The following is a 56459-nucleotide window of genomic DNA, read 5'->3' as shown; positions in this document are numbered from 1 at the left end:
GCTGCATTTCCTGGCCACGCCGCTGGGCTATCAGCGCACCTATGGCAACCAGCAGGTCGTCGCGACGCTGCTCACCTTCAATGAGCACACGCTGGATGTGGTGCGTTCGCGCCGCAATCACCACGCTCCCGTTCTGGCCAGGGGATATCCCGATATGTTCGGGCAAAGGCGGGCGTCATGAGATCGGAAACGGCCATGAACGCGCACCCGCAACCCGAACTGCGCAACCACACGCTGATCGTCACCGTATCGTCGACCGACGGCCGGCCGGTGCTCGACAGAAGGGCCTATGAAAGCCTGGCAAGGACGTTCCACGAAGCCGCCGACAATGACGACGTTCGTGTCGTCGTGCTGCGCGGCCTGGCGGGCTGCTTCTGCCTCGGCGGCGATTTTTCCGAATTCCTCGACGCTACCAAGCACCAGAAGCTGATCGCCGCCGTCACCGACATGTTCCGCACGCTGGCGACGTTCCCCAAACCCATACTGGCCTGTGTCGACGGCGATGCGGTCGGCGTCGGCTGCACCATCCTGTTCCATTGCGACATGGTGATCGCGTCCGCCGAAAGCACGTTCCGGGTGCCGTTCGTCGATTTCGGCCTGGTGCCGGATGCCGCGACCAGCATCCTGGCGCCGCAGAAGCTCGGCTACGCCGGCGCCTTCCGCTTTTTCTGCCTCGGCGACACGCTGCGCGCCGACGACGCCAGGGCGCTCGGGCTGGTCGCCGAGATTGTCTCCGAAGGCAGCGTCGAGGAGGCAACCCTCGGCCGGGCAAGGCAGCTCGCCAGGAAGCCGGTCGCCGCGTTGCTGCAGACGCGGGGCCTGCTCAAGGGGAACCCCGCGGAACTTTGCGAACGCATCGATCAGGAGATCTCGCTGTTCCAGCAGGCGCTGCAGGACGACACCACGCTGCGGCGGCTGCAGCGGATTGCCCGGTTGGCGGCCTGAGCGTCGCGCCGAAGGCGTTGCGCCACGCGGTCCAGTGCCGCGTGGCGCAGGCACCGTCAGTCCTGTTTTGCCAGGAATGACGGCCCTTCGCCGATGATTTTCTTGTCTTCCTTGCCGATGATGTCGAGGTCGCGGCCGTCATAAGGCAGCGACAGGAGGATGCGCCGCATCACCGCCAGCCGCGCGCGGCGCTTGTCGTTGGCACGCACGATGATCCACGGAGCGAATTCCTTGTGGGTGCGCTCGAACATGGTATCGCGCGCCCTGGTGTAATCGTCCCACTTGGTAATGCCGGCAATGTCGATCGGCGAAAACTTCCAGCTCTTCAGCGGACTGTGGCGGCGATCGTGAAATCGCTCGAGCTGCGTTTCCCGGCCGATGTTCAGCCAGAATTTGAAGAAGTGGATGCCGTCATTGACGATCATCCTTTCGAAGTGCGGTGTCTCGTCGAGAAACTTCTCGTGCTGTTCTGGCGTGCAGAAGCCCATCACCGGTTCGACGCCGGCGCGGTTGTACCAGGAACGGTCGAACGTGACGAATTCGCCCGCGGTCGGGAAGTGGTCCGCATAACGCTGGTAGTACCATTGCCCCAGCTCGGTCGGCGTCGGCTTGGTCAGCGCCACGTTGCGTGCCGTGCGCGGATTGAGGTACTGGCGCAGGACGAAAATCGTGCCGCCCTTGCCGGCCGCGTCGCGGCCCTCGAACAGCGCCATCATCCGCCTGCCTGTCGACTGCAGCCACGCCTGCGCCTTGACCAGCTCGATCTGCAATGCCTCGAGCGTCTCGTCATATTCGTCGCTTTTCATCTTCTTGTCGTAGGGATAGCCGCCCGCGGTCAGCTTGCGCTCCTCGATCCAGTCCGGCAGTGCTGGATTCTCGATGTCGAACTCCCGCTCCTTGCCGTTGATCCTGAGCTTCAGCGGCCCCGGGGTCGGCGCGGCGGTGTTTTCCTTGGCTTTTTTCATCGAGACGAACCTTTCCAGCTTACGGACTCGTGCTATTGAGCCATTGCAGTGCCGCGCGCCGCTTCAGACGCAAAGGGCGCTGCACTTTTGGATTTTGCGCATGATCCTTTCCGAAAATCGATTCTGATTTTTCGGCGTCATGCGCCAGGCCGGTCCAGCGAAATTGCCGGACCGGGAGCGGGGCGCAGGCGCGAATGGCGGACCAGGGCGCAGATGAGAAGGGCGTGACGCAGGCGCTTGCCGCGCGGCTGTGGAACAGCCGATGGTTGCTGGTCGCCGGTCTTGTCGCGGTCATGGCGGTTTATGCCTTTGCGGGCATTTCCGCCTATGTGCTGCTGCCGGCGCTGGCTTTGCTGCTGGTGGCGGCGATGATACCGGCTGGAGCCACGCGCCAGCCCGGCGAAAGCGGCGCGGCGATCGAGGCCATCGGCCTGCAACGCCTGTCCGGCGAATATCTGGCGGCGGCCGTCGCCGACCCCTTGATCATCTTCGACCATGCCGCGGCCATCGTTCATGCCAACGCCGCCGCCTTCGCCGCCTTCGGCGGCATCGCGCCTGGCGTATCGTTGTCGCTGAAATTCCGGGCGCCGGAAATGCAGGCTCTTCTGGACGGCGTGCTGTCGGGCGAGGTCGCGTCGGATGTCATCGATTACACCGAGAGGCTGCCGGTCGAGCGGACTTACCGGGTCAGTGCCTCCTCCGTCGGTCACGGCACTGATCTCTACGTGATGGTGTTCAAGGACCAGAGCGAAGCGCGCCGCATCGACCGCATGCGCGCAGATTTCATCGCCAATGCCAGCCACGAATTGCGCACGCCGCTCGCCTCGATATCGGGTTTCATCGAAACGCTGCGCGGACCGGCCCGCAATGACCCGGCGGCGCGCGAGCAGTTCCTGCAGATCATGCAGAACCAGACCGGCCGCATGGCACGCCTGATCGATGACCTTTTGTCGCTGTCGCGGCTGGAGATGAAGCCCTATCTGCGGCCGGGGACCGAGGTCGACCTGCGCCAGACCGTCGACAGCGTCATCGATTCGCTGGCCCCGCTGGCGCGGGAAAACGGCGTCGTCATCGAGCGGGATTTCGCCGACGGCCCTCTCGACGTGCCGGGCGACCGCGACGAACTGTTCCAGGTCTTCGAGAACCTTCTGGAAAACGCCTGCAAATATGGGCAGTCGGGCGGCCGCGTGGTGGTGTCGATCGAGCGCGGCGACGCCGAGGGCGAAGCGGGCATCGACGTGACGATCAGGGATTTTGGCCCCGGCATTCCCGAGGAGCACATTCCGCGCATCACGGAGCGCTTCTATCGCGTCGACGTCGAGAGCAGTCGAACCCAGAAGGGCACAGGCCTTGGCCTGTCGATCGTCAAGCATATCCTGACGCGCCACAACGCCAGGCTCTCGATCAAGTCCGAAGTCGGCAAGGGCGCCGCCTTCTCGGTTCATTTGCCGGCGGCCTGAGCCGCCCTAGTTTCCAAGGTGCCATTTCTTTTTTCTGTCATCCGGTTAGCGTATCAGCGGGGATTCGAGGAAACGACTCAAAATCAGATCATCCGTGGGAAGGCATCCGGTCATGCAGTCCGTGCACATAGTCAGCGCCTATGACGAGGAGCTGAAAGATCTGTCGAAGCGCATCGCCGCCATGGGCGGACATGCCGAACGCATGGTCGAACAGGCGATCTCCGCCTTGGTCAATGCCGATCCCGGCCTTGCCCAGAAGGTGATCCGCGACGACGCCGTCCTCGACGAAGGCCAGCGCGAAATCGACGACAGGGCAATCATCATCATCGCCCGGCGCCAGCCGATGGCGACGGACTTGCGCGAGATCGTCGGCGCGATCCGCATCTCGGCCGATCTCGAGCGGGTCGGCGATCTCGGCAAGAATGTCGCCAAGCGTGTGGTGGCGGTTGCCGACGGGCGCCAGCCGACCAGCCTGTTCCGCGGCCTCGAAGCCCTGGCCGACCTGGCGTTGACCCAACTCAAGGAAGTGCTCGACGTCTACGCCTCGCGCTCGGTCGAAAGGATCGGCTTCGTACGTGACCGCGACGACCAGATCGACGCCATGTACACGTCGCTGTTTCGCGAATTGCTGACCTACATGATGGAAGATCCGCGCAACATCACGCCCTGCACGCATCTGCTGTTCTGCGCCAAGAACATCGAACGCATCGGTGACCATGCCACCAACATTGCCGAGACGATCTACTATATCGTCACCGGCGACCAGATGCCTGCCGACCGGCCGAAGGGCGACAAGACGGACAAGATCGGCCTTTCCGCAACGCAGCCGATCAAGTGAACGCACTTTCTCTCGAACGCTTGGTCGTATTGCGCTAGACTATCCCTGAGGCAAGCCTGCTGGTTCCCCGCAAAGGCAGTGCTTCGGGAGGCTGCGATGGAATATGTCCGGGACTTCAAGCCCGCGCCGCCGACATCGGCCGTCATCGCCTCCAGCGTCTACACAGCCGGGCGCCGCATCGCCGACATCCCGATCGAGGAAGCCGGCACATGGGCCAGGAAAGCGGGACACGTCGTGTGGATCGGGCTGCTTGAACCCGACCGCGAGCTTCTGCTGCGCGTGCAGGCGCAATTTCATCTGCATGAGCTCGCAATCGAGGATGCCGAGCATCCGCACCAGCGGCCGAAGATCGAGCAATATGGTGATGCGCTGTTCATCGTCGCCCGCACCGCGCAGCTGATCGAGGGCCGCGTCACCTTCGGCGAGACGCATCTGTTCGTGGGCAGCGGCTACATCGTCAGCGTCAGGCACGGCCCTTCGACATCCTATGCTGTGGTGCGCCAGCACTGGGAAAGCTGCCCGCATTCACTGGCCAAGGGCGAGGATTTCGTCCTCTATGCCATTCTCGATTTCATCGTCGACAACTACATGCCGGTGCTCGAGCAGATCGAGGATGAGGTCGAGGCGATCGAGGACCGGGTCCTGCTGAAGCCGATGACCGGCCCCGATATCGAACGCCTTTATATGCTGCGCCGCGATCTGTTGCGGCTGCGCAATGCCGCACTGCCGCTGGTGGAGGTCTGCCGCCGGCTGACCAGCGCCGACCTGCCGCAGATCCATTCAGCCATGCACCCGCTGTTTCGCGACGTGACCGACCATATCCGCACCGTCCAGGAAAAGATCGACAGCTTGCGCGAAGTGCTGGCCTTTGCTTTCGAGGCGAGCCTGCTGGTGGGCCAGAGCCAGGAAACGGCGATCTCCAAAAAGCTCGCCTCATGGGCGGCAATCCTGGCCGTGCCGACAGCCTTCGCGGGCATATACGGCATGAATTTCAGCGACATGCCGGAACTGAAGATGGAATACGGCTACCCGATGGTGCTGCTGGCGATCGCGCTGATCTGCAGCTTCCTCTACTGGCGGTTTCGCAAGAACGGATGGCTGTGAGAGTAGGGCAGTAGGCAGTAGGCAGTAGGCAGTAGGCAGTAGGCAGTAGGCTAAACGCTCGGGAGCGCAAATTCAAAACATACTGCCCTACTGCCCTACTGCCTTAGTCCCTTATCTATTCCGCCGCCGCTCCGCTGCCGGCTGGAACGCCACGCGGGCATGGTATTTACAATAGGGTCCGGTTTCGGCGGCTTCGTTGCCGCAGAAATTGAAGTCCTCCGACAGCGGATCGCCGTTCGGCCATTTGCAGGTGCGCTCGGTGAGTTCGGTGAGCTGGAGATGCCGCGAGATCGGCACCACCACATTCTCGACCGGCCGGATATAGTGGCGGGCCACCGGCTCGGCATCGAACTGCGCTTGCAGCGCCGTTGCTCCGATCGATGTCGTGACGTGGCGGGTCGCACTCGCGGGGCGCGACACCGATTTCTGCGCGCCCGACCCTTGCGCCGTCTTCTTCTGGCGTGCCGGCGCTGCCGTGGCGCGCCCGCGGCCCGACAATTTCAGCCGGTGCACCTTGCCGATGACGGCATTGCGGCTGACCCCTCCAAGCTGGGCAGCAATCTGGCTTGCGCTCAGACCCTCCGACCACAGTTTTCTCAAGAGTTCGACCCGCTCGTCAGTCCAATTCATGACCGCGCTCCTGCTAAGCGTACGGCAATCGGAATCCATTCCCGGCCCAGCACCACTGCTGGGGCAGACACCACATATATCTGGTGATTAGGTCCGCCGCACGAAATCTAGTTATTTCCCGACTACAACTACCTTATGCGCTGACTCGGTGACAAGAGTCCGAAGTGCAACACGAATCGGTTTTTTCGGTTTTCCCCAACTTGCCAGCTCACTTATGAGCCGGCGTCCCGTCGGGAGGCTTGCCGCGCGCCACTACGCGACGTTTTCGTTGACTTCATGGCTGAAAAACCCGATAAGCCGCAAAGGCCGCCGCTTTGGCGGCTTTTTTGATTTTCCGGTTCCGGAGACGCATATAATGAGCGGTTCGGCGCTTTTCGAGACCTTTGCTCGCGCACCCCTGGCCTTCGACCATGGGGAAGGCACCTGGCTGGTCACCGACAAGGGCGAGCGATATCTCGATTTTGCCGGCGGCATAGCCGTCAATTCGCTGGGCCACGGCCATCCGCATCTGGTTGCGGCGCTCACTGAACAGGCTGCCAAGCTCTGGCACGTCTCCAACCTCTACGAGATCCCGGGGCAGAGCCGGCTCGGCGAGCGGCTGGCCGACGCCACCTTCGCAGACAAGGTGTTCTTCACCAATTCTGGCGCCGAGGCGCTGGAATGCGCGATAAAGACGGCGCGGCGCTACCATTTCGTCAAGGGGCATCCCGAGCGCTTCCGCGTCATCACTTTCGAAGGCGCCTTCCATGGCCGCACGCTGGCGACCATCGCGGCCGGCGGCCAGTACAAATATCTCGAAGGTTTCGGCCCGAAGGTCGAGGGTTTCGACCAGGTCGGCTTCGACGATATCGACGCCGCCGAAAAGGCGATCACGCCGGAGACCGCGGCGATCCTGATCGAACCGGTGCAGGGCGAGGGCGGTATCCGCCCGGTGCCGACACAATCGCTGAAGCGGCTGCGGCAGCTCTGCGACCAGCACGGCCTGCTGTTGATCTACGATGAGGTCCAGTGCGGCATCGGCCGCACCGGCAAGCTGTTCGCGCATGAATGGTCGGGGGTCGCTCCAGACATCATGGCCATCGCCAAAGGCATTGGCGGTGGCTTCCCGATGGGCGCCTGCCTTGCCACCGACGAGGCGGCTGTCGGCATGACCGCGGGCGTCCACGGCACTACGTTCGGCGGCAACCCGCTGGCCATGGCGGTCGGCAATGCCGTGCTCGACGTGGTGCTGGAGGAGGGCTTCCTGGCGGATGTGCAGCGCAAGGCGCTGTTGTTGAAGCAAGGGCTGGCAGGGGTGGCCGACGAATTCCCCGAGGTCATCGAGGACATCAGGGGCACGGGGCTGATGCTGGGCCTCAAATGCGCCATGCCCAACGGCAAGGTGAACATGGCGCTGCGCGACCAGCATCTGCTCGCGGTTCCGGCCGGCGACAACGTCATTCGCCTGCTGCCGCCGCTCACCGTCACGGACAGCGAGATCCATGAAGCGCTGGAGCGCATTCGCGCCGGCGCCAAGGCCCTGTCCGAGGCCATCGCCGCTGAAGCCGCGAAGTAAATTCGAAAGCTCCTGATGTCACTTCGTCATTTCACCGACCTCTCCGCCGTTTCCGAAGGCGACCTGCGCTCCATGCTGACCGACGCAGTGGAGCGCAAGGCGCGCCTCAAGGCGGGCGAGCGCTCGAAACCGCTCGAAGGCAAGGTGCTGGCGATGATCTTCGACAAGCCGTCGACGCGCACGCGCGTCTCCTTCGATGTCGGCATGCGTCAGCTTGGCGGCGAGACCATCATGCTGACCGGCACCGAGATGCAGCTCGGCCGCTCCGAGACCATCGCCGACACCGCCAAGGTTCTGTCGCGCTATGTCGATGCCATCATGATCCGCACCACGTCGCATGAGCGGCTGCTGGAGCTGACCGAGAATGCGACCATCCCGGTGATCAACGGGCTCACCGACGATACCCATCCTTGCCAGCTGATGGCCGACATCATGACCTTCGAGGAGCATCGCGGTCCGGTCGCCGGCAAGACCATCGCCTGGACCGGCGACGGTAACAACGTGCTGCATTCGCTGCTGGAAGCCTCGGCGCGGTTCCGCTTCAACCTCAACGTCGCCGTGCCCGAAGGCAGCGAGCCGGCGCAGAAGCATGTCGACTGGTCAAAGGCGCATGGCGGCAAGCTCTCCTTTACCCGCTCGCCAGAGGAAGCCGTCGACCAGGCCGACTGCGTCGTCACCGACTGCTGGGTGTCGATGGGCCAGGAGCACCGCGCCCGCGGCCACAACGTGTTTTCGCCCTACCAGGTCAACGCCAAGCTGATGGCCAAGGCAAAGCCCGACGCGCTGTTCATGCACTGCCTGCCGGCGCATCGCGGCGAGGAAGTGACGGACGAGGTCATCGACGGTCCGCATTCGGTGGTCTTCGACGAGGCCGAGAACCGGCTCCACGCCCAGAAGGCCGTGCTTGCCTGGTGCCTTGGGGCCTGAAGTGGACTTGAAGTGTCTTGGCGCTTGACGTGCCGGGGAACTTGATCTCCGGAGGCGCGATGCCTATCTGCGCGGCATCACGCAAATCAAGCGCGTTTAGACGCATGCTCCCCAAAGGGCGGCATGGCCGCGCCCTGGAGCTTTGTCATGCTGGAAACCCATCAAGTGGCTGAACATCACCCCAAACTCGGCGAATTCGGTTACGCCGGCGATGATCACGTCGTGCCTTTCGAGGTCGGCCCGCTCGATGTGCGCGGCCGCACCGTGCAGCTCGGGCCGATGCTCGATTCGATCCTTGGCCGCCATGATTATCCCGAGCCGGTCGCCCGGTTGCTGGCGGAAGCCTGTGTGCTGACGGTGCTGCTAGGCACCTCGCTCAAGTTCGAGGGCAAGTTCATCCTGCAGACCCGCACCGACGGCCCTGTCGACATGCTGGTCGCGGATTTTTCCACGCCCTCGGCGCTGCGCGCCTATGCGCGCTTCGATGCCGACCGGCTGGAGGCGCTGATTGCGGCCGGCGAGACCTCGCAGCAAACGCTGCTCGGCAATGGTGTGCTGGCGCTGACCATCGACCAAGGTGCTCACACGCAGCGCTACCAGGGCATCGTCCAGCTCGACGGCGAGACCCTGGAAGAGGCCGCGCGCACCTATTTCCGCCAGTCGGAGCAGATCCCGACCGATCTCCGGCTTTCCGTCGCCAAGCTTTTGACGCCCGGCCCCGGCGGCGCGCGCGAGCAGTGGCGGGCGGGCGGCATCCTGGCGCAGTTCCTGCCGCAGGCCTCCGAGCGCATGCGCGTTCCTGACCTGCCCGGCGGGGATGGCGATCCGCGCGAGGAGATCCACGATCCCACAGACAATTCCTGGCAGGAATTGCTGGCGCTGCTCGGCACCATCGAGCCGACCGAACTGATCGATCCGACCATCGGCGCAGAGCGGCTGCTCTATCGTCTGTTCCACGAGCATGGCGTCCGCGTCTTCGGCGGCGTTCCCGTCGCCGATCAGTGCTCATGCTCCCGCGACAAGATCCGCGGCATCCTCGAGGGCTTCTCCGCGCAGGAGATCAAGGACAGCACCGAGGACGGCGGCATCCACGTCGCTTGCGAGTTCTGTTCGACGCAATATGACTTCGACCCGGCGGAATTTACGACTCAGTAGGGTTTTTCCTTCTCCCCGTTCTACGGGGAGAAGGTGCCCCAAGAGCGGATGAGGGGCGGCGCTGCCCCTCATTCCTGCCGGACATTTCTCGCCGTATAGTGACGGGGAGAACGACGCTGTCGCCGATTTCGCCTCGTCTAATTCACCGTCCGCCTTGTCCCCGGCAGGTCGAGTGAGAAGGCGGGGATGGCGATGTCGAATGTCTCGCCCCGCTCGTTGCGCATGGTGTAGTGACCGACCATGATCCCCGACGGGGTCGAGAGCGGACAGCCCGACGTGTATTGATAGCTGTCGCCGGGATTGAGTTCGGGCTGATCGCCGACCACGCCGGCACCTCGCACTTCCTCGACCCGGCCGGCGCCGTCGGTTATGTGCCAATAGCGCGACAACAGCTGCACGAATTCGTCGGACTGGTTGTCGATCGTTATCTGGTAGCCCCAGACATAGCGGTTTTCCGAAGGATCCGAGCGGTCCTCGAGATAGAACGGCCTGACCTGCACTTCGATGTTGCGCGTGACGGCGCGGTACATGAGCGGCTCCAAAACAAATCCGGTGTGGAACATTCGGCGCTCTTTGCGGTTCAATCAACCGTGCGCGTCCGAGTTGCTGTCCCTGAAGGGCAGGTGCCGACAAACAATGTCATTTGAGTGACACATGACAATGATGGTGTGCACCAGCAATGCCGGGCGACTCGGGCGCTCTGTCGAACTGTCGAAAACGGCCGCCAAGCGGGCCGGGTTTTCTGGAGTGACCGGATATCGATGGAACTCGCTCTCATAACCGGCTCGCTTTCGATCGCTCTCATCGCCTCAAATCTCGCCAGCATCCTGCTCGCCTGCTCGCGTCTGAAACGGCGCGCCGCCATCGCGCCGCCGGCCGGCAAGCCGCTGCCTGTGTCGATCGTCATCCCGGCGCGCGGCGTCGAGCCGTTTACCCATGAGACGCTTGAGCGCGCTTTCTCGCTCGCCTGGCCGCGCTACGAACTGATCTTCTGTGTCGCCCATGCCGACGACCCCGCGGTCAAGCCGATCCGCGCCGCGATTGCCCGCTTTCCAGCCGTGCCGGCCCGCCTGCTCACCGGCGACGACCGCATCAGCGCCAACCCGAAACTGAACAACTGCGTCAAGGGCTGGGAGGCTGCGCGCCACGACTGGGTCATTCTCGCCGATTCCAACGTGCTGATGCCGAAAGACTACGTCCAGCACCTGATGGCGGCATGGCGCCGGGACACCGGCCTGGTTTGCTCGACGCCGATCGGTTCGCGGCCCGACGGCTTCTGGGCAGAAGTCGAATGCGCCTTTCTCAACACGCTGCAGGCGCGCTGGCAATATGCCGGCGAGGCGCTTGGCCTCGGCTTTGCCCAGGGCAAGAGCATGTTGTGGAACAAGCAGATGCTCGACGCCAATGGCGGCATCCGTGCGCTCGCCGCCGAGATCGCGGAGGATGCCGCGTCGACCAAACTGGTCAACAGGCTCGGCCTGCGCGTCAATCTCGTCGCTTCGCCCTTCGAGCAGCCGCTCGGGCAGCGCATGCCGGGCGAGATCTGGTCGCGCCAGGCCCGCTGGGCGCGCCTGCGCCGCGTCACCTTTCCGCTGTTCTTCGCACCCGAGATCCTGACCGGCGTGGCGGCTCCGCTCGTGCTGGCATTGATCGCCGCGGCCAGCGCCGGCGTCAGCCTGCCCATGACTGCGCTTTGCGTGCTGGCGCTCGCCTACCTGCCGGAATGCATGCTCGCCTCGGCAAAGGGCTGGTATCTGTCGCCGCGCATCGTCACCGCGATGATCGCACGCGACCTGATTTTGCCCGCGATCTGGATGCGCGGTTGGCTGGGCGGGGCCGTCGACTGGCGCGGCAACGCCATGACCATCGGCACCCAGGCGGCCGAGCTCGAAGAGACGCCCTCCCGCGCTTGATGTCGGCGGTTCAGCTTGATGTCGAGGAAGGTTATCGTATATACAAAAATTGTTGAACTAGGCTCTATTTTTGTGTATACAATAACCTATGGAGCGCCCCGACGGCGATGCTGTTCGAGGGGGATGAAACAAGGCAAAGACAAACAGGGCCAAGCATGGCGTGGATTTCGCGATCGCTCCGTCCTTCGATTTCGCCAATGCCGTTATCCGGCTCGATGACAGCGAGGATTTAGGCGAGGATCGTCTTGTTGCCATCGGTCTGATCGAGGCTGGCGTTTATGTGATGGTCTATGTCGAGCGAAGCCATGCGATCCGCGTAATTTCGCTACGCAAGGCAACGAGACAGGAGATTACGGACTATGTCGAAAACCTCTAAGACGATCGTGCGCCGCGAGGCTACTCCCCCAAAGCAGTCGCGCGCTGATGCTTTGGGGCTCGCCCGAAAGGCGCTTGGCGCGAGGACCGACGAGGAAGATGCTGCGATCACTGCCGCCGCCGAGGCCGATCCGGATGCGCAGCCGACCGATGCCGCTTCGCGCCGCAAAGTTGGCCGACCGCCGCTTGCGCGACCCAAACGTGCGGTACAGTTGCGCCTCGACGCCGATGTTGTCGACCGTTTCAGGGCCGGTGGTGATGGCTGGCAGACGCGCATGAACGAAGCGTTGCGCAAAGCGGCAGGCCTGTAGTCCTCGGTCTGCCACCAGTCCTCATCGGGCCTTCAACGCCTGCGCGATGTCGTCCAGCAAATCGTCGGTATCTTCCAGCCCGACCGACAGCCTGAGCGTGCCGGGTCCGATGCCGAGCTCGGCGCGCGCTTCGTCGCTGAGGTTCTTGTGCGTTGTCGTCGCCGGATGGGTGATCAGGCTTTTGGCGTCGCCGAGATTGTTCGAGATCAGGACGATGTCGAGCGCGTTCTGCAAGGCGAAGGCACCCTGCTTGCCGCCCTTGACGTCAAAGCAGATCAGGGTGGAGCCGCCCGACATCTGCTTCTTCACGATATCGGCCTGCGGATGGTCGGCGCGGCCGGGATAGATGACGCGGGCGATCTCCGGCTGCTCGGCCAGGAAATTGGCGATCTTGCCGGCGCTCTCCGTCTGCTGGTGCACGCGCAGCGGCAGCGTTTCCAGGCCCTTCAGCAGCGTCCAGGCATTGAACGGCGACAGGCTGGGGCCCGTATGGCGGAAATAATCGTGCAGGTTCTCGTCGATCCACTTCTTGTCCGACAGGATGACGCCGCCGAGACATCGGCCCTGGCCATCGATGTGCTTGGTCGCCGAATAGACCACGATATGCGCGCCGAGCTGCAACGGCTTCTGCTGCAGCGGCGTGGCGAAGACATTGTCCACGACCAGCCGCGCGCCGATCGAATTGGCAAGCGAAGCGACGGCGGCGATGTCCACCACCTCAAGCGTCGGGTTGGTCGGGCTTTCCAGGAAAAACAGCTTGGTGTTGGGCCGAACCGCCTTTTCCCAATTGGCGATGTCGGTGCCGTCGACCAGCGTCGCCTCGATGCCGTAGCGCGGCGCCAGCGTCTCGACCACCCAGCGGCAGGAGCCGAACAGGGCGCGCGCCGCAACGATATGATCGCCGGCCTTGACGCTGCACAGGAGGGCTGCCGTCACCGCCGCCATGCCGGACGCGGTGGCGCGCGCGTCCTCGGCGCCTTCGAGCGCGCACATGCGCTTCTCGAACATGTCGACGGTCGGATTGGCGTAGCGCGAATAGATGAAGCCCGGTTCCTCGCCCTTGAAGCGGGCTTCGGCGGCTTGGGCCGTCTCATAGACATAGCCTTGGGTCAGGTATATCGCCTCGGAAGTCTCGCCGAAGCCGGAACGCAGGGTTCCGCCATGCACGAGTGCGGTCTGAGGCTTCCAGTTGCGCGTCTTGCTCGTCATCGTCCTATCCAAACACAAAAAAACCGGCCGCGAAAAAGTCGCAACCGGTCCATGCGGCCTTGCGGCCCGACGGTCCTTTAGCGACTTGTTTAACGTGGCTGCAAGCCGACCGGCCAAATCACCACGGGATAACGACCCTTTAGACCCGCGCCACGCTTGCGTCAATTGCCGGCTTCATTAAGAGATTTGTACCAGCAGAGCGGAGCCAGACTTTGCGGCAGACAGGAATTCTTCCCGATCAGGACATTGCGGCGCTGTTCCAGTCCGGCGCGCTGAAGTCGTCGCGTGCGCTCGACGCCGACCAGATCCAGCCGGCCAGCCTTGATCTGAGGCTCGGCGACAAGGCGTGGCGGGTGCGCGCGTCCTTCCTGCCGGGTCCCAACCACAAGGTCAGTGAAAAACTCGACCGGCTGAAGCTGCACGAGATCAGCCTGGCCGACGGCGCCGTTTTGGAAACTGGCTGCGTCTACATCGTGCCCCTGCTCGAAAGCCTGGCGTTGCCGGCGGAAATTTCGGCGTCCGCCAATCCCAAGAGCTCGACCGGGCGGCTCGATATCTTCACCCGCGTGATGACCGATCGCGGCCACGAGTTCGACAAGATCGCCGTCGGCTATCATGGTCCGCTCTATCTCGAAGTCAGCCCACGCACCTTCCCGATCGTCGTGCGCGCCGGCTCGCGCCTTTCGCAGATACGCTTCCGCACCGGCAATGCGCTGCTCTCGGAAGCAGAGTTGCATCAATTGCACCGGGCCGAAATGCTGGTCGCCACCGAACCGCCGAACATCTCCGGCGGCGGCATCGCATTGTCGATCGATCTCAACGGCGACAGTGACGGGCTGGTCGGCTATCGCGGCAAACACCATACCGGCCTCGTCGATGTCGACAAACGCGCGGCGCAGGAGATCGTCGACTTCTGGGAGCCGATCCACAAGAGCGGCGCCGGCGAGTTGGTGCTCGATCCGGACGAGTTCTACATCCTCGTCAGCCAGGAAGCGGTGCATGTGCCGCCGCTCTACGCGGCCGAAATGACGCCCTTCGATCCGCTGGTGGGCGAGTTCCGTGTCCACTATGCCGGCTTCTTCGATCCGGGCTTCGGCCACTCGGCGGCCGGCGGCACCGGCAGCCGCGCCGTGCTCGAAGTGCGCAGCCATGAGGTGCCGTTCATCCTCGATCATGGCCAGATCGTCGGCCGGCTGGTCTACGAGCATATGCTGAAGCGGCCGCAGGCGCTTTACGGCACCGAGCTCGGCTCGAACTACCAGGCGCAGGGCCTGAAGCTGTCCAAGCACTTTCGCGCCGCGCCCTGAACGCTCATCACCGTCAGGCAAGATACTTGCCTGCGCCGGCTCGCCATGCTTGGCTGCCTCGCCGGCCGCCGACGTGGCGGCGCTCAAGGGGAATGAAAATGCAGATTTCGAAATGGATCGTATCGGCGGCCGCCGCCGCCATGCTGACGCTTGGTGCCGGCGCCCTATCGGCGCATGCGGCGGAGAAAATCAAGATCGGCACCGAGGGCGCCTATCCGCCGTTCAACACCATCACGCCCGACGGCAAGGTCGAGGGCTTCGACATCGACATCGCCAACGCCTTGTGCGCGCAGATGAAGGTCGAATGCGAGATCGTCACCCAGGACTGGGACGGCATTATCCCGGCGCTGCAGGCCAAGAAGTTCGACGCCATCATCGCTTCGATGAGCATCACCGAGGAGCGCAAGAAGCAGGTTGCGTTCACCCACAAATATTATACGACGCCGCTGTCGCTCGTCGCCCTGAAGGACAGCGACATCGCCTCGACCGAACCGGCGGCACTCACCGGCAAGACGGTCGGCGCCCAGGCGGCGACCACGCAGGCCAATTACGCCCAGGACGTCTATGGCAAGGCCGGCGCCGAAGCGAAGCTCTATCCGACCCAGGAAGAGGCAATCACCGATCTCCAGAACGGCCGCCTCGACGCCGTCCTTTCCGACAAGTTCGTGCTGATGGACTGGATGAAGAAGGCGAGCGACGGTTGCTGCAAGATGGTCGGTGACGTCAAGGGCACCGAGACCGAAGCCGGCATTGCCGTGCGTCTCGAGGATACGGCGCTGCGCGACAAGCTCAACGCAGCCATTGACGCCATCGTCGCCGACGGCACCTACAAGAAGATCCAGGACAAGTATTTCGATTTCGATATTTATTGAGATCTGAGACGCTTCTTACCTTCTCCCCTTGTGGGAGAAGGTGGCCTCGCGAAGCGAGGTCGGATGAGGGGTGTTCCAGGGAACGCCAACGCCTCACTCCGGCCAGCACCCCTCAACCGTCTCGGCGCTGCGCGCTGATCCACTGCCCTGGGGCGAGCCACGGGTCTCGCCCCGTCCTTCGGATCCCACAGGGGAGAAGGAATGATGGCCACCCTCACAGCGCCTTCACCGCCACCTTCACCGGCTTTTCGATTTCGAGCGGGTTGCGCAGCGGCAGGCCGAAATCGCCGGCCTCGATCTCGAACACGTCGCCGGCCTCGGTCTTGATGCCGTCGGCGAAGGACAGGGTCGCGGTGCCGAACATGTGCACATGCACGTCGCCCGGCTGGCGGAAAGCCGAATATTTGAAATGGTGGTGTTCGAGATTGGCGATGGTGTGCGACATGTTCGCTTCGCCCGACAGGAACGGCTTTTCCCACATCAACTTGCTGTCGCGCCAGATGCGTGAGGAGCCCCTGATGTCGGCGGGCAGGTCGCCGACCAGGATCTCCGGTCCGAAGGAAGCGTTGCGCAGCTTGGAATGGGCGAGAAAGAGGTAGTTCACGCGTTCGGTCACATGGTCGGAAAATTCGTTGGACAGCGTGAAGCCGACCCGGAACGGCGCGCCGTCGTCGCCGATGACATAGATGCCGGCAACCTCGGGCTCCTCGCCGGCATCCTTGGCGAAGGCCGGCGACAGGAGCGCGGCACCCGGCGCCACGGCCATCGTGCCATTGCCCTTGTAGAACCATTCCGGCTGCACCCCGATCTGGCCTTTCGCGGGTTTGCCGCCTTCCAGCCCCATGCGGAACATCTTCATGGAATCGGTGAGCTGCTCCTCGCCGTCGGTGCTGAGCTTCTTGTGCATGGAATCGCGCGTCGCCGCCGAGCCGAGATGCGTTAGCCCCGTGCCGGTCAGATGCAGATGCGCCGGATCGGGATGATTGATCGGCGACAGCAGCCGCCCCTTCTTGTAGGCGGCGTCGAGATCGACGGTCTCGCCGAGCCCCTTGCGTTCGATCAACGCGGCAAGGCCCACGCCGGTACGAGCGGCTTCCATCGCCAGCGAATAGACGCTGCGCGCGCCGTTGATGATCCGGGTCTTGCCGCCTGTGCGGGCAACGACACGGATGGTCTCGGCGTCGTCGAGAATCTGCGAGATCAGCATGATCAGTCCTCTCTCATATGTCTTGGCATGGCTGCCTTCTGGCAAACCCTGACCTGCGCGGCTCGGACTGGCCGTGCCACGGGTTGAACTCTTCGTCCGGATTGCGCTCGCGAGCCCGGTCCCTGAAGGACTTCTTCAAGCCGGCGAATTGCCGGCAGCGCCGCGACCGTATGCCTCCTGCTTGCCTCGCCTGAAACCTGTTCAGGCCTTGTTCTTGTTGTAGACGTCGAAGATCACGGCGCCGAGCAGCACCAGGCCCTTGACCACTTGCTGCCAGTCGACATTGACGCCCATGATCGACATGCCGTTGTTCATCACGCCCATGATAAAGCCGCCGACCACCGCGCCGATGACCTGACCGACGCCGCCCATCGCCGAGGCGCCGCCGATGAACACCGCGGCGATGACGTCGAGCTCGCTGCCGAGGCCTGCCGCCGGCACGGCCTGGCCAAGGCGTGCCGCGATGATCAGGCCGCCAAGCGCCGACAGCACGCCCATATTGACGAACACGTAAAGCGTCAGGCGCTCGGTCTTGATGCCCGACAGCTGCGCGGCCTTGGCATTGCCGCCCATCGCATAGATGCGGCGGCCGATCGTCATGCGCTTGGTGACGAAGACGAACAGCGAGATCAGCAGGCCCATGACGAGCAGCACCACCGGCAGGCCCCGATAGCTGGCGAACTGGTAGACCAGGAACAGCGCCAGCGCGCTGCCGACCAGCGTCTTGATGACGAACAGGGTAAAGGGCTCGGCCTCATAGCCGTGGCGTTCGCGTTTGCGTCGCGTCCGTAGCCCGAAATAGGCATAGGCCAGCACGGCGATCAGGCCCAGCACGATCGTCGTCATGTGCAGCGTCAGACCGCTGCCCATAATCGTCTTGCCGGCTGCATTCACCGTTGGCGGGATCAGCGTCAGCGGTCCGATGACATCTGGAATGAAGCCGGAGCTGAGCGCCTTGAACTCGGGCGGCAGCGGTCCGACCGAAGATCCGCCGCCGAGCAGCGCCTGGCATATGCCGCGGAAGATCAGCATGCCGGCCAGCGTCACGATGAAGCTCGGTATTCGATGGTAGGCGATCCAGTAGCCTTGCGCCGCGCCGATCAGGCCGCCAACGATCAGGCAGACGATGGAAACCACCAGCGGGTTGCTGAATATGCCGAGAGGCCAGATCACCATCATCATCGCCGCCAGCGCACCGATGAAGCCGGCCACGGACCCCACGCTGAGGTCGATATGGCCCGATACGATGACCAGCAGCATGCCGAGCGCCATCACGATGATGAAGGAGTTCTGCTGCACCAGATTGCTCAGGTTCACCGGCTTGAACAGCGTTCCCGAGGTGGTGAACTGGAAGAACACCATGATGGCGATCAGCGCCAGGATCAGGCCGTATTCGCGCAGGTTCGTCGCCAGCGCCGATACGGCGATGCGTGGACGCTGCCCTACATCTTCGGCGACGTTGCTTTGCGGGGCGGGGGCGCTTTCCGTGCTCATGCTGCTTTTCCTTCTCCCCGAACGATGGCGCGCATTATTCTTTCTTGGCTTGCGTCCGCCGCGGGCATTTCGCCGACGATGCGGCCTTCGTTCATGACATAGATGCGGTCGGTGATGCCGAGCAGTTCTGGCATTTCCGACGAGATGACCACGATCGCCTTACCTTCGGCCGCAAGGCGCGCGATGATCGTATAGATTTCATATTTGGCGCCGACATCGATGCCGCGCGTCGGCTCGTCCAGGATCAGCACTTCCGGGTCGGCGAACAGCCATTTCGACAGCACCACCTTCTGCTGGTTGCCGCCGGAAAGATTGCCGGTCATCTGATAGACGCTGGAGGCGCGGATGTTGGTCTGCTTGCGATAGTCGTTGGCGACGGCAAGCTCGCGCAAATCGTCGATCACGCTGTGGCGCGACACGCCGCCGAGATTGGCCAGCGTAATGTTGTGCTTGATATGGTCGATGAGATTGAGGCCGTAGGTCTTGCGATCCTCGGTCACATAGGCAATGCCGTGTTCGACCGCCCTGCTCACAGAGGAGACGTCGATCGGCTTGCCCTTGAGCAGCACCTCGCCGGTGATGCGGCGCCCATAGGAGCGGCCGAACAGGCTCATGGCGAATTCGGTTCGCCCGGCGCCCATCAGCCCGGCAATGCCGACCACCTCGCCCTTGCGCACATTGATGTCGATGCCCTTGATCACCTGCCGCTCGGCGTGGAGCGGGTGATAGACCGACCAGTTCTTCACCTCGAACACGACCTCGCCGATATCGGGCTCGCGCGGCGGATAGCGGTCGTCGAGCGAACGGCCGACCATCGAGGTGATGATGCGGTCTTCCGAGATGTCCTTCCTGGACAGCGTCTCGATGGTTCGCCCGTCGCGGATGACGGTCACCTTGTCGGCGACCCGGTTCACCTCGTTGAGCTTGTGCGAGATCAGGATCGAGGTCATGCCTTGTCGCTTGAATTCGAGCAGAAGGTCGAGCAGCGCCTGGCTGTCCTTTTCGCTGAGCGACGCCGTCGGCTCGTCGAGGATCAGGAGCTTGACCTCCTTGCTCAGCGCCTTGGCGATCTCGACCAGCTGCTGCTTGCCGACACCGATATTGGTGATCAGCGTCTTGGGGTCCTCCTTGAGGCCCACCTTCTTCAGCAGGGCGCTGGTGCGCGCCTCGTTGGCATTCCAGTCGATGACGCCGTATCGGGCGTGTTCGTTGCCGAGGAAGATGTTTTCGGCGATCGACAGCATCGGCACCAGCGCAAGCTCCTGGTGGATGATGACGATGCCCTTGCGTTCGCTGTCATGAATGCCTTTGAACTGGCATTCCTGGCCCTGAAAGATGATCTGGCCGTCATAGGTGCCGGAGGGATAGACGCCCGACAGCACCTTCATGAGCGTCGATTTGCCGGCGCCGTTCTCGCCGACCACGGCGTGGATCTCGCCTTCCTCGACCCGAAGGTTGACGTTCGACAGCGCCTTGACGCCGGGAAACGTCTTGGTGATGTCCTGCATCTCCAAAATCGTCGAGGCCATGGGTAAAGTGCTCCTGCGAGACCCGCAACAATACCGGGGTCGCTGGTGAACGAAAAGGGGCCCTGCGTTGCGCAGGACCCCTGGCTATGCAACCGAATTTACTTCAGTTCGTCGGCCTTGATGTAGCCGGAGTCGACGACCAGGGCCTGGTAGTTCGATTTGTCGACCTCATGCGGCGTCAGCAGGATCGAGGGAACGACCTTGACGTCGTTGTTGTAGGTCTTGGTGTCGAGGCCTTCCGGCTTGCCGCCCGAGAGCACCTTGTCGACGAGCTCGACGGTGGCCTTGGCCAGTTCGCGGGTGTCCTTGAACACGGTCGAGTACTGCTCGCCCGAGATGATCAGCTTGACCGAGGCGGTCTCGGCGTCCTGGCCGGTCACGATCGGCCACGGCTGGGCCTCCGTGCCGTAACCGACGGCGCGCAGCGAGGCGGTGATGCCGCGCGACAGGCCATCATAGGGCGACAGAACGCCATCGACGCGGCTGCCGTCCGAATAGTTGGCCGACAGCAGATTGTCCATGCGCGCCTGGGCGGTGGCGGCGAGCCAGCGCAGCGTGCCGACCTTGTCCATGCCGGTCTGGCCGGACTTGATCTTGATCGAACCGTCGTCGATCAGCGGCTGCAGGACGGAAATCGCGCCGTTGTAGAAGAAGAAGGCGTTGTTGTCGTCGGGTGAGCCGCCGAACAGTTCGACGTTCCACGGCTTGGTATTCGGGAAGCGCTCCTTGAGGCCCTTGACCAGCGAATTCGCCTGGATCACGCCGACGCCGAAATTGTCGAACGTGGTGTAGTAGTCGACATTGGGCGTCTTCTTGATCAGGCGGTCATAGGCGACGACGACGACGCCGGCGTCAGCGGCTTTCTGCAGCGCATCCGACAGGGTGGTGCCGTCGATCGAGGCGATGATCAGCGCCTTCGGACCCTTGGTGATTTCGTTTTCCAGCTGGCTGAGCTGGTTGGGGATGTCGTCCTGCGCATATTGCAGGTCGACCGTATAGCCCAAAGCCTCGAGCTGGGACTTGACGGCATCGCCGTCGTTGATCCAGCGCTGCGAGGTCTTGGTGGGCATCAGCACGCCGACGAGACCCTTGTCGGCGGCGTGCGCCGAATAGGTCATGGCAGCGATGCCAAGGGCCGCGACGGCGGCCAGCGTCTTGATGATCTTCACAATTACTCTCCCTGGTTGATGGACGCGACACCTCGGGGCTTCGCGGGCCGCGCAGGCGAGCAGGAGCGCAAGCGCCGCTGTCGTCTATCGATCTCCGGTATCCTCCCAATCGGCCCTGGGACTGATTTCAATCGACACGATTTTCCTCGTCATCGACTGGCACGCCCCAGGACGCGCGAAGGGTGTGTCCCTTTGCCATAACTGTCAAATGCGATCTTTGATGATTGCTATACCGAAACTGGTATACGTTGACGCTGAACTCAGGGCATTGGGAGCGAAGGGAAATCCATGGCAACGTTGCGCAATCCTGGCGGGATTTCAGAAGGTTACGAGGTGCTCCCCGGTGACGGCGAGACCCTGCTGCGCAGCGGCCTCAGCCTGCGCCATATGCGCATGATCGTTGCACTGGACGATCACGGCCGGGTCAGTTCCGCCGCCCAGGTCATGAATATCTCACAGCCGGCGGCCTCCCGCATGATCGCCGAGATGGAAGCCGTGCTGGACGTCACGCTCTGCGAAAGGCTGCCGCGCGGCGTCACCTTGACGCCCTATGGCAAGGCGCTGGCCAGGCGCGCGCGCTCCATCCTTTTGGAGATGCGCGAGGTCGATCGCGAGATCTCCGAACTCAAGGCGGGCAAGGGCGGCTCGGTGTTCCTTGGGGCGGTGACGGCGCCCGCGATCGAGCTCGCGGTGCCGGCGATCCGGGAAATCCGCCGCATCTACCCGCGCATCGAGATCACCATGCAGGTCGAGACCTCCAACGTGCTGGCGCGCGAGTTGATCGCGTCGCGCCATGACTTCATCATCGCGCGCATCCCCGACGATCTCAACCCGCGGCTGTTCGAGTCCCGTGTGATCGGCGTCGAGAAAGCCTGCCTGATCGTGCGCCGGGGCCATCCGCTGACCGAGGGCAAGGCGGTTCGGTTGGAGGAGACCGCGGCCTATGACTGGGTTTTCCAGTCCGGCGGCTCGCCGCTGCGCCAGGCCATGGAGAGCAATTTCCTGAACCGCAACATCGCGCTGCCGGACCGCATCCTCAACACCAGTTCGCTGCTCCTCACCCTGGTCATGGTCGCGCACTCCGACGCCATCGCGCCGGTCTCGGTCCAGGTGGCGAAATTCATCCAGAATCCCGAAGGGCTGGCCGGCGCCATCGACGTCGTGCAGACCGAATTCGACATCGAGGTTCGGCCTTACAGCCTGATCACAGTGAAGAACCGTGCGCTGTCGCCGGCGGCGAAGATGCTGCATGATTTCATCCTGCGCGAAGTGGGGTGACCGGAACAAAAACCAGGTAAGTGCGTTCAAAGGCCAATCGGCGTTCGCGCCGGAGCTCGTTTTGAGCCGGGGAACGATGCGCCGATGATAAACAACTCGGGAGATTTTGATGGAACGTCGGTTGTTTCTTACTGGAATGCTTGGCGTCGCGGGGGCAGTTGCTTTTGCAGGCCTGGCCAGGCCTGGCAGAGCAGTTGCCGGGGTCCCGAACGGCAACGGAATCCTTGACGAACTCGACAAGGACGACCTCGACAGGGCTGATGCGGCCGTCTTCGAAGGAGACGATCAAGCCGAGGTGGAGCAGATCTCGCATCGCCGGTGGCATCGCCGGCACCGTCGTCATGGGCGCCGCCGCGCCTGGCGCAGGGTCTGCCGCAGCTATTGGCGCCGCGGTCGCCGCCATGTCCGCTGCTGGCGCAGGCGCGTCTGGGTCAGTGTTTGGCTCTAAAGCGATACCGGGAAAACGGCTGGAGCGGTTTTCCCGGAATTGCGCGAGAAACCGGTAGTTGGAGCGGCTTGGTAAGGGCTCAAACCCTTGGCGCAGACTGGAGCGGGTAGCGGGAATCGAACCCGCGCGTTCAGCTTGGGAAGCTGACAGGCTACCATTACATCATACCCGCGCAGCAGCCTCGTTACCATGAGGGCTGGCCATCGGGCAATCGCAAAGCGGCTCACTTTTCACACGGTACCGTCCCAGCGACCGGCGCGCCGCATGCCGGTTCCGTCTGCTATCTCACTTTCGCGATCTCGGTGCCGGCTGCAAAGCTCGGCCAGTATCTCGAGATGGCGAGTGCTGCGCCCGCCGAAGAGAAGTGACCATAGTCGAAATAGAGAAATTGCTTGTTGCCGGCATCGGCATACGAGCAGCCTGCGGCGTCGCACAGATAGGTCAGCGGGTCTATGAAGTCAGCGCCTTTGACAAAGGGCAGAACCCGCTTGTTGATGTCCGGATCCATGGCCATCGGCCAGGACATGTTCGCGGCATCTCCTCGTCTTGCGAAGAAGGCGATTTTCTGGACGTCGGCGATGAATTCGGGAGACTGGCCGATGACGTAGACCTTGACGCCCATCTGGCGAAGCCGGTCGATCGTCTTCTGGAGACCGCCGAAGCCCCTGACCTCGTAGTCGGTCCATCGGCCACTCAGGATCACGGCCTGAATGTTGGCTTCGCGGATGATCGACATGGCCCGCTCGTTGAAGCTGGTACAGGCAGGTCGGGCATAGGAAAAATAGGTCAGGTCCGGGGGGCAGCCGGCATAGGTGTATTGGATGACGTTAGCCTGGATTTTCTGGGCGTTGGCTTCAAGTCCCGAGACATAGTGGGCGGCGAAGGAATCGCCCCACAACAGCACATTGGTGGCAAAGCCGCTCGTTCGGGTGCAGGCGGCAAGGTTCCAGTCCTCGATCCGGTTCGAGCCTTCGTTGAAGCAGATGCCGTTGCGCCAGTCGCCAACCTGGATCCGTTCCGTTGAAAAATTCGGGAAGCGTTCCGGAAAACCGTTGCCGAGCGCCCCGGCCACGCCGCCGACGCAGAGCAGGACGATTGCCGTCGCGGAAAAGGCGAAGATAGGCAGCGGTGCGGTGTAGGCCCGTTTCCGCCGAAACGGCTGCTCGACATATTTCCACGAGAACGCCGCCAGGGCGAAGCTTGCCACGGTCATGGCGATGATCGTCGGCACGCCGATGGCTTTCAGCGAAACGTAATGGACGAAGGAATTGATCGGCCAATGGACGAGGTAGAGCGAATAGGAAATGAGGCCGATCCAGACCAGCGGCGGAAACTGCAACGCCCGCGTGGCGATGGTTGCCGGCCCCTGTTCGCCCGCCCTTTCGTGGCCGGCATAGATGAGCAGGGCGGTGCCGATGCAGGGGAACAAGGCATTGTAGCCCGGAAAGGGGTCGCTCTCTGAAATCGTGACGAAGCCGAAGGCGACCATGGCAAAGCCGGCGAGGCCGATCAGTTCCATTGCCGGCCGGCTGGCAAGTGCCGGCGGCTTTCTCAGCATCAGCATGGCCCCCAGCGCCAGTTCCCAGATGCGCGTCGGCAACAGGTAGAAACCCGCCGTGGGCGCCATCGAGGTCGCCATGACCGCCAAGGCGAAACTGCCGATCGCGATCGGCAGCAATATCGTCAGCCAGCCTTTCGAGGCATAGCGATAGATCAGGTACACCAGTATCGGCGCGAAGATGTAATATTGCTCTTCGACCGAGAGCGACCATGTGTGCAGCAGCGGCCGCAGCTCGGCGTCGATCGAGAAATAGTTCGTCGTCTTCCAGAAATAGATGTTCGACCAGAAGGTCGAGGCCGCGATGACGCTGAGGCTGAATTCGTGCAGGTCCGATGGCAAAAGGATGAACCAGGCGGCAGTGCCTGCGAGCACGATGACGAAGGTCAGCGCCGGCAGGATGCGCCGCGCGCGGCGCCAATAGAAGCGGCCGATCGAAAACTGGCCGCGTTCGAGATCGTCGAGCAGGCTGCCGCTGATCAGATAGCCCGATATGACGAAGAAGATGTCGACGCCGGTGAAGCCGCCTGGGATGGCGGACAAGCCGAAATGAAAGAGGACGACAGGCAGCACCGCTATGGCCCGCAGGCCGTCGATGTCGCGTCTGTAGTTCATGCGGCCGGTTCGCGCGCCATGGCCGGCGGCAGTCGTGGCGCACCCGGTTCACCGGCCCATGCGGCGGCATTGCCGCGATGCGAGAAAGCCTTGATTCTCGATCCCACTTTGTTCGTCCTCTCCGGTGCAATTTGCTGCACCGCAACATCGGTGTCAAGGCGAATGCTGGAGGGCCGAAGCCGGTTTGGGCTGGCGCCGCGGATCAGGCGCCGGGCAGGTAGATCACGGCGTATTCGTCCGCGTAGGCCCGCTTCCAGCCCAATTCCTCGAAGAAGGGAATGCGGGTGTCGCCGGCCGCCAGCAGCGCCCAGCCTATGGCGTATTTCTTCAGCCGGGCCTCGAGCAGTGGTTTGCCGTCGCTGTGTCCGGTCGCGTCGTCGGTTTTCGTGAACCCGTCCAGGAACAGCTGGTCCGTCCTGCCGTCGATGTAGGTCTTGATCCCATGGAAGATCAGCGTGCCGCCGAAATTGTAGGAATTCAGCACGTTGCCGGACAGGCGCTGATCCCTTGCGAAGGCGAGTGCTCCGCTGGCGGACGTCTTCGGGCTCGGCGCGATCTGTTGGACACTGCCGAGGACCGAGACCGCGCCGATCAGCAGGACGGCCACCGCGCCTGAGATTGCGTAGTAATGCCTGGCGAGGACTTTTTCCAATCCGTCACGCTTTTGCGCCAGCCAGGTCGCGGCTGAAAGTGCGGGATATTGCTGTGCGACCTCAGCCATGATCGCCAGCGGGACCAGAAGGAAGAACAGGTACATGAACCGCTGGTGACTGAGATAGGCATGCAAGGTGAAGACGATGAACAGTGCCTTGGCCCAGCCAATCCGCAGCCGTGACACCAACAGCCCGAAAAGCGCCAGCAGCATCACGGCTTCCTTGACGAGCTCTTCCTGGGCGTTGAAGGGCCGCCACTCCAGGATAAGCGGCACCGCTTCATTGCCATAGGCGACGGTAAGCGTCGCCAGGATGGCCTTGACGCCATAGGGATGGACCAGGCTGACCACTGGGCAGAGCAGGCCGAACGCGACCCATTTCGCCAGGAGAACCGGTTTCGACAGGCCTGTGCGCGACAGGAGATACAGACCGGCAAGACCGCCGATGACGAAGCTCAAGGTGAATGTGGCATGCAGGTTCGCCCACAACACGACGAGCGCGAGCAGCCACGGGGATGGCGCTCTTTCTTCCTGCGCCGCGCGAAACAGCATTGCCGTCCAAATGACGATGATCGGCAAAGTGAAGACGTGGGGGCGCGCGGTATAGATCGGGGCGACAAGGAAAGCCGCGACGAAAGCCAGCACCACCGCTAACACCGGCTTCAGCCATGCGCTGAGGAACCATCCCATCAGGAAGACTGTCAGGCCGATCGTGGCGATGATCAGCGTGACGACGCCATTCCAGCCTCCGGCGTCATAGGCGAGGGCCAGAAGCACCTGCCCCAGCCATTCCTTGGCGATCCAGGGCTGGCCGGCGAAGGTATAGGAATAGGGATCGACAGTCGGAAATGTCCGGTTCGCCAGGAAATCCAGCCCAACCTTCACCTGCCACCAGCTGTCAGGATCCAGAAGGAGGGAGTTGGCATGCCTCATCAGCACGTAGGCAACGGTGCAGGCGCAGAAAAGACAGAACAACAGCCTGCTGCGCTGTGCGTCTTCGAGCGACGGCGTAGCCATCGCGATTGCCGTGGCTTGGTTCATGTCGCGGCCCCCGGCCATTTCGCGCTCGTTCCGGTCGAGAGGTCCGGTCGCGGCCGGTCGATCGTCGCCTTAGCCACGCGCGGCTCTCTTCACCATTTCCTGGAGGCGGTGGACAGGCAGGTCCTTGTTTTCGAGGGCCACATCGCTTCGCGAAACGATCTCGTTGACGAAATAGAGCGGCCGCCGCTTCGTCTCCATGTACATCCGGCCGAGATATTCGCCGAATATGCCGAGCACCAGAAGCTGAACACTGCCCAGGATCAGCATGATCGCGGCAAGGCTGGTCCAGCCCGGCAGCACGTTTCCCAGCGACCATTCGAGCAGCGTATAGCCGAGCACGACCATTCCCAGTGCGCCGGAAAGCATTCCCAGAAGCGAGGCAAACCGCAACGGCGCGATGGAAAAGCTGGTCATCGCATCGACAGCCAGGAGAACCATCTTCTTGAGCGGATAGTGGGTGGCGCCGGCGAAACGCCGTTGCCGCTCATAGGAAAAGGCGGCCTGTCTCAGCCCGATCCAGCTCACCATGCCGCGAATGAACCTGTAGCGCTCCGGCATGGCGTTCAGATGATCGAGGGCGCGGCGGCTCATCAGCCTGAAATCACCGGTGTCCGGCGCGATCTCGACGTCGACCATCCGGCGCAGCAGCCGGTAGAACATCGACGCGGAAGCCAGCTTGAACCAGCCTTCGCCATCACGCTTGGCCCTTTGACCGTAAACGACATCGAAGCCTTCATCCATCTTGGCCATCATCGCGCCGAGCAGTTCAGGCGGATCCTGGAGATCGGCATCGAGAATGAGGATGCGCTGGCCCCGGCAGAACTCCAGCCCCGCGCTCAGCGCGATCTGGTGGCCATAATTGCGGGCAAGGTCGATGGCGACGACATGGTCGTCCTTTTGCGCCAGTTCGAAAACGGCCTCGCGGGTGCCGTCGGTCGCCCCGTCGATGACGAGCACGATCTCGTAGGAAGGGTTTTGCGCCAGGCAAGCGGCGGTGACGCGTCGGTGAAGCTCAGCCACGCCGTCCCGCTCGTTATAGCACGGCACGACAACCGAAAGCATGACCGCGCGGCGCGCGCCGATTTTTTCCGCTTCCATCAAAGCCTGGCTCCCGCTCCAGGAATGGCAATAGCGGCAATTGGTTAGAAAACAGATAAGCCGGCCGCGATCAGCCGCCACCGGCCGCTCGCCTGCCATGCGCCTATGGTCGCCGGCTTGGTACCAGGGCACGATCCGCGTTAACGTGTTCCTTCGGAGCCTTCGACGGTGCGCTGTTGACGGAGCCTTGAACGGATAAACCCGCCTGTGCGGCGGGTCCCTGGCGCAACTCAGCACCATAGCCAAATATCTACCATAGTTGCCTTCACCCCGTCAAGGAAAAAATTCCTATCATGAAAAGCCGGCGGCACCGCCGGACCGGCCGTCATAGGCTTTGTCAGCCAGGTTCAGAGCCTTGGCCCGCCCGGCTTGAAGCGGGGCGGCCAAGTGCGTATTTCTGATCCTGTCGCCGAATCGGGCGATCAGAGCCGGAGACAGGTCTTGTCCGCATTGACGCGCTTTCTCGGCGACACCCCGCTCAGGGTACTCCTGAAGTTGCTGGTGGTGTCGTTCCTCGTCGGCCTCGTCATGACCGCCTTCGGCTGGTCGCCGATGGACGTGCTCTATGGCATCCGCAAATTCGTCCTGGATCTCTGGAATCTGGGCTTCCATGCCATCGACCGCTTCCTGGGTTATATTCTGCTGGGTGCGGCGATCGTGGTTCCGGCGTTCATCCTGCTCAGAATCGCCAACTACAGGAAATAGCGGTCAGGCGTAGTCCGCCGCCGCCTCGAACAGAATGGCATGGCGCGCCGCGAGCGCGGCCACGTCGGTCGAATAGCCGCCGCCGATGACGCCGCATAGCGCGATGCCGCGCGAGCGGAAGTGACCGATCACCATGGCGTCGCGGGCGCGAAGCCCGTCGTTTGAAAGCGCCAGCCTGCCGAGCCGGTCCTCGGCATGGACGTCGACGCCGGCATTGTAGAAAACGATGTCCCAGCGCGCATGGGCGGACAGCTCCGGCAAGATGGCAGCCAACCTTTCGAGATAGGCGGCATCGCCCGTGCCGTCGGGCAGTGCGACATCGAGGTCGGAGGCGATCTTGCGCGCGGGGTAGTTGCGCTCGCCATGCATGGAGAAGGTGAACACGCGCGGATCGCCGGCCAGGATGTCCGCCGTGCCGTCGCCCTGATGCACATCCAGATCGACCACGAGTATATTCCGCGCCGCGCCTTCGGCGAGCAGCACCAGCGAAGCGACGGCGACGTCGTTGAAGGTGCAGAAGCCCGCGCCTTGCGCGCGCCGCGCGTGATGGCTGCCGCCGGCGGTGTTGCAGGCGATGCCGTGGCGCAAGGCCAGCCGGGCCGCCAGTACGGTGCCGCCGGTGGCGAGTTGGGCGCGCAACGAGACGCGTGGGCCGACCGGAAAGCCGATCTCGCGTTCGATCTTGTCCGGCACCGAACAGCTGATGACCTGGTCGACATAGTCGGCCGCATGGGCAAGCTTCAGCCATGGCGCCGGCGCCGCTTCCGGCATGCTGAGCGCCCCCTGCACGGCCAGTCCGCGTGCGCGCAAGGCTTCCATCAGCAGCGGATATTTGCTCATCGGAAAGCGATGGTTGACGGCGAAGCCGGCGTCGTAGTCGGGGTGATGGACGATCTGGAGGGACATGGACCGGATCCGGCGGCTCGCGCCAGACCGGAATTTCGGTTGGCCGCCATGGCAAGGATGGATTGCGCGGTGGCCGGAAAATGGGGCACACCGGCTGTTCGATCAAGGCACAATCAGCAAGGCAGCAATTCTTTGGAGAAGGGTGCAATCCCAGCCGACGCCAGCTCCTTTGTCGTCACCAACCGCACGGTTCTCGTCATCGCCGTGCCGATGACGCTCGCCTACCTGACGACGCCGCTGCTCGGCATGGTCGATACGGCTGTTGTCGGACAGCTCGGCGACGCCGCCTTGCTTGGCGGCCTGGCGGCAGGCGCGCTGGTCTTCGACGTCGTCTTCACCACCTTCAATTTCCTGCGCTCCGGCACCACCGGTCTGGTCGCCCAGGCTTTCGGGCGCAACGACGCGCTGGAGGAACAGGCGGTGTTCTGGCGCGCGGTGCTGATCGCTGTTGTCGCCGGCATCGTGCTGGCTGCGCTTTCGCCGCTGATCGCGGCCGGCGGGCGGTGGTTCATGGATGCCGGGCCGCCCGTCAGCGAGGCGATGGGCGTCTATATCGGCATCAGATTGCTCGCGGCACCATTCTCGCTGATCAACTACGCCATTCTAGGCTATGTCCTCGGCCGAGGCGAGGGCGGTCTCGGGTTGGTTCTGCAGCTGGTGCTGAACGGCATCAACATCGCGCTCTGCATCCTGCTTGGCCTGGAGCTTGGCTGGGGCGTCGCCGGCGTTGCCTGGGCAACCGTCACCGGCGAATTCCTGGCCATGTTGCTCGGCCTCGCCATCGTCATCAGGCGGTTCAGGGCAAGCCCGCCCGTGCCACGCCAACGCCTGCTCGACATGAGCGCGTTCCTGCGCATGCTGTCGCTCAACCGCGATATCATGATCCGCTCGTTCTCGCTGCTTGCCGCCTTTGCGCTGTTCACCCGCCAGGGTGCGCAATTCGGCACGGTCACGCTGGCCGCCAACGCCGTGCTGATGAATTTTTTCCTCGTCGCAGGCTATTTCCTCGACGGTTTCGCCACCGCCGCGGAACAGCTCGCCGGCCGCGCCGTCGGTGCGCGGGCTGAGCACCCGTTCCGGCGCGCGGTGCGGTTGACCCTGTTCTGGGGTTTCGGATTGGCGGGCGCCGCAACCCTGGTGCTTCTGCTGGCCGGTGCCAATTTGGTTGCCGTCGTCACCACATCGCAGGAGGTCCGCTCGGTGGCCGACACCTACCTGCCCTGGGCGGCCTTCACCGCACTGAGCGGCGTGCTGGCTTTCCAGATGGACGGCGTCTTCATCGGCGCGACCTGGTCGCGCGACATGCGCAACATGATGCTTTTGTCTTTCCTGGCCTTCGCCGCCGCGCTGATGACGCTGGCGCCCGCTTTCGGCAATCATGGCCTCTGGGCGGCATTGCATGTCTTCCTGCTGGTGCGTGGCCTCAGCCTGCTGGCCATCCTGCGGCTACGGCTGCGGACGGCGTTCAGTTGAGCGACCTTGAAGCCCATTGGTCGAGATGACGGTCGCGCAAGTCGCTGATGGACTTGAGCCGTTCCGTCTCGGCGAAACGCGCCATGCCGGCGACGATGCGCCCCGGCAGCGCCGGCCCGGCATAGATCATGCCGGTGTAAAGCTGGACGAGATCGGCGCCGGCGCGGATCTTCTCGAGCGCCGTCTCGGCGGAATTGACCCCACCCACGCCGATGATGGCCATGTCCGGCCCCAGCAGCCTGCGCATACGGGCCAGCACGATGGTCGAGCGCTCGAACAGCGGCCGGCCGGAAAGCCCGCCGGTCTCGCTTGCCGCGCCGCTGGAGCGTAGCGCCGGGCGAGAAATGGTGGTGTTGGACACGATGATGCCGTCTATGGCCTTCTGGGTGACCTCGGCGGCGATGTCTTCCAGCTCGGCTTCGACCAGGTCAGGCGCAATCTTGAGAAACACCGGCGGCTGCCTTGCCGCTGCGACGCGCGCGGCCATGACGCGCGACAGGAGCTCGCCAAGCTGTTCGCGCGCCTGCATGGTGCGCAGGCCGGGCGTATTGGGCGAGGAAATATTGACGGTGAGATAGCTGGCGTAAGGCGCGAAGCGGATGACGCCGCGCTCATAGTCACTGACGCGGTCGGCGCTGTCCTTGTTGGCGCCGATGTTGATGCCGACGATACCGGAGCGCCCCTCGCGGCCGGCAAGGCGCTTTTCGGCGGCCGCATGGCCTTCATTGTTGAAGCCGAGCCGGTTGATCACCGCTTCATCCGCCGGCAACCGGAAGATGCGCGGCTTCGGATTGCCACGCTGCGGCAGCGGCGTCACCGTGCCGACCTCGGCAAAGCCGAAGCCGAGGCCGAGAAGCGCATCGGGCACCTCGGCATTCTTGTCATAACCGGCAGCCATGCCGAGCGGATTGGGAAAATCGAGGCCGCAGAGGCTGACCTTCAGCCGTGCGTCGCGCGCCGTCCGTGCGCCGACCGGCAGGCCACAGCGCAGCGCCGCGATCGACAGGCCATGCGCGGTTTCCGGGTCGAACGTGAAGAGCAGCTTCTGGCCAATCCGGTCGAGCACGCTCATTCGGCCTCCAGCGCGGGGAACTGGTGGGTGCCGTCGGCGCCGAGCGGGAGCGGCCGGACCCACAGCACTGCTTTCAGGTCGAGCACGCCGTAGAGGTGCGGAAACAGCGCGCCGCCGCGGGAGGCCTCGTATTTTAGCGCATCGCCCAGGCTGGTCCCGTCGATGGCGACCAGCAGAAGCGCCGCCTGGCCGGCAAAATGTTTCGCCGCCGTCTCTTTGACCTGTGCCGCCGTGGAGAAATGGATGAAGCCGTCGGCGACATCGATCGGCGCTCCGGTGAAGCGGCCGTTCGCTTCGGCCTCGCGCCAAGGCCCTTCCGGGGTTATCTTGTAGATAATCTGAGACATGGTTGCGCTATAGTCCGAACCAGCCGTGCGGGGAAGGCCGTGCCAAGGATCTTCCCCATTTCCGGCGCAAACATGCGATATCTCAGGCTTTGGCCATGGAGGACAACATGCGTCTGCAGCACATCTTGATCCCCGCCGCGCTCGTTTCGCTGGTCGCGGCGTCCGCCTTTTCCGAGGAGGCCGACCGCTACCGTCTGGAGAAATCCGCCAACGGCTATGTCCGCATGGACACACAGACGGGCGCGATGTCGATCTGCGAGGAGCGCTCCGGCCAACTCGTCTGCAAGATGGCGGCCGATGAACGCGCTGCCTTCCAGGACGAGGTCGATCGCCTGCAAACCTCGATGAAAGCCATGGACGAGCGCGTCACCAGGCTCGAGAATTCGCTCTCGGCCCGCCTCGAATCGACATTGCCGAGCGAGGAGGATTTCAACAAGACGATGAGCTACATGGAGCGTTTCCTGAAGGGCTTCATGGGCATCGTCAAAGATATGGACAAGGACAGCGGCGACGGCGCCAAACCCAACTCGCAGAAGACCTGAAGACAGGCCGTCTGGGGAAATCCGGTGCGCCGGCTTTGCTGCTTGAAAACAGCGCGAAGCGCCTCATAATCGTTGCATCAGGTCCCGAGAAAACAGAAGACCATCAAGGGATCCGGGGAGGGATATTTGCCATCAGGCTATTCTTTCGTCATCGCCGACGATCACCCGCTGTTTCGCGGTGCGTTGCGCGAAGCGCTTGCCGGCATCGGCAATGTCACCGCTATTCACGAAGCCGGCGATTTCGAAAGCGCCAAGGCGCTGGTCGTGGCCAACGAGGAGGTCGATCTGGTGCTGCTCGACCTGTCGATGCCGGGCGCGAGCGGCCTTTCCGGCCTGATCTCGTTGCGCGGCATCCATCCGGCGGCGCCGCTGGTGGTGGTCTCCGCCCATGACGACCCGGCGACCATCCGGCGCGCGCTCGACCTCGGCGCGTCCGGTTTCATCTCCAAATCGGCCAGCATGGAGGAAATCCGCGACGCCGTGCGATCGGTCCTTGCGGGCGATATCGCGGCACCGGCCGGCATCGATCTCGGTGTCGAGCGCGATCCCGAAATATCGGACCTGATCAAGCGCTTGCAGGCGCTCACGCCGCAGCAAACCCGCGTGCTCGGCATGCTGGCGGAAGGCCTTCTCAACAAGCAGATCGCCTATGAGCTCGGCGTCTCAGAGGCGACGATCAAGGCGCATGTCTCGGCGATATTGCAGAAGCTCGGCGTCGACAGCCGCACCCAGGCGGTGATCCTGCTGTCCAAGATCGGCAGCGATCCGCTGCAGCCGGTGAGCTGAGCGCCCGAACCTGGCGGATGGTTATGCGGATGTCGGCCCGGCGACCAGTTTTTCGGAAACGCCTCGCCCGTCGGCAGAGATAGAAGCCATGCCGAAGCGATGGCCGACATGTTTTGCGCCTATCTCGAAGCCTGGGCGCCGTCGGCGGGGCCGAAATGAAGCAGATCTGACAGTTACTCCGCCGCCGGCGCCAGCGGCCTGACCCTGGCCATCATCGAGCGCAGCACGGCCGGTTTGAGCGGCTTGTTGATCACCGGGACGTCGAGCCCGGCCGCCGCCGTGCGTACCTCGTTGGAACGGTCGGCGGTGACCAGCACGGCGGGCAGGTCGTCGCCGTGGATCGCTCGCAGCCCGACGATGGCGTCGAGGCCGGTTTCGCCATCGAGATGATAGTCGGCAAGGACAATGTCCGGGCGGCGGATCGCGATATCCCGGTTCGTTGTGCCGGACACGGTCTCGACGGCGCAGCCCCAGCCTTCGAGCAGCAGCCGCATGCCTTCCAGGATGCGGGCGTCGTTGTCGATACACAGCACGCTCAGTCCGGCCAGCGAAGCCGCCGCGCGGGCCGGCGCCCTGGTTTCGACCTCGCGTTTCGGTTCCTGCACGGCCGCCACCGGCAGGATGACGGAAAAGCGCGTGCCCTTGCCCGGATTGGAGAAAATACGGATTTCAAGCCTCAGCACCCGCGCGATGCGATCGACGATCGAAAGGCCGAGGCCGAGGCCTTCGGCCTCGCGCGCGCCTTCGTCCAGCCGGGTGAATTCGCGAAACACCGTGTTCAGCTTGTCGCCGGCAATGCCGATGCCAGTGTCGATCACCTGGATTTCCGCCAGTTCGCCGCGCCGCCGCACGCCAACCAGGATGCGGCCGTGACGTGTGTATTTGATGGCGTTGGAAACGAGGTTCTGGATCAGGCGGCGCAACAGGTTGCGATCCGTCATCACTGTCAGCGACGAGGGCATGATCGTCAGCTTGAGTTGCTTTTCCGCGGCAAGCGGCCGGAAATCATTGCCGATCTGGCGCAGCAATGCGTCTAGGTTGAAGGCCGTGTCGTCCGGTTTCATGGCACCGGCATCGAGGCGGGAAATGTCGAGCACGGCGCCCAGAATGGTCTCGACCGATTCCAGCGAGGAGTCGATGTTGACCGCGGCCTTGCCGGCCGGGCCCTTGCCGGCCTTTTCGATCAACGACGAGCAGTAGAGCCTGGCGGCGTTGAGCGGTTGAAGGATGTCGTGGCCGGCCGCGGCGAGGAAGCGCGTCTTGCCCAGATTGGCCTCCTCGGCAAGCATCTGCGCCTGCGCCAGTTCCTCGTTGACCCGGGTCAACTCCTCGTTGACCCTGGTCAGTTCGATGGTGCGGGTCTTCACCCGCTGTTCCAGCGACTCGTTCGCCCGCTTCAGCGCCAGGTCCTGCTCGACGCGGCCGGAAATGTCGGCATAGGTGGCGACGATGCCGCCGTCCGGCATCGGGTTGGAGCGCAGCTCCAGGATCCGGCCGCTGGTCTTCAGTTCCATCTGCCAGGGGCTGACGAAGCTGGTCAGCCGGTTGAGCATCGTCACCCGCTGGTCGGTCGGGATATCGCCGCGCTCCGCCAGATGGCGCAGGATCTGGTCGAGCGAGACGCCGACCTGGCCCATGTCGTCGGGCAGGTCGAACAGCTCGCGGTACTGGCGGTTCCAGCAGATCAGCCGGAAATCCCGGTCGAAGACGGTGATGCCCTGTTCCATCTGGTCGAGCGCGATCTGCAACAGGTCGCGATTGTGTTGCAACGCTTCCGTGGCGTCGTCGAGCAGCCGGAAGGCATCCCTGGATTCGCGGTCGTGGCGGCGAAACAGCAGCGACAGGATCAGCCGCGCCGACGAAGAGCCGACGGCGCTGGCCAAAAGCTGCTCGGAAAAGCGGATGACGTCCATGCTGGCTTGCTCATTGCCATGCAGGATGACGTTGGTGGTCTTTTCGAAGGACTGGAACGACCGCTCGGTGCGCTGCACGCCGAGATAGCGCGCGATGGTGTCCTTCAGGTCGTTGACGGTGACGGCGGTGCGGAAACGGCGCAGGCTGGGCATCGGCCCGGCTTCGCGCGGCACGAAGATCGACGCCTGGATGCGCTCCAGCGGCACCGCGGCGCGCGACAGCGAGCCCAGCACGAAAAACAGTGCGTTGATCGACAGGCTCCACAGCACGCCGTGGTTCAACGGCTCCGCAACGGTGCCGAACAGCGCCTGCGGCCGCAGCGCTTCGAAGCCGAACAGGCCATGCACCAATATGCCGGTTTCGGGCGCGACGAGCGATGGCAACAGCAGCGTGTAGCCCCAGATCAGGATGCCGGCGACCATGCCGAGGGCCGCGCCCCTGCCATTGGCGCCGCGCCAGATCAGCCCGCCGATCAGCGCCGGCGCGAATTGCGCGATCGCCGCGAACGACATCAGGCCGATCGACGACAGCCGCGCGCTGTCGGTGCTCTCGCGGTAGTAGAGGAAGGCGATGAAAAGCATGATGAAGATCGATGCCCGCCGCACGTTGAGGATGAGCGTCGACCAGTCCTCGTTTTCGGAAGACGTCGTCCTCAGCAGCCGCCGCACGAACAGCGGGATGATGAGGTCGTTGGAGATCATGATCGACAGCGCCACGCTCTCGACGATGACCATGGCGGTGGCCGCCGACAGGCCGCCGATGAAGGCAGCCATGGCCAGGAAATCGTGACCGCCGAACAAGGGCAGCGACAGCACATATAGGTCGCTGCTCGTCTTCGTGCCGACCAGCGACAGTCCGGCGAAGGCGATCGGCAGCACGAACAGGTTGATCGCCACCAGATAGAGCGGAAACACCCATGTCGCGGTGCGCAGTTCCGCCTCGCTGCGGTTCTCGACGATGGTGACGTAGAATTGCCGGGGCAGAAGGATGATAGCGAAGCCACTCAGGCAGGTCAGCACCAGCCAGGTGGCGAGTGACGTCGAATAGCTCATCGCCTGCCGCACCTGGCCGTTTTCGGCCAGCTTGCCGAACATGTCGCCGGGCCCGCCGAAGATCAGGAAAGTGACCATCAGGCCGATCGCCAGGAAGGCGGCAAGCTTGACCACGGTTTCGACCGCCACCGCCAGCACCAGCCCGTCCTGGTGCTCGGTGGCGTCGGCGTGGCGCGTGCCGAACAGCACCGCGAACAGCGCCAGCAGCATGGCGACCACCAGCGAGATGTCGCTGACGAAAGGATCGAACGAGGGCGGCGAGCCGGTGTAATGCTCGACCATCAGGCTGACGGAACCGGAGATCGCCTTCAGCTGCAGCGCGATATAGGGCACCGCGCCGATGGTCGCGATCAGCGTGGCGATGGCGGCCACGGTGAAGCTCTTGCCATAGCGCGCGCCGAGGAAGTCGGCGATCGAGGTGATCTTCTCGGTCTTGGCCAGCCGCACGAGACGGTTGAGCAAGGGAAAACCGAACACGAACACCAGCACCGGGCCGGTATAGATGCCGAGGAACTCCAGGCCGCGCTCGGAAGACAGGCCGACAGAACCGAAAAACGTCCAGGAGGTGCAATAGATGGCCAGGCTGAGCGCGTAGATGAACGGACGTGCGCGACCGGGCCCGGAGCTGGCCGAGCGGCGGTCGCCAAGGCTGGCGATGGCGAACAGAAGCGTCACATAAGCGATCGCGATGACAACGATGAACAAGCCCTGCACGGCTCGCGCTTCCTCCCTGGCCGGCTCGACGCCCGCTCACCGCACGCAACCACAGCTTGGAAGCTGAGTCCATCGCGGCGTTCGGCGCATGGACGTCTGATGATGCGGGTAAAAACAAACCGGTGCCTTGGCCCTTTTTCCGGTTTTGCAACCGGAGGTTTTTGCTATTGTGGGCTTGGCCGGCGCTGGAGAATGCGGCCGATCATGGCAAGGAGGGTCGAAATGCTGAAAGAATTCCAGGAATTCATTTCCAAGGGCAATGTGATGGACCTGGCCGTCGGCGTCATCATCGGCGCTGCTTTCGGCAGGATCGTCGATTCCCTTGTCAACGACATCATCATGCCGATCGTGGGCGCGATTTTCGGTGGGTTGGACTTCAACAACTACTTCTTCGGACTGTCCTCGAACGTCCACTCGGGCACGCTGGCGGAGGCAAAGAAAGAGGGCGCCGTCTTCGCCTATGGCAGCTTCATCACCGTCGTGCTGAACTTTCTCATCCTCGCATTCATCATCTTCTTGATGGTCAAGGCGGTGAACAACCTGCGCAGGCGCCTGGAGGCCGAAAAGCCCGCGCCTGCCGCCGCGCCGCCGCCTGCCGATGTGCAGCTTCTGACCGAAATCCGCGATCTGCTCGCCAGGAGATAAAGACATCAGGTTCTTCTGGACCAAAACCCCGGTCGTTCACGGCCGGGGTTTTTTGCTTTCGCCCGTAGTAGAACAGCCGGCATGCTATCCCTGTTCGAACGGACCTGCCCATGACCCTGATCCAGAACCTGCGCCCCGAGGCCCTGGCTGCGCCTGAAAGCGGTATCGTCGCCGTCGTCAACTATGGCAGGCTGCGCGACGGCTTGATCCCGCTCTGGGCCGGCGAGGGCGATCTGCCGACGCCGTCCTTCATCACCGATGCCGCGTCGAAGGCGCTGGCCGGTGGCGAGACGTTCTACACCTGGCAGAGGGGCATCCCCGATCTCAGGCAGGCGCTTGCCCGCTATTACCAGAGGCATTTCGGCAAACACTTCGCCGAGGACGAATTCATCGTCACCGGCTCGGGCATGCATGCGATCCAGCTTGCGCTCGACGCGCTCGCCGGTGCCGGCGACGAGGTGATCTATCTGTCGCCCGCCTGGCCGAATTTCGACGCCGCCGCCGCCATCGCCGGTGCAGTGCCGGTGCCGGTCACGCTCGATCAATCCGGCAATGGCTGGTCGTGCGACGTCGAGAAGATCGCGGCCGCCATCACGCCCAGGACCAGGGCGCTGTTCATCAACACGCCGTCCAATCCGACCGGCTGGACCGCCGACCATGAGACTTTGCGCGCCATTCTCGATCTCGCCCGGGCAAATGGCCTTTGGATCATCGCCGACGAGATCTATTCGCTGTTCCACTATGGCCAAGGCCGCGCGCCGTCCTTCCTCGACATCGCGACCGCAGAGGACCGCATCCTGTTCGTGAACAGCTTCTCCAAGAACTGGGCGATGACCGGCTGGCGCGTCGGCTGGATCAAGACCCATCCGAGCTTGCAGCAGGTGTTCGAGAACCTGATCCAGTATTCGAATTCAGGTGTCGCCCAGTTCATGCAGCGCGGCGCGGTCGCGGCGCTCGATGAAGGCGATGTCTTCGTCGCCGAACAGGTGGAGAGGGCTAGGAAGGCGCGCGATCTGGTCTGCGGCATTCTCGGCGCCACCGACCGCGCCCGGTTCACCGTGCCGCAAGGTGCTTTCTACCTGTTCTTCAGGGTGGACGGCATCACCGATTCGCGCAGCGCCGCCTTCGAGATTGTCGACAAGGCCAATGTCGGCCTGGCGCCGGGCACGGCCTTCGGCCCGGGCGGCGAAGCCTTCCTCAGGCTGTGCTTCCACCGCCGTCTCGACCAGCTCGAGGAGGCGGCGCACCGGCTGGCGAAGTGGATGACGGCTGTTTGAGAGGTTGACGAAGCCCGAATTGAAAGTCGCTCCGGCGCGCCAGATGGCCGCCGGAGTGGAGTTTCAAACGGCTTCAGCCGCCTGACTTGGGCACCAGCAGGGGAATGATCCGGTCGGTCTTGGCCACGGAAGGTCGTCCTGCTGAACCATAGGAAATGCCGAGCGCGTCCCAGGTCTCGACCAGGGCGTCCTGCAGCTCGGCGATCAGCGCATCCGAATGGAACGGCGTCGGCGTGATGCGCAGCCGCTCCGTGCCGCGCGGCACGGTCGGATAGTTGATCGGCTGGATGTAGATGCCGTGCACGCCGAGCAGCCGGTCGCTTGCCATCTTGCAAAGCTCGGGGTCGCCAACCAGCACTGGCACGATGTGGGTCGCCGATTCCATCACCGGGAGGCCGGCGGCGGAGAGGATCTGCTTGGTCCGCGTCGCCTGCTGCTGCTGGGCGTCACGCTCGGCCTGCGAGCGCTTGAGATGACGGATCGAGGTAGTGGCAGCGGCGGCGATGGCCGGCGGCAGCGCGGTGGTGAAGATGAAGCCCGGCGCATAGGAGCGCACGGCGTCGATGACAGCGCTCGTGCCGGTGATGTAGCCGCCCAGCGTGCCGAAAGCCTTGGCGAGCGTGCCCTCGATGATGTCGATGCGGTCGGCGAGGCCTTCCCGCTCGGTGATGCCGCCGCCGCGCGGACCATACATGCCCACGGCGTGGACCTCGTCGATATAGGTCATGGCGTTATAGCGCTCGGCGAGGTCGACGATCTCTCTGATCGGCGCGATATCGCCATCCATCGAATAGACGCTCTCGAACACGATCAGCTTGGCGCGTTCGCGGCCCGCCGCCTGCAGCAGGCTTTCCAGGTGCGCGACATCGTTGTGGCGAAAAATCTTCTTTTCCGCGCCCGAGCGCCGCACGCCTTCGATCATCGAGGCATGGTTCAACTCGTCCGAGATGATCAGGCAGTTGGGCAAAAGCCGCGCGATGGTCGAGATCGAGGCCTCGTTGGAGACAAAACCGGAGGTGAAGACCAGCGCGGCTTCCTTGTCGTGCAGGTCGGCGAGCTCATGCTCGAGTTCGACCAGCGGATTGCTGGTGCCGGAGATGTTGCGGGTGCCGCCGGCGCCCGAACCCATCCGGCCCGCCGCGTTCTGAAACGCTGCGATGACATCCGGGTGCTGGCCCATGCCGAGATAGTCGTTGGAGCACCAGACGGTGATTTCCTCTGCGCGGCCGTTGGCGCGCCAGATGGCACGCGGAAATTTGCCCGCTATGCGCTCGAGGTCGGCAAAGACGCGGTAGCGTCGTTCCGCATGGAGCTGGTCGATCGCGTCCTCGAAGAACCGCTGATAATTCATGTCGGCTTCCCAGTTTTGGGCTGGATCATAATCATTGCCCGATTGGCCGTCCACCGGCCCGTTTTGGTCAAAATGCCACGCCCCGCACCTGTTCCTAACGAGGGGCGGATCATGGCCTATTTCCTGGCGATAACGGCCTGTAGGGCGCTTTTGTTTCGACATGATGCCATATGCCGGCCAAGTCGGTTACGCAGGGTTTTATTGGTCATAGGGCGGGCTTTCCAGTAGAGCGGGTGTTGAGACAGTTTCCGATAGATCTTGAATGCGAGGACGCGGAATGACGGTTTTGGTGACAGGCGGCGCCGGCTATATCGGCAGCCATATGGTCTGGGAATTGCTGGATGCGGGCGAAAGCGTGGTCGTTCTCGACCGGCTTTCGACCGGTTTCGAATGGGCGGTGGCACCGGAGGCAAAGCTGGTCGTCGGCGACGTCGCCGACAAGGAATTGGTCGGCTCCATCATCCGCGACAACAATGTCGACGCGATCATCCATTTCGCGGGCTCGATCGTCGTTCCCGAATCCGTCGCCGATCCGCTCGGCTACTACGAGAACAACACCTGCAAGACGCGCACGCTGATCGAAACGGCGGTGCGCGAGGGCGTACCGAACTTCATCTTCTCCTCGACCGCCGCCGTCTATGGCGGCGCTGGGCTGGAACCGGTGCGCGAGGATGCCAGCCTGACGCCGGAATCGCCCTACGGCCTCTCCAAGCTGATGAGCGAATGGATGCTGCGCGATGCGGCGATCGCGCATGGCCTGCGCTACACGGCGCTGCGCTATTTCAACGTCGCGGGCGCCGATCCCAGGGGGCGCACCGGCCAGTCGACGCCGGGCGCCACGCATCTGATCAAGGTCGCTTGCGAGACGGCGCTCGGCAAGCGGCCGTTCATGCAGGTGTACGGCACCGATTATCCGACGCCCGACGGCACCTGCATGCGCGATTATATCCATGTCAGCGACCTGGCCGCGGCGCATCGCCTGGCCCTTGAGCGGCTGCGCGCCGGGGGCGCGAGCCTCGTCGCCAATTGCGGCTACAGCCACGGCTACTCGGTGCTGGAGGTGATCGAGAGCGTGCGCCGCGCCTTCGGCCATGATTTCGAGGTCAGGACGGGCGAGCGCCGCCCCGGTGACGCCGCCGCGGTGGTTGCCAATTCCGATCTCGCCCGGACGGAACTCGGCTGGACGCCGCAACGCGACGATCTCGACCAGATCGTTGCAGATGCGCTCGCCTGGGAGCGTATCCTGACGGGGAAGAATTCCGCACGCGGTTGAGCGGGTTTTCCCAAGGGCTCGCAAGCCGCTCCGCGAAGCGCTATGGAAGCGTTCGCGGAGGGTGCGGAAGCGCGCTGCCCGGTTCGACCTTTTTTGGGGGGACGACATGAAGATAACGGTGCTCGGGGCCGGCGTCGTCGGCACGGCGGCCGCCTACTATCTGGCGAGCGACGGCCATGAGGTCACCGTCATCGAGCGTCATCCGGCGCCGGCGCGGGGCACCAGCCAGTCGAATGCCGGGCTGGTGTCGCCGGGCGATGCCACCGCCTGGGCTTCCCCGGCGGCGCTGAAGACCTTCCTGCGCGGGCTCTACAACCACGATCTCGGCATCAAGGTGCGACTGCGCTTCGATCCCTATTTTCTCGCCTGGAGCCTGCGCTTCCTGCGCCAGTGCACGGTGGCGCGCCTGCGCGCCAACACCGACGTCAAGCTGCGGCTCGCGCTCTATTCGCGCGACTGCATCAATGCGCTGTCGGAGGCGACCGGCATCCACTATGACGAGCGCAAGAAGGGCATCCTCTACTTCTTCCGCTCGCAGAAGAGTCTCGACACCGGGACCGACAATTATCGCTATCTTGCCGAGCATGGCTTGCCGATCGAGATCGTCGGGCGCGACCGGCTGGTCGAACTGGAGCCGGGGCTTGCCGGGGTGAAGGACAAGATAGCCGGCGGGGTTTATTCGCCCACTGACCAGACTGGCGATTCCAAACTGTTTGTCGACAGGCTCGCCGCCTATGCGACCGAGAGGCTTGGCGCCGAGTTCCGGTTCGGCACCACGGTCGAAGGTTTCGATATCGAAGGCGACAGGGTGCGGGCCGTCATCACCTCGTCAGGCCCGGTGGCCGGCGATGTGGTTGTCATCGCAATGGGCCCGGAAAGCGGCCTGCTCGGCCGCCGCTACGGCATCGACCTGCCGGTCTATCCAGTGAAAGGCTATACGGCGACGATTCCCCTGGAGGACGAAAGCAAGGGGCCGACCATGGGCGGCGCCGACGAGGACCGGCTGATCGGCTATTCCAGGCTGGGCAACCGCTTGCGGATGTCCTCGACGGCCGAGTTCACCGGCTTTGACCGAAGCTTCAAGCCCGCTGACTTCAATACCATCATCAGCACCGGCAAGGATCTTTTCCCTGGCGCCTTCGACGAGAAGAAGGCCATGTTCTGGGCGGGCCTGCGGCCGATGATGCCCAATTCCGTGCCGGTCATCGGCCGGGCCCGCTACAAAAATCTCTATCTCGACACCGGCCACGGCCATGTCGGATGGACCATGGCCTGCGGCTCGGGCAAATTCCTCGCCGACCTCGTCGCCGGCCGAAAGCCCGAAATCGATCCACAGGGGCTGGTCTATGAAGACTAGGCAAGCGGATCCGGAGTTAGCCCCGCCCTTCGACCGCCGCACGCCAGGTGCTTGCATAATCCGTCAAGGCGGGGTCGACCGGCGGTTCTTGTCTCAAACCCTTGCCATGCGCCTCAGCCTTGTCCGATGCCAGCAACGCGGCGCCGATGCTGGTGCCGGTCGCGGCTTCGGAGGCGACGACGCTTCTGGCGGTCGCCGCCGCCAGCATGCCGACAAAGAGCCGGTTGCGGGCGAAAGGGCCTTCGACAATGGTCGGGCCGTCGGCGCCGATCAGATCGAGGCAGGTCGCCGTCATCAGCGCCAGATAGAAAGAGATGGCGGCAAAGCGCTGGCCGCTGTTCATGCCGTCAGCGTTGAGCCACGCCGCCGCATGATGCGGGAACGGTCCCGACCCCTGTTGTGTCGATGGCAGCAGCAGCGTCCTTTTTGCCAGCACGGCCCCGACATCGTCTTCGGTCGAGTTCTCCGGCTGATCATCCGTCAGCACGGAAAATTCGCGGCCGCCCATGAAGCGCGCCGATGGCACGGGATCGCCCAGCGCGTTGACGTTGACCAGCGTATCACGCGCCGGGTCGAGCGCCACCGATCTGCCGCTGACCGACATCGACACCACCCAGGTGCCGGTCGAGACGACGCTAAAAGGCGGCGCGTCGGCGAGAAGATGCGGCAGCAGCGAGGCGTTGGAATCGTGCAGGCCGCAGAACACGGGCGTCTGCGGATCGAGCCCCGTTCGCTCGGCAAGCGCCGGCAGGAGCGGGCCGAGCCGGTCCCTTGCCGGCCGCACCGGCGCCATCAACGCGCGCCAACCGAGGCGGTCGATCATTGCCGAAAAATCCGCTTTCCACGGGTTCCACAGATCGGTGTGGCAGCCGAGCGAGGTCACCTCGTTGGCGGCGATGCCGGTCAGCCGCAGCGCCCAATATTGGGGATACATCAACATCGCCGTTGCCCTGGCGAATTCCGTCGGAAAGCGCTTCTGCTGCCAGAAGAATTGCGCGCCGAGATTGAGGCCGAGCGGCAGCCGCGGCGTGCCGGTTTCAGCGAAGGGCGGACGGATCGCGTCATACTCGGCCGCGAGTTCCTCGGGGCCGTCGAATTCGTAGTCGAGCACGGGCAACACCAGTTCGCCGGAGGCCTCAACCAGAGCGCCCGTCGCGCCATGGGTAGTGATCGAAACGGCGTCGATGGTCTGTTCGCGGTTGAGATCGGCAAGACTGTCGAGGATGAAGGCCCACAGCGCCTCGACGTCGTGATGCGGGTAGCGGGCTTGCCGCACCGGCGCGTTCGCCACTCGGCGCAGCGAGACCTCGCGCAGCGTGGCGAGGTCGACCAGCGCCACCTTGGCGTTGGTCTTGCCGATGTCGATGACGGCGATGTGGCGCGGGGCACTCATGCCATGTGGAACATGGTTTCCAGGGGCACGGCCACCGGCTCATTGTCAGGCCTGGTCTCCATGAGGTCGGCCATGTCTGCCCACCAGCGCTGCATCACCGGATGCTTCGGCAGGTCGGCCATGCCATGGTCGTCCCGCCGCCACAGCACGCCGAACAGGATGTTGGTCTCCTCGTCGAGATGGATGGAATAGTCGGAAACCCCGGCCTGCTTCAACAGCGCGACCAGCGATGGCCATATCTCGTCGTGACGCTTCTTGTATTCCGCCTTCATGCCGGGCTTGAGCATCATCTTGAACGCGTATTTTTCGGCCATCAGTGTCCCCCGCGCAGCCGCCGCCAGACGATCGGCAGCGCGATGACGATGATCAGGAGCAGGCCGATGAAGATCGACATGACGATGCCGGGCACGTTGAGCAGGCCGAGCCCGAAGGTCACCAGCCCCATGATGAAGGCGGCGAGCACGACGCCGACAATGCTGCCTGCGCCGCCAAGGATGCTGACGCCGCCAAGCACCACCATGGTGATGACTTCCAGCTCATAGCCCTGCGCGATCGAGGGACGGGTCGAACCGAGCCGGGAGGTGATCAGCACAGAGGCGATGCCGGACATCAGCCCGGTCAGGCAGAACAGGATGAACTTGATGCGGCCGACACGCACGCCGGAAAACTGTGCCGCGACCGGATTGTTGCCGATGGCGAAGACGCGGCGGCCGAAACTCGTGCGGTGCAGCACGAACCAGTAGACGACGGCGGCGATGAGAAAGAGCACCAATTCGAACGACACCACCCACCGGACGTAACCCTGGCCGAAGAAGGCGAAGCTCTCGGGATAACCCTTGTAGGCCTGGTCGCCGAGGATGATGAAGGCGATGCCTCGAAACAGGCTCATCGTGCCGATGGTGACGACGATCGAGGGCAGGCCAAGCCTCGTGACCAGCAGGCCGTTGAAGGCGCCGCAGCCGAGCCCGACGACGATGCCGATCGCCACCAGCACCGGCGTTCCGGCGCCGGCCTGCACCGCCATGCCCATCATGGTCGAGGCCAGCGCGATGATGGCGGCGACCGACAGGTCGATCTCGCCCGAAATGATCAGCAGCGCCATGGCGAAGGCGATCAGGCCCTTCTCGGTGAAGTTGAAGGTCAGGTCCGACAGCGAATAGGGGTCGAGGAAATAGGGCGAGGCGAAGCTGTTGATGGCGAAGATGGCGAGGGCCACCACGACCAGCAGCGCTTCCCAGGAAAAGATCGCCGAACGAAACGGCTTGTCGAGCCGGTCCGGAATGTGGCGCGGGGCAGGGACGTCGCTCATGCCGCCTCCATTTTTCTCAGGATGATGCGGCCCTGCTGGCGTTCGCCGCGCGCGTTGAGCACGACGGCGAGGATGATGGCGCTGCCCGAAATCGCCATCTGCCAGAAGGGCGAGATGTTGATGACCGGCAGCGCGTTGGAGATGATGCCCAGGAACAGCGCCCCCAACACCGCGCCCCCGACCGAACCGATGCCGCCGGCAATCGAGATGCCGCCGATGACGCAAGCGGCGATGATGTTGAGCTCGTAGCCATTGGCGACCTCGACCGAGGCGATCACGTAGCGTGAGATCCAGAGATAGCCGGCGAGCCCGCCGATCATGCCGGAGATGCAGAAGACGATGAATTTCGTCCGCCCGACATCGATGCCGGCATAAACCGACGCCGTAGGATTGACGCCGATGGCATAGATCGAGCGGCCGAGCGCGGTGCGCGTCATCAGGATGAAGAACAGCGCGATGACCAGAATGGCGATCCAGGACAGCACCGGAATGCCGAGTAAGGCCGCGCGTTGGAAGCCGATGAACTCGGGGCTCATCTTGTCGGCATTGACCCAGGCGCCGCCGGAGATGACGAAGGTGGCACCGCGATAGATGGTCAGCGTGCCCAATGTCACCACGATCGAGGGGATGTTCAGCCGCCACACCAGAAGGCCGTTGATGGCGCCGAGCACCAGGCCGACGACCAGGGCAATGACGATCAGCAGCGGGATCGGGATCGCCGGGTGAGCGGCGTTCAGCATCGCCACCACCATGCCGGTAAAGCAGAGGTTCGACGCCATCGACAGGTCGATCGAACGGGTCAGGATGACCACCATCTGCCCGAGCGCCAGGATCATCAGGATCGAGGTGTCGTTGAACACCTGGCGCAAATTGCCGGGGTCGGCGAAGGCGGGAAAACGCGTCGAGATCAGCCCGATCAGCACGACGATGGCCGCCAGCAACCAGATTTCGCGATATTTCAGCAAAGTTTTCATGCCGCGATCCCCGCCGCCGTCCGGACCAGCGTCTCGGCGTCCAGTCCGTTGTTGTCGTAGACGGCCGCGACAAGGCCCTCGCGCATGACGACGACGCGGTCGGACATGCCGAGGATTTCGGGCAGCTCCGACGACACCATGATAACCGACAGGCCTTGCGCCACCAGCTCGGCCATGAAGCCGTGCACGGCGGCCTTGGAGCCGATGTCGATGCCCTTGGTCGGCTCGTCCAGGATGATGACCTTGGGCGTGGTCGCCAGCCATTTGGCAATGACGATCTTCTGCTGGTTGCCGCCCGACAGCGTGCCGACATCCTGGCTGAGCGAGGAGGCCCTGAGGTCGAGCCGCTCGGTGTAGGAGCGGGCGAGCGAAAATTCCTCCGCCAGCCGCAGCACGCCGGATTTGGAGGTGCGTGCCAGCGACGGGAGAGAAACATTCTGGAAGATGGGCAGGCCGATCACCACGCCTTGCTTGCCGCGTTCCTCCGGCACGTAGACGATGCCGGCCTCGATCGAATCCGCCGCCGATTTCGGCACGATCGACTTGCCGTCCAGCGTGATCGTGCCGCCGGAGGTGCGAGTGATCCCTGAAATCGCCTGCATCACCTCGCTGCGGCCGGCGCCCACAAGACCGTAGAAGCCGAGAATCTCGCCCTTGTGCAGTTCGAAACCGATGTCGTTGAATTCGGTGGGGTGCGACAGGCCGGAGACCGACAGCACCTGCGCGCCGATCTCGGCCTTGCGCTGTGGAAAGATGTGATCGACCGCACGGCCCACCATCATGCGCACGATCTGGCTCTGGGCGGCATCCTTGATCAGCCCTTCGCCGACCATCTCGCCGTCGCGGAACACGGTGTAGCGGTCGGCGATGCGGTAGATCTCGTCGAACTTGTGGCTGATGAACAGGATCGCCTTGCCTTCGCTCTTGAGGAACTCGATCAGCAAAAAGAGCTCTTCGATCTCCTTCATCGAAAGGGCGGCCGTCGGTTCGTCCATGATGACGATCTGCGCGTCGATCGACATGGCCCGCGCCACGGCAACGAGATGCTTGTTGGCGATGCCGAGGTCCTTCAGCCTTGCATCGGCGTCGATATGGCGGGCATGCATGGTGTCGAGCACTTCGCGCGCATTTCTGCGCATGGTGCGCCAGTCGATGGTGCCAAAGCGGGTGCGCGGCGCATGGCCGAGAAAGATGTTTTCGGCGACCGTCAGATCGTCGAACAGCACGGTTTCCTGATGGATGGCGGTAACGCCATGGCCGAAGGCGGCGTGCGCGCTGGGCAGGGTGACGTCCTGCCCGTCTATGCTGATCGTGCCCGCATCGGGCTGGTAGATGCCGGTCATGATCTTGACCAGCGTCGACTTGCCGGCGCCGTTCTCGCCGATCAGCGCCGTCACCTTGCCCGGATAGAGCGAGAGGCTGACATTGTGCAGCGCGCGCACGCCGGGAAAGCTCTTCGAGATGCCGGACAGCGTCAGGCGCGGCGTGGAGGCCAGGGGCCCGTCCTTCACCGTGCCGTGTTGGGCTGTCGTGTCCATGGTCGTATCAAGCCCTGAAACAAGGTGCGTTTGAAGTTGCGGCGGGGCGTGAACCCCGCCGCGTCAGCTTGAAGCTCCGGATCAGTAGATCTTGGAGAACTTCTCGATGTTGGTCTTGTCGAACTGGAAGGGCGGAGCCATCGCAGCCGAATTGGTGTCGTCGAGCGTGACTTTGCCGACGCGGCCGATCGACAGCGTCGCACCGGGCTTGGCCTCTTCCTTCTTCACCGCCAGATCATGGGCGAGGTAGACGGCGGAGTAACCGAGGTCGATCGGGTTCCAAAGAGCCACGGCCTGTGAAGCGCCGTTGTCGATGAACTTCTTGAACTCCGACGGCAGCGCGAGGCCAGTGACGTTGACCTTGCCGATCAGCTTCTCATCGGTGACGACCTGGGCAGCGGCGACGACGCCGACAGTGGTCGGCGCGATGATCGCCTTCAGGTTCGGATAGGACTTCAAGAGGCCCTTGGCTTCGTCGGTGCTCTTGGCCGAATCGTCATCGCCATAGACGGTGGCGACGAGCTTGATCTTCGGAAATTTCTCCGGCAGCACCTTCTTGGCCGCGTCGATCCAGGCATTCTGGTTGGTCGCGGTCGAGGAGGCCGACAGGATGGCGACGTCGCCGCCCTCCGGCAAATAGTCGGCGGCGAGCTTGATGATGGTCTCGCCGATCAGGCCGGTGTCGGACGGGTTCAGGTGAAGCTGGCGGCCTTCCTTGGCGACGCCCGAATCCCAGGAGATGACGGTGATGCCGCGCTCCATGGCCTTCTTCAGCACCGGCACCAGCGCGTCGGCGTCATTGGCCGAGATGGCGATAGCGTTGACCTTTTGCGCGATCAGTGAATTGACCACCTCGATTTGCGCTTCGGCGGTCGCCTTGGTCGGGCCGGTGTAGATGATGTCGACATCGCCCAGTTCCTTGGCCGCCTCTTCGGCGCCCTTGTTGGCGGCGTCGAAGAAGCCGTTGCCGAGCGACTTCACCACCAGCGCGATCTTGACGTTCTCGGCATAGGCGGCATTCACGACCATGGCGGCGGAAAAGGCCGCCGTAACCATCAGTTTCTTCAGAAAGCTCATCGAATATTCCTCCCTTGAGCGTTGCATTCCATCGCCGCTGCGGGCGTGAGGGTGTCTCAGGCTTGCAGCGAAGATTCTTCCTTTGCCGACTTGCGGGCGACGATCAGCGTTACCCCCGCTGTTTCGAGCATCTTTGCCTCGCGGTCCTCGATGCCGTCGTCGGTGATGACGGTGGCGATGCGCGACAGGCCGCACAGGATCAGGCTGGAGCGTTTGCGGAATTTCGAGGAATCGACCAGCACCACCAGCTCGTCGGCCTGATCGATCAACTTCTGCTCCGCCTGGATCAACAGCGGATCGCCTTCCATCAGGCCGAGCGGCCCGAGCCCCTGGGCGCCCATGAACATGCGGCGCGCGTAGAAATTGCGCGTCACGTCATTGTCGAAGGGCGACAGGATGATGTTCTGCTCGCGGTAGATGGTGCCGCCGGACAGCATCACCGTGTTCTTGGAGTGCTTGAGCAGGCTTTCGGCGATCGGGAAGGAATTGGTGAAGATCGGCATGCGGCGGCCGGTCAGGAAATGCACCATCTGGAAGGTGGTGGTGCCGCCGTTGATGATGATCGGCTCGCCGTCCTTGCAGAGCTCCACCGCTTCCCGCGCTATCGCCCGCTTCTGCGCGGCGTTGAGCGTCTCGTTGACGGAAAAAGGCCGGCCGGCAAGGCCGATGAACTGTGGCGGCGTGATCGCCTCGGCGCCGCCGCGCACCCGGCGCAGTCGCTTTTGCACGTGCAGGGCCGCGATATCGCGCCGGATCGTCGCCTCGGACGACTCCGTCAGGTCGACCATTTCCTGCACCGTCACCACAGGCTTTTCCTGGACGGCGGACAGAATGATCCTGTGGCGCTCTTTTTCGTGCATGGTTCCTCCCTGCATGGCCATCTGGCATTAGAAATCGCGCAGTGTCAATCATTTCCGATCATATAATTTCATTGTGCAGTGCAATATGATTGATGTTGATCGTTTGTGATTGACAAAGCCCCGCCTTGCGTAGACATTCCCGACGAAAAGAGGAGCGCACCGTCCGCGCTTCAAGGGAGGATTACCCATGCTCGACAAGCGCTCCGGCTCGCGCCTCGCCAATCTTTGGGATGATGCGAAGGTAAGGGGGATGAGCGATCCCGAGCTTCTGGTCTATCGTTCGAACACGCTCGGCTCCGACAAGCGTGTCACCAATTACGGCGGCGGCAACACATCGTCGAAAATCCGGCAACAGGATCCGCTCACCGGACAGGACGTGGAAGTGCTGTGGGTGAAGGGCTCCGGCGGCGACAGCGCTTCGATCAAGCTTGATGGTTTTGCCACGCTCTACATGGACAAATTGCGAGCCCTCAAAGGCCTTTATCGCGGCGTCGAGCATGAAGACGAGATGGTGGGTTATCTGCCCCACTGCACCTTCAATCTCAATCCGCGCGCGGCCTCGATCGACACGCCGCTGCATGCCTACGTGCCGAAGCCCTATGTCGATCACATGCATCCCGACGCCATCATCGCCATCGCGGCCGCCAAAGATTCCAAGGCCTTGACGAAAGAAATCTTCGGCGATGCCATAGGCTGGCTGCCGTGGAAGCGGCCGGGCTTCGAACTCGGCCTGTGGCTGGAGAAATTCTGCCTCGACCATCCAGCCGCCAAGGGCGTGATCCTGGAAAGCCACGGCCTGTTCACCTGGGGCGACAGCCCGAAGGAATGCTACGAAACGACGATCTCGGTGATCAACCAGGCGATCGAGTGGTTCGAGCGGCGTTCCGAGGGCGTCGCCATTTTCGGTGGCGAAGCGGTCAAGTCGCTCGACGCCGCCGAACGCCGCGCCATCGCCGCGAAGCTGATGCCGAGGATCCGCGGCCTCATCTCGGAAAAGAGTCATAAGCTCGGCCATTTCGACGATTCCGCCGCCGTGCTCGAATTCGTCAATTCCAGGGATCTGCGCCCGCTGGCGGCACTCGGCACCTCATGCCCGGACCATTTCCTGCGCACCAAGATCCGGCCGCTGGTCATCGAGTTCGATCCGGCCAAGCCCGATGTCGATGCCGTCATCGCGCGGCTGGCCGACGACATTGCCGAATACCGCGTCGGCTACCAGGCCTATTATGACAGCTGCAAGCATGCGGACTCGCCCGCCATCCGCGATCCCAACGCCGTCGTCTATCTGATGCCCGGCGTCGGCATGTTCACCTTCGCCGGCGACAAGGCCACGGCGCGCATTTCGGGGGAGTTCTACGTCAACGCCATCAACGTCATGCGCGGCGCCTCGACCGTCTCCTCCTATGTCGGCCTGCCTGCGCAGGAAGCCTTCGACATCGAATACTGGCTGCTCGAGGATCTGAAGCTGCAGCGCATGCCGAAGCCCAAGGCTCTTGCCGGCAAGATCGCGCTCGTCACTGGCGGCGCGGGCGGCATCGGCCGCGCGACGGCGAGCCGGCTGCTGCGCGAAGGCGCCTGCGTGGTGCTCGCCGACATCGACGAGACAGCACTTGCCAGCGCCAATCAGGAACTGGCCAAGGCCTATGGCAAGGATTTTGTCCGCCCCGTGGTCATCAACGTCACGTCGGAGGATCAGGTCGTCGCCGGCTTCGCCGAAACGGCGGTCGAGTTCGGCGGCATCGATATTCTGGTCTCCAACGCCGGCCTCGCCTCCTCGGCGCCGATCGAGGACACGACGCTGGCGCTGTGGAACAAGAACATGGACATCCTGTCGACGGGCTATTTCCTGGTCTCGCGGGAAGCGTTCCGGCTGTTCAGGGTGCAGAAGATCGGCGGCAACGTCGTTTTCGTCGCCTCCAAGAACGGCCTTGCCGCCTCGCCGAACGCTGCCGCCTATTGCACCGCCAAGGCCGCCGAGATCCATCTCGCCCGCTGCCTGGCGCTGGAGGGCGCGGAGGCGCAGATCAGGGTCAACGTCGTCAATCCGGACGCCGTACTGCGCGGTTCCAAGATCTGGTCCGGCGAGTGGAAGGAACAGCGCGCCGCCGCCTACAAGATGTCGACCGACGACCTCGAGGAACATTACCGCTCGCGCTCGATGCTTAAGCGCTCGGTGTTTCCCGAGGACATCGCCGAGGCGATCTATTTCTTCGCCTCCGACATGTCGGCCAAGTCGACCGGCAACATCGTCAATGTCGACGCCGGCAACGCGCAAAGCTTTACGCGCTAGGCCCTCCTTCTCCCCATTCACGGGGAGAAGGTGCCGGCAGGCGGATGGGGGCAGCGCCAGCTGAACGAAATTTGGGAGGAACAGCAGTGTCCGAAACCATCATCTCGGCCGACGTCGTCGAAAAAAACAACGCGGCGCGCAAGGCCGACCTCGAGCGTGACTACGCCTCGCTCGGCGAACGGCTCGACCGTCGCGGCATCGCCATCGACGCGATCCGAAACAAGGTCGAGAAATTCGCGGTGGCGATCCCCTCCTGGGGTGTCGGTACCGGCGGCACGCGCTTTGCCCGTTTCCCCGGCGCCGGCGAACCGCGCGACATCTTCGACAAGATCGAGGATTGCGCCGTCATCAAGCAATTGACGCAGGCGACACCGACGGTGTCGCTGCACATTCCCTGGGACAAGGCCGACCCGAACCGGCTGAAGCAGGCGGCCTCGCGTTTCGGCCTCGGCTTCGACGCCATGAACTCCAATACGTTCTCCGACGCCAGGGACCAAAAGCTGTCCTACAAATTCGGCTCGCTCTCGCATGCCGATGCCGGAACGCGCCGGCAAGCGGTCGAGCACAATCTCGAATGCATCGAGATCGGCAAGACGCTTGGGTCGAAGGCGCTGACGGTGTGGATCGGCGACGGCTCGAACTTCCCCGGCCAGGTCAACTTCGCCAAGGCGTTCGAGCGCTATCTCGATGCCATGAAAGAGGTCTATGTCGGGCTGCCCGCTGACTGGAAGCTGTTTACCGAACACAAGATATACGAGCCTGCCTTCTATTCCACCGTCGTGCAGGATTGGGGCACCAATTACATTATTGCCAAGGAACTCGGCGACAAGGCGTTCTGCCTGGTCGACCTCGGCCACCACGCGCCCAACGTCAACATCGAGATGATCGTGTCGCGGCTGATCCAGTTCAGGAAACTCGGCGGCTTCCACTTCAACGATTCGAAATATGGCGACGACGACCTCGATGCCGGTTCGATCGACCCCTACCGGCTGTTCCTGGTCTTCAACGAACTGGTCGACGCCGAACTGTCCGGCGCCGACGGCTTCGATCCGGCGCATATGCTCGACCAGAGCCACAACGTCACCGATCCGATCGAGAGCCTGATGCTGTCCGCGGTCGAGGTGCAGCGCGCCTACGCGCAGGCGCTGCTGGTCGACCGCAAGGCGCTTGAAGGTTTTCAGGACGGCAATGACGCGCTGATGGCAACGCAGACGCTAAAATCAGCCTACCGCACCGATGTCGAGCCGATCTTGGCCATGGCGCGGCTGAACACCGGCGGCGCCATCGATCCGGTCGCCGCTTACCGGGCGGCAGGCTACCGCGCCAAGGTCGCGGCGGAACGCCCGGCCGTTGCCGGCGGCAGCGGTGGCATTGTCTGAGGCCGAGCCCGCCCCTCATCCGGTCGCTTCGCGGCCACCTTCTCCCCGCTGGGGAGAAGAGACTGGCGCGAGCGCTGACAGCCTCCTCTCCACTAGACTAGGGAAGAGGTCGGATGGCAATCCGGGTGGGGCTCTTTCTCGTGCTCCCTCAATTGTTAGTGGACTCGATCACCCCAACACGGTTTCCTAGGCGTCCCCCGCCAGGAGCCTCGCCATGCATATCACTCGCCGCACGCTGATCGCCGTCAGCCTCTCCTTCACAATCGCTTTCGCGCCATGGGCGGCCGCCTTCGCCGCCTCGCCAGCGCCTGCCAAAGGCGAGAACGGCATGGTTGTCACCGCGCAGCATCTGGCGTCGGAGGTGGGCGTCGAAGTCCTGAAGAAGGGCGGCAACGCCGTCGATGCGGCGGTCGCCGTTGGTTATGCGCTCGCCGTCGTCTATCCCAATGCCGGCAATATCGGCGGCGGCGGCTTCATGACTGTCCGCTTCAAGGACGGCAAGTCGACCTTCCTCGATTTCCGCGAACGTGCGCCGCTGGCCGCGACCAAGACCATGTATCTCGACAAGGACGGCAAACCGGTGAAAGGCGCCAGCCTCGACGGCTACCTCGCCGTCGGCGTGCCGGGCTCCGTCGCCGGTTTCGAGATGGCGCGCGAAAAATACGGCACCTTGTCCCGGCAGGACCTCATGGCGCCGGCCATTCGCTATGCCAAGGACGGGTTCATCCTCAATCAGGGTGACGCCGCCTCGTTTGCCGGAGGTGCCGACAGGCTGGCGAAGGATCCAGCTGCGGCGGCCATATTCCTGAAGCCGGATGGCAAGCCCTATGGCATCGGCGAGCGGCTGGTCCAACCCGACCTAGCCGCGTCGCTCTCGGCGATTTCCGAAAAAGGCCCCGACGCCTTCTACAAGGGCGCCATCGCCGATGCCATCGTCAAGGCAAGCGGCGCCAAGGGCGGTATCCTGGCCAAGGGCGATTTCGAACAATATGCGGTGCGCGAGCTCAAGCCGGTGACCTGTTCCTATCGCGGCTACGAGATCATTTCCTCGCCGCCGCCAAGCTCCGGCGGCGTCATCATCTGCGAAATCCTCAACGTGCTGGAAGGCTATCCGCTGTCCTATCTTGGCGCCGGTTCGGCCGAGACCGTGCATGTCATGGTCGAAGCCATGCGCCACGCCTATGTCGATCGCAACTCGGCGCTCGGAGATCCCGATTTCGTCGACAATCCGGTCTCGAAACTGCTGGACAAGGCCTACGCCAAGGACATTCGCGACAAGATCGACCCGTTCCGGGCCGGCGTCTCTCAGGACCTGATGCCGAAGGGGTTCGGCGAGAGCAAGGAGACGACCCACTATTCGATCATCGACAAGGACGGCAACGCGGTCGCGGTCACCTACACGCTCAACGGCTCGTTTGGCGCCGGCGTCGTCGCCGACGGCACCGGTATCCTGCTCAACAACGAGATGGACGATTTCACCCAGAAGCCCGGCGTGCCCAACCTCTACGGCCTGGTCCAGGGCGAGGCCAACGCCATCCAGCCGAAGAAGACGCCGCTGTCGTCGATGAGCCCGACCGTGGTGGCCAAGGACGGCAAGCCGTTCATGGTCATCGGCAGCCCCGGCGGTTCGCGCATCATCACCATTACGCTGGAAGCCATCGTCAACGTCATCGACCACGGCATGAACATCCAGGAGGCGATCGACGCGCCGCGCATCCATCATCAATGGCTGCCCGACACGGTCTATATCGAGCCGTTCGGACTGTCGCCGGACACCGAAAGGCTGCTGGCCGGCATGGGTTATCACCTCGATCTCAGCGACAAGACCTGGGGCCAGGCGGCGGGCATCCTGGTCGGCGGCAAGAGCCTTGCGGAAATCGGGAAGGGTGGCGGCGCGCGCTACAATGGCGCCATCGACAGCCGCGCCGCTTCCGGCGAGGCGCTCGGCTACTGATGGGACTGGCGCACTCCGCAAGCGCGTGAACCCGCGTCCGCAATCGCACCGAAAACGAAAAGACAGGGCGACCTGAGTTTCCGTGAAACGACCGCTCTAATTGACGATCAAGCCGTCACGAAATCAGCGTGACGGTGGATGCGATCAGCATCAGGGCCGCGATGCCGACGAACAGTGCGTAGATGCGCGGCCGGTCGAGCAGAAGCGCGTTTCCCGATATCCAGGCCGATGTGGCGCCGCCGAGCGCGAACAGGAAACCGTTGCGGTGGCCGAAGGTCATCGACGCGGCCATCAGCCCGCCTATGATCAGGGCGCCGAACACGATTATGACGGCGACCGCGTATCTCTCGAAGTCGTTGCCGCTGCCCATCGCCGGACCGATTGCATTCAAATTCGGCAGGTCATCCGGATCGAAGGGGCTGGTCGACCCGTATTCGTCTTGACCGATGGATTCTCGCATCACTCGTTCTCCGCTGACCGGCAACAAACCATCAACACATGCCGAGCGCAACCCGATCGCGTGTTTCTCCCTACGTGTTGACCGCGATATCAAACCGTTCCGGCAGGGCGCGCCATCCGTTTTGGCGGGTTCGGACCACCGCCGCAACGCCAGCGG

51 protein-coding genes, 1 tRNA gene and 1 riboswitch (2 of these 53 only partly in view) are annotated in these 56459 nt (G+C 63.5%); of the genes, 26 read left to right on the top strand and 26 right to left on the bottom strand.

Translation table 11 applies throughout. From position 1 onward, the window contains the following. Window positions 1–181, top strand: the 3' end of a protein-coding gene (locus tag FJ986_RS08875) for an acyl-homoserine-lactone synthase (RefSeq protein WP_140496654.1). 458 nt of this gene lie to the left of the window's left edge; the window shows 181 of its 639 coding nt (coding positions 459–639); the start codon falls outside the window, past its left edge; the stop codon is at window positions 179–181. A gap of 14 nt (window positions 182–195) precedes the next feature. Beyond that, window positions 196–945, top strand: coding sequence for an enoyl-CoA hydratase-related protein (locus FJ986_RS08870; RefSeq protein ID WP_140496652.1), 750 nt, complete (start codon window positions 196–198; stop codon window positions 943–945). Between the two features lie 56 nt (window positions 946–1001). On the opposite strand, the gene ppk2 is transcribed toward FJ986_RS08870, so the two are convergent. Further along, on the bottom strand, window positions 1002–1910 hold the full coding sequence (ppk2, locus tag FJ986_RS08865; protein ID WP_140496649.1) for a polyphosphate kinase 2: 909 nt from the start codon (window positions 1908–1910) through the stop codon (window positions 1002–1004). A 194-nt stretch (window positions 1911–2104) separates the two neighbouring features. Between ppk2 and FJ986_RS08860 the strand changes: the two genes are divergently transcribed. The 3 genes from FJ986_RS08860 (at window position 2105) to FJ986_RS08850 (ending at window position 5312) form a co-directional block, all read left to right on the top strand. Continuing rightward, window positions 2105–3370 (top strand): ATP-binding protein, encoded by a 1266-nt coding sequence (locus FJ986_RS08860; protein ID WP_140557631.1) that lies wholly within the window; start codon window positions 2105–2107, stop codon window positions 3368–3370. A 112-nt stretch (window positions 3371–3482) separates the two neighbouring features. Continuing rightward, window positions 3483–4208, top strand: coding sequence for a phosphate signaling complex protein PhoU (phoU, locus tag FJ986_RS08855; protein ID WP_140496645.1), 726 nt, complete (start codon window positions 3483–3485; stop codon window positions 4206–4208). Window positions 4209–4304: 96 nt separating this feature from the next. Then, window positions 4305–5312, top strand: coding sequence for a magnesium and cobalt transport protein CorA (locus FJ986_RS08850; RefSeq protein WP_140496643.1), 1008 nt, complete (start codon window positions 4305–4307; stop codon window positions 5310–5312). Window positions 5313–5423: 111 nt separating this feature from the next. On the opposite strand, the gene FJ986_RS08845 is transcribed toward FJ986_RS08850, so the two are convergent. Next, window positions 5424–5942, bottom strand: a complete 519-nt coding sequence (locus FJ986_RS08845) for a GcrA family cell cycle regulator (RefSeq protein ID WP_140496642.1) — start codon at window positions 5940–5942, stop codon at window positions 5424–5426. A gap of 355 nt (window positions 5943–6297) precedes the next feature. Here FJ986_RS08845 and FJ986_RS08840 point away from each other — a divergent pair, with 355 nt between their 5' ends. The 3 genes from FJ986_RS08840 to FJ986_RS08830 all read left to right on the top strand — a co-directional run bounded on the left by FJ986_RS08840 (window position 6298) and on the right by FJ986_RS08830 (window position 9579). After that, window positions 6298–7497: an aspartate aminotransferase family protein gene (locus tag FJ986_RS08840; protein WP_140523959.1), complete on the top strand. Its 1200-nt coding sequence runs from the start codon at window positions 6298–6300 to the stop codon at window positions 7495–7497. A 15-nt stretch (window positions 7498–7512) separates the two neighbouring features. Beyond that, entirely contained in the window at window positions 7513–8424 is a 912-nt protein-coding gene (gene argF, locus FJ986_RS08835; RefSeq protein WP_140550033.1) for an ornithine carbamoyltransferase, read from the top strand. A 123-nt stretch (window positions 8425–8547) separates the two neighbouring features. Beyond that, complete coding sequence (locus FJ986_RS08830) at window positions 8548–9579, top strand: Hsp33 family molecular chaperone (RefSeq protein WP_140674017.1); 1032 nt, start codon at window positions 8548–8550, stop codon at window positions 9577–9579. A gap of 137 nt (window positions 9580–9716) precedes the next feature. Here the strand turns inward: FJ986_RS08830 and apaG are convergent, their stop codons facing one another. After that, complete coding sequence (gene apaG / locus FJ986_RS08825) at window positions 9717–10109, bottom strand: Co2+/Mg2+ efflux protein ApaG (RefSeq protein ID WP_140496634.1); 393 nt, start codon at window positions 10107–10109, stop codon at window positions 9717–9719. Window positions 10110–10340: 231 nt separating this feature from the next. On the opposite strand from apaG, the gene FJ986_RS08820 reads away from it, so the two are divergent. The 3 genes from FJ986_RS08820 (at window position 10341) to FJ986_RS08810 (ending at window position 12178) form a co-directional block, all read left to right on the top strand. Next, window positions 10341–11492 carry a ceramide glucosyltransferase gene (locus FJ986_RS08820; RefSeq protein ID WP_140674015.1) on the top strand — a complete coding sequence of 384 codons (1152 nt, stop codon included), beginning with the start codon at window positions 10341–10343 and terminating at the stop codon, window positions 11490–11492. A 160-nt stretch (window positions 11493–11652) separates the two neighbouring features. After that, window positions 11653–11868: a BrnT family toxin gene (locus tag FJ986_RS08815; RefSeq protein WP_140674013.1), complete on the top strand. Its 216-nt coding sequence runs from the start codon at window positions 11653–11655 to the stop codon at window positions 11866–11868. Then, complete coding sequence (locus FJ986_RS08810; protein ID WP_140496628.1) at window positions 11852–12178, top strand: BrnA antitoxin family protein; 327 nt, start codon at window positions 11852–11854, stop codon at window positions 12176–12178. Before FJ986_RS08815 ends, FJ986_RS08810 begins: the two co-directional genes overlap by 17 nt. 21 nt (window positions 12179–12199) lie before the next feature. On the opposite strand, the gene FJ986_RS08805 is transcribed toward FJ986_RS08810, so the two are convergent. Further along, a complete protein-coding gene (locus FJ986_RS08805; RefSeq protein ID WP_140674011.1) occupies window positions 12200–13387 on the bottom strand; it encodes an O-succinylhomoserine sulfhydrylase in 1188 nt (395 codons plus the stop codon). A 57-nt stretch (window positions 13388–13444) separates the two neighbouring features. Continuing rightward, window positions 13445–13522: riboswitch (SAM riboswitch) on the bottom strand. 77 nt (window positions 13523–13599) lie between these two features. Here FJ986_RS08805 and FJ986_RS08800 point away from each other — a divergent pair. Both FJ986_RS08800 and FJ986_RS08795 read left to right on the top strand, forming a co-directional pair. Then, window positions 13600–14694: a 2'-deoxycytidine 5'-triphosphate deaminase gene (locus tag FJ986_RS08800; RefSeq protein WP_140523969.1), complete on the top strand. Its 1095-nt coding sequence runs from the start codon at window positions 13600–13602 to the stop codon at window positions 14692–14694. A 98-nt stretch (window positions 14695–14792) separates the two neighbouring features. Then, window positions 14793–15566 (top strand): ABC transporter substrate-binding protein, encoded by a 774-nt coding sequence (locus tag FJ986_RS08795; RefSeq protein WP_140674009.1) that lies wholly within the window; start codon window positions 14793–14795, stop codon window positions 15564–15566. Window positions 15567–15780: 214 nt separating this feature from the next. Here FJ986_RS08795 and araD1 read toward each other — a convergent pair whose 3' ends face one another. The 4 genes from araD1 to chvE all read right to left on the bottom strand — a co-directional run bounded on the left by araD1 (window position 15781) and on the right by chvE (window position 20965). Then, window positions 15781–16773, bottom strand: a complete 993-nt coding sequence (gene araD1 / locus FJ986_RS08790) for an AraD1 family protein (RefSeq protein WP_140550479.1) — start codon at window positions 16771–16773, stop codon at window positions 15781–15783. Window positions 16774–16974: 201 nt separating this feature from the next. After that, window positions 16975–18267, bottom strand: coding sequence for a multiple monosaccharide ABC transporter permease (gene mmsB, locus FJ986_RS08785; RefSeq protein ID WP_140496616.1), 1293 nt, complete (start codon window positions 18265–18267; stop codon window positions 16975–16977). After that, entirely contained in the window at window positions 18264–19796 is a 1533-nt protein-coding gene (mmsA, locus tag FJ986_RS08780) for a multiple monosaccharide ABC transporter ATP-binding protein (RefSeq protein ID WP_140496613.1), read from the bottom strand. Before mmsA ends, mmsB begins: the two co-directional genes overlap by 4 nt. 98 nt (window positions 19797–19894) lie before the next feature. After that, window positions 19895–20965, bottom strand: a complete 1071-nt coding sequence (gene chvE / locus FJ986_RS08775) for a multiple monosaccharide ABC transporter substrate-binding protein (RefSeq protein WP_140496611.1) — start codon at window positions 20963–20965, stop codon at window positions 19895–19897. 288 nt (window positions 20966–21253) lie between these two features. Here chvE and FJ986_RS08770 point away from each other — a divergent pair, with 288 nt between their 5' ends. After that, on the top strand, window positions 21254–22243 hold the full coding sequence (locus tag FJ986_RS08770) for a LysR family transcriptional regulator (protein ID WP_140513261.1): 990 nt from the start codon (window positions 21254–21256) through the stop codon (window positions 22241–22243). On the opposite strand, the gene FJ986_RS30430 is transcribed toward FJ986_RS08770, so the two are convergent. The 5 genes from FJ986_RS30430 to FJ986_RS08745 form a co-directional block, all read right to left on the bottom strand. Then, the gene (locus tag FJ986_RS30430) at window positions 22221–22586 is read right to left on the bottom strand and encodes a hypothetical protein (RefSeq protein ID WP_181181867.1); all 366 of its coding nucleotides are present in this window, start codon (window positions 22584–22586) and stop codon (window positions 22221–22223) included. The two genes, FJ986_RS08770 and FJ986_RS30430, sit on opposite strands and share 23 nt — an antisense overlap. Window positions 22587–22789: 203 nt before the next feature. Beyond that, window positions 22790–22863 (bottom strand) — tRNA-Gly (locus FJ986_RS08760). A 108-nt stretch (window positions 22864–22971) separates the two neighbouring features. Next, window positions 22972–24864: an acyltransferase family protein gene (locus tag FJ986_RS08755; RefSeq protein ID WP_140674007.1), complete on the bottom strand. Its 1893-nt coding sequence runs from the start codon at window positions 24862–24864 to the stop codon at window positions 22972–22974. 202 nt (window positions 24865–25066) lie between these two features. Next, window positions 25067–26557 carry a hypothetical protein gene (locus tag FJ986_RS08750; protein ID WP_140674005.1) on the bottom strand — a complete coding sequence of 497 codons (1491 nt, stop codon included), beginning with the start codon at window positions 26555–26557 and terminating at the stop codon, window positions 25067–25069. 69 nt (window positions 26558–26626) lie between these two features. Beyond that, window positions 26627–27655: a glycosyltransferase family 2 protein gene (locus FJ986_RS08745; RefSeq protein WP_140674003.1), complete on the bottom strand. Its 1029-nt coding sequence runs from the start codon at window positions 27653–27655 to the stop codon at window positions 26627–26629. A gap of 441 nt (window positions 27656–28096) precedes the next feature. On the opposite strand from FJ986_RS08745, the gene FJ986_RS08740 reads away from it, so the two are divergent. After that, window positions 28097–28360 (top strand): DUF6460 domain-containing protein, encoded by a 264-nt coding sequence (locus FJ986_RS08740; RefSeq protein ID WP_140513271.1) that lies wholly within the window; start codon window positions 28097–28099, stop codon window positions 28358–28360. 3 nt (window positions 28361–28363) lie between these two features. Here the strand turns inward: FJ986_RS08740 and FJ986_RS08735 are convergent, their stop codons facing one another. Continuing rightward, window positions 28364–29266 carry a histone deacetylase gene (locus tag FJ986_RS08735; RefSeq protein ID WP_140674001.1) on the bottom strand — a complete coding sequence of 301 codons (903 nt, stop codon included), beginning with the start codon at window positions 29264–29266 and terminating at the stop codon, window positions 28364–28366. 132 nt (window positions 29267–29398) lie between these two features. Here FJ986_RS08735 and FJ986_RS08730 point away from each other — a divergent pair, with 132 nt between their 5' ends. Continuing rightward, window positions 29399–30739, top strand: coding sequence for an MATE family efflux transporter (locus FJ986_RS08730; protein WP_140673999.1), 1341 nt, complete (start codon window positions 29399–29401; stop codon window positions 30737–30739). Here FJ986_RS08730 and FJ986_RS08725 read toward each other — a convergent pair. Next, on the bottom strand, window positions 30732–31811 hold the full coding sequence (locus FJ986_RS08725) for a quinone-dependent dihydroorotate dehydrogenase (RefSeq protein ID WP_140673997.1): 1080 nt from the start codon (window positions 31809–31811) through the stop codon (window positions 30732–30734). The genes FJ986_RS08730 and FJ986_RS08725 overlap by 8 nt on opposite strands. Then, window positions 31808–32158, bottom strand: a complete 351-nt coding sequence (locus tag FJ986_RS08720) for a DUF952 domain-containing protein (RefSeq protein WP_140564788.1) — start codon at window positions 32156–32158, stop codon at window positions 31808–31810. The genes FJ986_RS08725 and FJ986_RS08720 overlap by 4 nt, the downstream gene beginning before the upstream one ends. 107 nt (window positions 32159–32265) lie before the next feature. On the opposite strand from FJ986_RS08720, the gene FJ986_RS08715 reads away from it, so the two are divergent. Together FJ986_RS08715 and FJ986_RS08710 are read left to right on the top strand one after the other, a co-directional pair. Continuing rightward, window positions 32266–32700 (top strand): hypothetical protein, encoded by a 435-nt coding sequence (locus FJ986_RS08715; RefSeq protein WP_140513277.1) that lies wholly within the window; start codon window positions 32266–32268, stop codon window positions 32698–32700. Between the two features lie 126 nt (window positions 32701–32826). Next, window positions 32827–33486, top strand: coding sequence for a response regulator transcription factor (locus FJ986_RS08710; RefSeq protein WP_140513279.1), 660 nt, complete (start codon window positions 32827–32829; stop codon window positions 33484–33486). A gap of 173 nt (window positions 33487–33659) precedes the next feature. Here FJ986_RS08710 and FJ986_RS08705 read toward each other — a convergent pair whose 3' ends face one another. After that, a complete protein-coding gene (locus tag FJ986_RS08705) occupies window positions 33660–37166 on the bottom strand; it encodes a PAS domain-containing hybrid sensor histidine kinase/response regulator (protein ID WP_140663888.1) in 3507 nt (1168 codons plus the stop codon). A 222-nt stretch (window positions 37167–37388) separates the two neighbouring features. Between FJ986_RS08705 and mscL the strand changes: the two genes are divergently transcribed. Both mscL and FJ986_RS08695 read left to right on the top strand, forming a co-directional pair. Next, window positions 37389–37811 (top strand): large conductance mechanosensitive channel protein MscL, encoded by a 423-nt coding sequence (gene mscL, locus FJ986_RS08700; RefSeq protein ID WP_140496583.1) that lies wholly within the window; start codon window positions 37389–37391, stop codon window positions 37809–37811. A 110-nt stretch (window positions 37812–37921) separates the two neighbouring features. Next, window positions 37922–39088: a pyridoxal phosphate-dependent aminotransferase gene (locus tag FJ986_RS08695; protein ID WP_140496579.1), complete on the top strand. Its 1167-nt coding sequence runs from the start codon at window positions 37922–37924 to the stop codon at window positions 39086–39088. Window positions 39089–39161: 73 nt separating this feature from the next. Here FJ986_RS08695 and hemA read toward each other — a convergent pair whose 3' ends face one another. Beyond that, the gene (gene hemA, locus FJ986_RS08690) at window positions 39162–40439 is read right to left on the bottom strand and encodes a 5-aminolevulinate synthase (protein ID WP_140513285.1); all 1278 of its coding nucleotides are present in this window, start codon (window positions 40437–40439) and stop codon (window positions 39162–39164) included. 277 nt (window positions 40440–40716) lie between these two features. Here hemA and galE point away from each other — a divergent pair, with 277 nt between their 5' ends. Both galE and FJ986_RS08680 read left to right on the top strand, forming a co-directional pair. Further along, window positions 40717–41712 carry a UDP-glucose 4-epimerase GalE gene (gene galE / locus FJ986_RS08685; RefSeq protein WP_140666500.1) on the top strand — a complete coding sequence of 332 codons (996 nt, stop codon included), beginning with the start codon at window positions 40717–40719 and terminating at the stop codon, window positions 41710–41712. 106 nt (window positions 41713–41818) lie between these two features. Continuing rightward, window positions 41819–43069: a D-amino acid dehydrogenase gene (locus FJ986_RS08680; protein WP_140666502.1), complete on the top strand. Its 1251-nt coding sequence runs from the start codon at window positions 41819–41821 to the stop codon at window positions 43067–43069. Between the two features lie 16 nt (window positions 43070–43085). Here the strand turns inward: FJ986_RS08680 and FJ986_RS08675 are convergent, their stop codons facing one another. The 7 genes from FJ986_RS08675 to FJ986_RS08645 all read right to left on the bottom strand — a co-directional run bounded on the left by FJ986_RS08675 (window position 43086) and on the right by FJ986_RS08645 (window position 50220). Next, window positions 43086–44462, bottom strand: a complete 1377-nt coding sequence (locus tag FJ986_RS08675) for an FGGY-family carbohydrate kinase (RefSeq protein ID WP_140666504.1) — start codon at window positions 44460–44462, stop codon at window positions 43086–43088. Continuing rightward, window positions 44459–44776 (bottom strand): L-rhamnose mutarotase, encoded by a 318-nt coding sequence (gene rhaM / locus FJ986_RS08670; protein WP_140496569.1) that lies wholly within the window; start codon window positions 44774–44776, stop codon window positions 44459–44461. Before rhaM ends, FJ986_RS08675 begins: the two co-directional genes overlap by 4 nt. After that, a complete protein-coding gene (locus FJ986_RS08665) occupies window positions 44776–45771 on the bottom strand; it encodes an ABC transporter permease (RefSeq protein WP_140557654.1) in 996 nt (331 codons plus the stop codon). Before FJ986_RS08665 ends, rhaM begins: the two co-directional genes overlap by 1 nt. After that, window positions 45768–46745, bottom strand: a complete 978-nt coding sequence (locus tag FJ986_RS08660; protein WP_140564780.1) for an ABC transporter permease — start codon at window positions 46743–46745, stop codon at window positions 45768–45770. Before FJ986_RS08660 ends, FJ986_RS08665 begins: the two co-directional genes overlap by 4 nt. Continuing rightward, window positions 46742–48283, bottom strand: a complete 1542-nt coding sequence (locus FJ986_RS08655; RefSeq protein ID WP_140673995.1) for a sugar ABC transporter ATP-binding protein — start codon at window positions 48281–48283, stop codon at window positions 46742–46744. The genes FJ986_RS08660 and FJ986_RS08655 overlap by 4 nt, the downstream gene beginning before the upstream one ends. Before the next feature lie 81 nt (window positions 48284–48364). Beyond that, window positions 48365–49360: a rhamnose ABC transporter substrate-binding protein gene (rhaS, locus tag FJ986_RS08650; protein WP_140496561.1), complete on the bottom strand. Its 996-nt coding sequence runs from the start codon at window positions 49358–49360 to the stop codon at window positions 48365–48367. A gap of 56 nt (window positions 49361–49416) precedes the next feature. Further along, complete coding sequence (locus FJ986_RS08645) at window positions 49417–50220, bottom strand: DeoR/GlpR family DNA-binding transcription regulator (RefSeq protein WP_140496559.1); 804 nt, start codon at window positions 50218–50220, stop codon at window positions 49417–49419. A 187-nt stretch (window positions 50221–50407) separates the two neighbouring features. Here FJ986_RS08645 and FJ986_RS08640 point away from each other — a divergent pair, with 187 nt between their 5' ends. From FJ986_RS08640 to ggt, 3 genes are all read left to right on the top strand, one after another. Further along, complete coding sequence (locus FJ986_RS08640; RefSeq protein ID WP_140673993.1) at window positions 50408–52510, top strand: bifunctional rhamnulose-1-phosphate aldolase/short-chain dehydrogenase; 2103 nt, start codon at window positions 50408–50410, stop codon at window positions 52508–52510. Window positions 52511–52554: 44 nt separating this feature from the next. Further along, window positions 52555–53889, top strand: coding sequence for an L-rhamnose catabolism isomerase (gene rhaI, locus FJ986_RS08635; protein WP_140666510.1), 1335 nt, complete (start codon window positions 52555–52557; stop codon window positions 53887–53889). A 214-nt stretch (window positions 53890–54103) separates the two neighbouring features. Next, the gene (gene ggt, locus FJ986_RS08630; protein ID WP_140496553.1) at window positions 54104–55843 is read left to right on the top strand and encodes a gamma-glutamyltransferase; all 1740 of its coding nucleotides are present in this window, start codon (window positions 54104–54106) and stop codon (window positions 55841–55843) included. Between the two features lie 115 nt (window positions 55844–55958). Here ggt and FJ986_RS08625 read toward each other — a convergent pair whose 3' ends face one another. Then, window positions 55959–56303: a hypothetical protein gene (locus FJ986_RS08625; RefSeq protein ID WP_140496551.1), complete on the bottom strand. Its 345-nt coding sequence runs from the start codon at window positions 56301–56303 to the stop codon at window positions 55959–55961. On the opposite strand from FJ986_RS08625, the gene FJ986_RS08620 reads away from it, so the two are divergent. Further along, window positions 56290–56459, top strand: the start of a protein-coding gene (locus FJ986_RS08620; RefSeq protein WP_140513305.1) for a hypothetical protein. 232 nt of this gene lie beyond the right edge of the window; 170 of the gene's 402 nt are visible here — the first part of the coding sequence; it begins with the start codon at window positions 56290–56292; the stop codon falls past the right edge of the window. The genes FJ986_RS08625 and FJ986_RS08620 overlap by 14 nt on opposite strands.

It is taken from the genome of Mesorhizobium sp. B1-1-1, assembly GCF_006442955.1.
GTDB lineage: Bacteria > Pseudomonadota > Alphaproteobacteria > Rhizobiales > Rhizobiaceae > Mesorhizobium.
Note: the sequence above shows the minus strand (reverse complement) of the source record. Positions and strands in the feature narration are given on the sequence as shown.

Bases quoted from the DNA above. Each gene is read 5' to 3' on its own strand.
- FJ986_RS08870 (WP_140496652.1), top strand. From the start codon at position 196: ATGAACGCGCACCCGCAACCCGAACTGCGCAACCACACGCTGATCGTC.
- ppk2 (WP_140496649.1), bottom strand. From the start codon at position 1,910: ATGAAAAAAGCCAAGGAAAACACCGCCGCGCCGACCCCGGGGCCGCTG.
- FJ986_RS08860 (WP_140557631.1), top strand. From the start codon at position 2,105: ATGGCGGACCAGGGCGCAGATGAGAAGGGCGTGACGCAGGCGCTTGCC.
- phoU (WP_140496645.1), top strand. From the start codon at position 3,483: ATGCAGTCCGTGCACATAGTCAGCGCCTATGACGAGGAGCTGAAAGAT.
- FJ986_RS08850 (WP_140496643.1), top strand. From the start codon at position 4,305: ATGGAATATGTCCGGGACTTCAAGCCCGCGCCGCCGACATCGGCCGTC.
- FJ986_RS08845 (WP_140496642.1), bottom strand. From the start codon at position 5,942: ATGAATTGGACTGACGAGCGGGTCGAACTCTTGAGAAAACTGTGGTCG.
- FJ986_RS08840 (WP_140523959.1), top strand. From the start codon at position 6,298: ATGAGCGGTTCGGCGCTTTTCGAGACCTTTGCTCGCGCACCCCTGGCC.
- argF (WP_140550033.1), top strand. From the start codon at position 7,513: ATGTCACTTCGTCATTTCACCGACCTCTCCGCCGTTTCCGAAGGCGAC.
- FJ986_RS08830 (WP_140674017.1), top strand. From the start codon at position 8,548: ATGGCCGCGCCCTGGAGCTTTGTCATGCTGGAAACCCATCAAGTGGCT.
- apaG (WP_140496634.1), bottom strand. From the start codon at position 10,109: ATGTACCGCGCCGTCACGCGCAACATCGAAGTGCAGGTCAGGCCGTTC.
- FJ986_RS08820 (WP_140674015.1), top strand. From the start codon at position 10,341: ATGGAACTCGCTCTCATAACCGGCTCGCTTTCGATCGCTCTCATCGCC.
- FJ986_RS08810 (WP_140496628.1), top strand. From the start codon at position 11,852: ATGTCGAAAACCTCTAAGACGATCGTGCGCCGCGAGGCTACTCCCCCA.
- FJ986_RS08805 (WP_140674011.1), bottom strand. From the start codon at position 13,387: ATGACGAGCAAGACGCGCAACTGGAAGCCTCAGACCGCACTCGTGCAT.
- FJ986_RS08795 (WP_140674009.1), top strand. From the start codon at position 14,793: ATGCAGATTTCGAAATGGATCGTATCGGCGGCCGCCGCCGCCATGCTG.
- araD1 (WP_140550479.1), bottom strand. From the start codon at position 16,773: ATGCTGATCTCGCAGATTCTCGACGACGCCGAGACCATCCGTGTCGTT.
- mmsB (WP_140496616.1), bottom strand. From the start codon at position 18,267: ATGAGCACGGAAAGCGCCCCCGCCCCGCAAAGCAACGTCGCCGAAGAT.
- mmsA (WP_140496613.1), bottom strand. From the start codon at position 19,796: ATGGCCTCGACGATTTTGGAGATGCAGGACATCACCAAGACGTTTCCC.
- FJ986_RS08770 (WP_140513261.1), top strand. From the start codon at position 21,254: ATGGCAACGTTGCGCAATCCTGGCGGGATTTCAGAAGGTTACGAGGTG.
- FJ986_RS30430 (WP_181181867.1), bottom strand. From the start codon at position 22,586: ATGACGACGGTGCCGGCGATGCCACCGGCGATGCGAGATCTGCTCCAC.
- FJ986_RS08755 (WP_140674007.1), bottom strand. From the start codon at position 24,864: ATGAACTACAGACGCGACATCGACGGCCTGCGGGCCATAGCGGTGCTG.
- FJ986_RS08750 (WP_140674005.1), bottom strand. From the start codon at position 26,557: ATGAACCAAGCCACGGCAATCGCGATGGCTACGCCGTCGCTCGAAGAC.
- FJ986_RS08745 (WP_140674003.1), bottom strand. From the start codon at position 27,655: ATGGAAGCGGAAAAAATCGGCGCGCGCCGCGCGGTCATGCTTTCGGTT.
- FJ986_RS08735 (WP_140674001.1), bottom strand. From the start codon at position 29,266: ATGTCCCTCCAGATCGTCCATCACCCCGACTACGACGCCGGCTTCGCC.
- FJ986_RS08725 (WP_140673997.1), bottom strand. From the start codon at position 31,811: ATGAGCGTGCTCGACCGGATTGGCCAGAAGCTGCTCTTCACGTTCGAC.
- FJ986_RS08720 (WP_140564788.1), bottom strand. From the start codon at position 32,158: ATGTCTCAGATTATCTACAAGATAACCCCGGAAGGGCCTTGGCGCGAG.
- FJ986_RS08715 (WP_140513277.1), top strand. From the start codon at position 32,266: ATGCGTCTGCAGCACATCTTGATCCCCGCCGCGCTCGTTTCGCTGGTC.
- mscL (WP_140496583.1), top strand. From the start codon at position 37,389: ATGCTGAAAGAATTCCAGGAATTCATTTCCAAGGGCAATGTGATGGAC.
- FJ986_RS08695 (WP_140496579.1), top strand. From the start codon at position 37,922: ATGACCCTGATCCAGAACCTGCGCCCCGAGGCCCTGGCTGCGCCTGAA.
- hemA (WP_140513285.1), bottom strand. From the start codon at position 40,439: ATGAATTATCAGCGGTTCTTCGAGGACGCGATCGACCAGCTCCATGCG.
- galE (WP_140666500.1), top strand. From the start codon at position 40,717: ATGACGGTTTTGGTGACAGGCGGCGCCGGCTATATCGGCAGCCATATG.
- FJ986_RS08680 (WP_140666502.1), top strand. From the start codon at position 41,819: ATGAAGATAACGGTGCTCGGGGCCGGCGTCGTCGGCACGGCGGCCGCC.
- FJ986_RS08675 (WP_140666504.1), bottom strand. From the start codon at position 44,462: ATGAGTGCCCCGCGCCACATCGCCGTCATCGACATCGGCAAGACCAAC.
- rhaM (WP_140496569.1), bottom strand. From the start codon at position 44,776: ATGGCCGAAAAATACGCGTTCAAGATGATGCTCAAGCCCGGCATGAAG.
- FJ986_RS08665 (WP_140557654.1), bottom strand. From the start codon at position 45,771: ATGAGCGACGTCCCTGCCCCGCGCCACATTCCGGACCGGCTCGACAAG.
- FJ986_RS08660 (WP_140564780.1), bottom strand. From the start codon at position 46,745: ATGAAAACTTTGCTGAAATATCGCGAAATCTGGTTGCTGGCGGCCATC.
- FJ986_RS08655 (WP_140673995.1), bottom strand. From the start codon at position 48,283: ATGGACACGACAGCCCAACACGGCACGGTGAAGGACGGGCCCCTGGCC.
- rhaS (WP_140496561.1), bottom strand. From the start codon at position 49,360: ATGAGCTTTCTGAAGAAACTGATGGTTACGGCGGCCTTTTCCGCCGCC.
- FJ986_RS08645 (WP_140496559.1), bottom strand. From the start codon at position 50,220: ATGCACGAAAAAGAGCGCCACAGGATCATTCTGTCCGCCGTCCAGGAA.
- FJ986_RS08640 (WP_140673993.1), top strand. From the start codon at position 50,408: ATGCTCGACAAGCGCTCCGGCTCGCGCCTCGCCAATCTTTGGGATGAT.
- rhaI (WP_140666510.1), top strand. From the start codon at position 52,555: ATGGGGGCAGCGCCAGCTGAACGAAATTTGGGAGGAACAGCAGTGTCC.
- ggt (WP_140496553.1), top strand. From the start codon at position 54,104: ATGCATATCACTCGCCGCACGCTGATCGCCGTCAGCCTCTCCTTCACA.
- FJ986_RS08625 (WP_140496551.1), bottom strand. From the start codon at position 56,303: ATGCGAGAATCCATCGGTCAAGACGAATACGGGTCGACCAGCCCCTTC.